Raw genomic sequence first — 55,165 nt, forward strand, 5'->3', positions numbered from 1 at the left:
GCCGCCACTTCCTGCGGGTCCGGGTCGGCGGCTGGGACGAGAACCTGGTCGTCACCGTGTTCGTACGGGTCCACACCCAGGGCGGCATGCTGATGCTGGAGGTCGCCCCGCACGTGCTGCTGCCGCTGCCGGTGGCGTTCCTGAACGCCGACGCCGACGCGCGCCGCCACCTCGACAACCACTGGTTCGGCAAGGCCGTGTGGGCCGTCGCCCACACCCCCGGCTCGTTCACGGCGTCCGTCCTCACCCTGTCCAGGGGCCTGGCGAGCTGGTGGCGGATCGTCACCGGCGGGCACGGCGGCGCCCGCCCCGAGGGCCCGTGGGCCTCGGTCCGGGAGCTGGCCTCGCAGGACAACGGCACGATCTTCCACCTCATGGACCTCGACCGGTACCTGAAGACCATCCAGGACCGGGTCGTGGCCGGTGTCGTCGAAGCCCTGCACGAAGCGGGCTGGCACACGGAGGAGTTCGCCGAGCGCGCGGTCAACGTCGCCGAGGGCGGAGTGTTCATCCAGTCCGTGAACAACAGCGCGTTCAGCGTGGGCGGTTCAGGGCACAGCAACCACGTCGGCCGGACGGCCAGGGGGAAGGGCGGAGCCAATGGCGGCAAATGACCGGGACGAGCGACAGCCGGCGGTGACCTTCGGCGACGTCAGCGGGAGCGCGTTCAGCATCGGCGGGAGCAACAACACCAACAGCGTCACCCACCACCACGGCGGCCGGGACGCCGACGGGCCCGGCCGTGAGGAGCTGCTGGAGGCGGTGCTGGACCTGCGGGCCGCCCTGGTCCGGCTGCCCCGCAGCGCCGACCGCACGGCGCTGGACGCCGAGCTGGACGGGGCGGCGGCCGACCTGGAGGACGCGGAGGACGTCCGTCCCGGCGTGCTGACCCGGCTGCGGGGCGCGCTGGAGCGGTGGGCGCCGCTGGTCGAGTCGGTGAGCGCGGCGGCCGCGCTGGGCGGCCTGCTCGGCATGCTGGGGGGCTGAGGCGTGGCTTCCCCCGGCTCCCCGCGCTGGGACCCGCGCACCCAGCGATGGGTCGACGCCCCCGACGCCCCCGATGCCGCGACCCCGCCCCAGCCGGCCGTCCCGCCCCACGACCCGCTGCCGATGCCCCCGGCGGGGGGCGGTACGGGCCCGGGTCCGGCTTCGGCTCCGGGCCCGGCCGCGCGGCCTCCCGGCGTCCCGGTGCCGGAGGCCCCGGATGCGGGGGCGCAGGAGGGCCCGGCCGCGGCCGGTGCCGGCGCGGGTGCGGCTCGTGAGGCCGGTCCCGGCGGCACGGGTTCGGCCCGCCCGGCCGGTTCTGGTGGGGGTGTGGCCGGCCCGGCCGGTTCGGGTGGTGGTGTGGCGGGTCCGGATCCGGCTGGGCCGGTGTGGGTCACTCCGGCCCAGCCGGGCGGCGCCGTCGTGCCGCCGGAAGCACCGGCCACGCCGCCCGCCCCCGCCCCCGGCTCCGGCACGGCGGGCCCGGCACCGGACGCACCGGCCTGGTGGGCACCGGCCGCGCCCGTCACCGCACCGGCCGCCGAGCCGCTGTGGCGGGTTCCCGCCCCCGGCGGCGGGGGCACTCCGCCGCACCCCCGGGGCCGGCGGCTGGGGCCCGTCGTGGCCGGCGTGGCCGTGGCGGCCGTCGCCCTCGGCGCCGCCGCCGTGTGGCTCGTACCGGGAGACGGCGCACCGCGGCCCGAGGGCCGGGAGAACGTCTCGGCGGCGCCCACCACCCCCGGTACGGAATCCGGGCCGGCGCCCGGGCCGACGTCGGAGCCGTCGGAACCGACGTCCGCGCCGACGTCCGCGCCCGTCACGCCCTCGCCCGGCGGCGACGGCTCCGACGGCTCCGACGGCTCCGACGGCCGGCGCCACGACACCGTCACCGACCCGGCGGGCTTCACCCTGGCCGTCCCGCACGGCTGGACCCGCGAGGACTCCGCCAACGGGGTCTTCTACCGCTCGCCCGACCGGACCGCGCTGATCCAGGTCTTCCGGGTCACCGAGCCGGACCTCACCCCGCTCGAAGCGGTCCGTGCGGCGTCCGGGGGACTCCGCAAGGGCACCCCGAACTACCGGGAGATCAGCGTCGGCCCGGCCCCCGGGGACCCGAGCGCCGCCGAGCTGGTCTACGAGTACGACAGCGAGGAGTCCAAGGGGCGCCGGCGCGGCGTCGAGCGGGTCTTCGTCGCCGACGACGGCGGCAAGTGGGCCCTGCTGGCCGCCGGACCCGCCGGGGAGTGGACCGTCACCCGGCAGGACCTGACGGCCGCGCTGGAGGCGTTCCGGGTCAGTGCTTGAGCATGCCCGGGCGGTAGTGGCCGGCCGGGATGCGGGTGGTGACCCCGAACCGGTTCCACGCGTTGATCGTCGCGATCACGGCGATCAGCTGCCCGAGTTCGGCCTCGTCGAAGTGCTTCGCCGCCCTCTCGTAGACCTCGTCCGGGACGAACCCGTCCGTCAGGACGGTCACGGCCTCGGTCAGTTCGAGGGCGGCGAGCTCCTTCTCGGTGTAGAAGTGCCGCGACTCCTCCCAGGCGGCCAGCTGCACGATCCGCTCCACGCTCTCGCCGGCGGCGAGCGCGTCCTTGGAGTGCATGTCGATGCAGAACCCGCAGTGGTTCACCTGCGAGGCGCGCAGCTTGACCAGTTCCACCAGGGCCGGGTCCAGGCCCTTGCGGGCCGCGAGCTCCAGGGCGTTCATCGCCTTGTAGACCTCGGGCACCACCTGGTGCCACTTCATGCGGGCGGGGATCTCGGGTGCGTAGGCGGGCTTCTCTTCCGTCGTCATGCGTTCCACCGTAGGGCGCGGGCAGCCCACCGATATGGTCCATGTCCATGACGGATTCCTGGGCCAATCCGCCGGCCGGCGCGACCGGTCTCGGCGCCGACCTGCACGTGGAGCCGGCCGCCGGACGCGGCCTGCGGGCCGGCCTCGCCGAGGCGCTGCGCGAGGCCGTGCGCGGGGGCCGGCTGGCGCCCGGGACACGTCTGCCGTCCTCCCGGTCGCTCGCCGCCGACCTCGGCATCGCCCGCAACACCGTGGCCGACGCCTACGCCGAGCTGGTCGCCGAAGGCTGGCTCACGGCCCGGCAGGGCTCCGGCACCCGGGTCGCCCCGCGGGCGAGGCCGCGTCGGCCCGCGGCCGCGCCCGTACGGCGGCCCGCCCGGCAGGGCGCCGCCCAGTACAGCCTGCTGCCGGGCTCCCCGGACCTGGGCGGGTTCCCGCGCGCGGCCTGGCTGAGCGCCGCCCGCAAGGCCCTGGCGGAGGCCCCGAACGAGGCGTTCGGGTACGGCGACCCGCGCGGGCGGGTGGAGCTGCGCGAGGCGCTCGCCGGGTACCTGGCGCGGGCCCGGGGTGTGTACGCGGACCCCGAGCGGATCGTGCTGTGCGCGGGCTTCGTGCACGGGCTGATGCTGATGGCGCGGGTGCTGCGGGCCCGGCGGGTGCGGGAGGTGGCGGTGGAGGCGTACAGCCTGCACATCCACCGGGACCTGCTGACCGCCGAGTCGCTGCGGACCAGGCCCCTCACGGTCGACGGGGCGGGCGCCCGCACCCCGGACCTGTACGCGCTGGGCGCGGGAGCGGTCCTGCTGACCCCCGCGCACCAGTTCCCCACCGGGGCGGCGCTGACGCCCGAGCGTCGGGCGGCGGTGGTGGACTGGGCGAGGTCCTCCGGCGGGCTCGTCCTGGAGGACGACTACGACGGCGAGTTCCGGTACGACCGGCAGCCGGTCGGCGCCCTCCAGGGCCTGGACCCGGACCGGGTGGTGTACCTCGGCACGGCCAGCAAGTCGCTGGCGCCGGGGCTGCGGCTGGGCTGGATGGTGCTGCCGCCCGCACTGCTGGACGAGGTGCTCGCCGCGCGCGGCGGCATCGACTGGACCTGCGGCGCGCTGGACCAGCTGACGCTGGCGCAGTTCATCACCTCGGGCGGGTACGACCGGCACGTGCGCGGCATGCGGCTGCGGTACCGCCGGCGGCGGGACCAGCTGGTCGCGGCGGTGGGCGGACGGGTGGGGGTGTCCGGGATCGCGGCGGGGCTGCACGCGGTGCTGGACCTGCCGTCGGGCACGGAGCGGTCGGTGCTGCAGGCCGCGGCGTGGCACAGTCTGGCGCTGGACGGGATGGCGCAGTTCCGGCACCCGGAGACGGAGATGCCGGAGCGGGACGCGCTGGTCGTGGGCTACGGCACGCCCCCGGACAGCGCGTGGACCCCGACGCTGGCCGCGCTCTCGGCAGCCCTGCCCTGACCCGGGCCGAGCCGGGGCGGCCGGCCGGACGGGCCCTCGCGTGGCCGCGGGCCGGGGTGCGGGCCGGAATTCGTCTGCTCGGGGCGGGCATAGCGCGCGTAGCGGGGTAAAGGGGCGTCTGCGCGAGGGGAAGGGGGCGGCCGGATTCCGTCCCCCCGGCACCCGGCCCTAGTCTGTCCGCAGCACGCCACCGGCAGGGGGAGCATTCGAACATGGACAGCAGCAGCACTCAGCGTCGACGCATGCGTTCCGGCGGCGTCGCCCTCGGCGGGATGGGACTGCTCGCCGCGACCCTCGTCGCCTGCGGCAGCAGCGACGAGCCCGACCGCCGCTGCGCCAACCGGACCACGCTGGACCACCTCAACAGCCGCGAGTGCAAGAGCGGCAGCTCCAGCAGCGGCCACGCCTGGTACTACGGCGGCTACACCAACGCCCAGGGCAAGGTGAGCGGCGGCAGCTTCGACAAGTCGGCCGTCAAGTCCGGCGGCTTCGGCGGCGGTTCCTCCTCCAGCGGCGGCTGACCCGTGCGGCGCCACACCATCGAGCCCCGCCCCGGCTGGCAGAAGACCGTCGAGGAGCAGGGCCTGATCTACCCGCTCACCCGCTACCCCGACGACTCGCTGCGCCCCTACTGGGACGAGAGCGCGTACTACTCCTTCACCCTCCCCGAGGTCGAGGCCCTGGAGGACGTCGTCGAGGAGCTGCACGCCATGTGCCTGGCCGCCGCCGGGCACATCGTCGAGCAGGAGCGCTACGCGGACCTCGGGATCACCGACCCGCGGCTGCGCGCGCTGATCGCGGAGTCCTGGCGCCGCCGCGCCGAACAGCCGTCCCTCTACGGGCGGTTCGACCTGCGTTACGACGGCACCGGCCCGGCCAAGATGCTGGAGTACAACGCCGACACCCCCACCTCCCTCGTGGAGGCGGCCAGCCCGCAGTGGTTCTGGATGGAGGAGCGCTTCCCCGGCGCCGACCAGTGGAACTCCCTCCACGAACGGCTCGTCGACGCCTGGCGCCGGCAGGCCGAGCTGCTCCCGCCCGGCCCGCTGCACTTCGCGCACTCCGAGGCCGACGAGCTCGGCGAGGACCTGATGACGGTCGCCTACCTCCAGGAGACCGCCGACCAGGCCGGCCTGCGGACCCACGCCCTGTCCGTCGAACAGATCGGCTGGGACAGCCTCTCCGGCCGGTTCGTGGACGAGAAGCTCCGCTTCATCCGCAGCTGCTTCAAGCTCTACCCGTGGGAGTGGCTGACCACCGACGAGTTCGGGCCCCACGTCCTCGACACCCTCGACACCGGCGGCGGCACCGGCACGACCTGCTGGATCGAGCCCGTCTGGAAGATGCTGCTCTCCAACAAGGCGCTGCTCGCGGTCCTGTGGGAGATGTTCCCCGAGCACCCCAACCTGCTGCCCGCCTACCTCGACGGGCCGCGCGAGCTCGCCGAGGAGGGCGGCGCCGGCTACGTGGCCAAGCCGCTGCTGGGCCGCGAGGGCGCGGGCGTCACCCTGCACCCGCCGGGCGCCGAGCCGTACGCTCCGGCCCCCGGCGCGGCCCCGGTGTGCTTCCAGGCCCTGGCCCCGCTGCCCGAGTTCGACGGCAACCGCGTGGTGCTCGGCGCGTGGGTCGTCGAGGACGAGGCGGCGGGGCTGGGCATCCGGGAGTCCGCGGGGCTGGTCACGGACGAGTACGCCCGCTTCCTGCCCCACGTCATCCTCTAGCTTCAGCGGCTCCGGCGGCTACGCCGACAGCTCGGCCCGGAGCTGGTCCAGGCCCCAGTCCAGGTCCTCCTTGCTGATCACCAGCGGCGGGGCGATCCGGATGGTCGAGCCGTGGGTGTCCTTCACCAGCACCCCGCGTTCCATCAGCCGTTCCGAGATCTCCCGGCCGGTGCCGTGCGCGGGCTCGATGTCCACGCCGGCCCACAGGCCGCGCCCGCGCACGGCGGTGACCGCGCCGCCGCCCACGAGCAGGCCCAGCTCCGCGTGCAGGTGGTCGCCGAGCTCCGCGGCCCGCTCCTGGTACTCGCCGGTGCGCAGCATCGCGACGACCTCCAGGGCCACCGCGCAGGCCAGCGGGTTGCCGCCGAAGGTGGATCCGTGCTCGCCGGGCCGGAAGACCCCGAGCACGTCCCGGTCGGCGACCACCGCCGACACCGGGACGACGCCGCCGCCGAGCGCCTTGCCGAGCACGTACACGTCCGGGACGACGTCCTCGTGGTCACAGGCGAAGGTCCGGCCGGTGCGGCCCAGCCCGGACTGGATCTCGTCCGCCACGAACAGGACGTTCCGCTGCCGGGTCAGCTCCCGCACGCCCCGCAGGTATCCGGGCGGCGGCACCAGCACGCCCGCCTCGCCCTGGATCGGCTCCAGCAGCACCGCGACCGTGTTGGCGGTGACCGCCGCGGCCAGGGCGGTGAGGTCGCCGTACGGGACGATCTCGAAGCCGGGGGTGTAGGGGCCGTAGTGGTCGCGGGCCTCGTGGTCGGTGGAGAAGGAGACGATGGTCGTGGTCCGGCCGTGGAAGTTGTTCGAGGCCACCACGATCTTGGCCTGGCCGTCGGGGACGCCCTTGACCTCGTAGCCCCACTTGCGGGCGGTCTTGACGGCCGTCTCGACCGCCTCCGCCCCCGTGTTCATGGGCAGCACCATCTCCTTGCCGCACAGCTCGGCCAGGCTCGCGCAGAACTCGGCGAACCGGTCGTGGTGGAAGGCCCGGGAGGTGAGGGTGACCCGCTCCAGCTGGGCCTTGGCGGCGTCGACGAGACGCCGGTTGCCGTGGCCGAAGTTGAGGGCGGAGTAGCCCGCGAGCATGTCGAGGTAGCGCCTGCCCTCGACGTCCGTCATCCAGGCGCCCTCCGCCGAGGCGACGACCACGGGCAGCGGATGGTAGTTGTGCGCGCTGTGCGCGTCGGCGGAGCGGATGGCATCAGCTGTTCTCGACACGGGTTCTCCGTTTCGTCGGGCCTGGCCTGTGACGCAGGTGGCATCACTTTCTACCGTCATGGTCGCTCTTATCGCGGACCGAGAAACCTTCCGGGTGTCGGGGCGGCTAAGGTGTGCGGTACGCACGGCGACTGGCGCACGGAGAACGAACTCCGGGGGAGTCGTGCGCGGAGATCCGCAACAGGGCCGCTCGCCTGGGCCTCGCGGGGTACGAACCGAAATCGACCCCGGAGGAGCCCCCGTGAACGCGCGCCATCCCGCCCTGCTGTCCACCGACCCCGAACTCGCCGCGCTCGTCGCCGCGGAGGAGCGGCTGCAGTCGGACACCCTGCGCCTGATCCCCAGCGAGAACTACGTCTCGGCGGCCGTGCTGGAGGCCTCCGGCACGGTCCTGCAGAACAAGTACAGCGAGGGCTACCCGGGCCGCCGTTACTACGAGGGCCAGCAGAACATCGACCGGATCGAGGCGCTGGCGGTCGAACGGGCGAAGGGCCTGTTCGGCGTGGACCACGCCAACGTCCAGCCGTACTCCGGCTCGCCGGCGAACCTCGCGGTCTACCTGGCGTTCGCCGAGCCCGGCGACACGGTGATGGGCATGGCGCTCCCGATGGGCGGCCACCTCACGCACGGCTGGGGCGTCTCGGCGACCGGTTCGTGGTTCCGCGGCGTGCAGTACGGCGTCCGCCCGGACACCGGCCGCATCGACTACGACGCGGTCCGCGACCTGGCCCTGGCGGAGCGCCCGAAGGTCATCTTCTGCGGCGGTACGGCACTGCCCCGCACGATCGACTTCGAGTCCTTCGCCTCGATCGCGAAGGAGGCGGGCGCGGTCCTCGTCGCGGACGTGGCCCACATCGCCGGCCTGATCGCGGGCGGCGCCCACCCCTCGCCGGTGCCGTACGCGGATGTCGTCTCCACGACCACCCACAAGACGCTGCGGGGGCCGCGCGGGGCGATGCTGATGTGCCGCGAGGAGCACGCGAAGGCCATCGACAGGGCGGTCTTCCCCGGCCTGCAGGGCGGGCCGCACAACCAGACCACCGCCGGCATCGCGGTGGCCCTGCACGAGGCCGCGCAGCCGTCGTTCGTGACGTACGCCCACGCGGTGGTCGCCAACGCGAAGGCGCTGGCGGCGGCCCTGCGGGAGCGCGGCTTCGACCTCGTCTCGGGCGGCACCGACAACCACCTGATCCTGATGGACCTGACCCGCCAGGGCGTCCCGGGGAAGGTGGCGGCGAAGGCGCTGGACCGCGCGGGCATCGTGGTGAACTACAACACGGTCCCGTTCGACCCGCGCAAGCCGTTCGACCCCTCCGGCATCCGCATCGGCACGCCGTCGCTGACCTCGCGCGGGCTGAACACCACGCACATGCCCGTGGTCGCCGACTGGATCACGCGGGCGGTCACGGCGGCGGCCAAGGACGACGAGTCGGCTCTCGCCGCGATCCGCGGGCAGGTGGCCGACCTCCTGGCCCACCACCCGGCCCCGGGCCTCCCCACGGCCTGACCCCGCCGGCCCCCGCCGGCCCCGGCCGGCCGGGCGGCGGCCCGCTCAAGCGCCGCTCGGGCTCAAGGGTGCGGCCTCCGCTCCGGGCTGTGGCGTGGCGCCCCACGTGTCCGGGCGGAGCCCCCGCTCCGGGCCGGTGCCGGTCGGGACGGTGGGGCGGGGCGGGGGTGCGCACCTGAGAGAATGGCGGCATGGCCTCTGATCGTCCGCGCGCACTCTCCGGCATCCAGCCCACCTCCGGCTCCTTCCACCTCGGGAACTACCTCGGAGCCATCCGCCAGTACGTCGCCCTGCAGGAGACGCACGACGCCTTCTACATGGTCGTCGACCTGCACGCGATCACCATGCCGCAGGACCCCAGGGACCTGCGCGCGAACACCCGCCTGTCCGCCGCGCAGCTGCTCGCCGCCGGCCTGGACCCCGAGCGCTGCACGCTCTTCGTCCAGAGCCACGTGCCCGAGCACGCCCAGCTCGGCTGGGTCATGAACTGCATCACCGGCTTCGGCGAGGCCAGCCGGATGACCCAGTTCAAGGACAAGTCCGCCAAGGGCGGCGTGAACAACGCCAGCGTCGGCCTGTTCACGTACCCGATCCTCCAGGTCGCCGACATCCTCCTCTACCAGGCGGACGCCGTCCCCGTCGGCGAGGACCAGCGCCAGCACATCGAGCTGACCCGCGACCTCGCCGAGCGCTTCAACCAGCGCTTCGGGCAGACCTTCACGCTCCCGCAGGCGTACATCGTCAAGGAGGTCGCCAAGATCTACGACCTCCAGGACCCGGCGATCAAGATGTCGAAGTCCGCCTCCAGCCCCAAGGGCCTGATCAACCTCCTCGACGCGCCCAAGACCACCGAGAAGAAGATCAAGAGCGCGGTCACCGACACCGACACCGTGATCCGCTTCGACGCCGAGAACAAGCCCGGCGTCAGCAACCTGCTCACCATCTACTCCACCCTCACGGGTACCGCCGTCCCGGTCCTGGAGGAGAAGTACGAGGGCAAGGGCTACGGCGCGCTCAAGACCGACCTCGCCGCCGTGATGGTCGATTTCGTCACACCGTTCCAGCAGCGCACCCAGGAGTACCTGGACGACCCGGCCGAGCTGGACGCCGTGCTGGCCAAGGGCGCGGCCAAGGCCAGGGAGGTCGCCGCCGGGACCCTCGCCGAGGCCTACGACCACCTCGGCTTCCTCCCCGCCCGCCCCTGACCGGAGCGCGGACGACCGAAGCCTCTGGCCGACAGGGGGGTGCTGGCCCCACACTGGGGGCGGCACACCGTAGCCACAGCCGACGCACAGACACGACGAGGAGACACACGTGGGGACCGTAACGCTCGGCGTTTCGATCGCGGTCCCGGAGCCGTACGGCAGCCAGCTCCAGCAGCTGCGCGCCGGCTTCGGGGACGCCGCCGCGCACGGCATCCCCACGCACGTCACCCTGCTGCCGCCCACCGAGGTGGAGACGGACCGGCTGCCGGAGATCCGGGCGCACCTGACCCGGGTCGCCGCCGCCTTCCGTCCCTTCCCGATGCGGCTGTCCGGCACCGGCACCTTCCGCCCGCTCTCCCCGGTCGTCTTCGTCCAGGTCGTCGAGGGCGGCGCGGGCTGCACCCGGCTGCAGGGCGAGGTCCGGGCGTCCTCCGGCCCGCTCGACCGCGAGCTGGCCTTCCCCTACCACCCGCACGTCACCGTCGCCCACGGGATCTCCGAGGAGGCGATGGACGCGGCCTTCGCCGAACTCGCCGACTACGAGGCGGACTGGCTCTGCGACGGCTTCGCCCTCTACGAGCAGGGCTCCGACGGGGTCTGGCGCAAGCTGCGCGAGTACCCCTTCGGCAGCGGCCCGGCCGGGGTCCCGGCGCAGGCGTGCTCCCCGGTGGACGAGCCGACCGTACGCCGCCCCTGAGGGAGGGCACGCACGGCCAGGTACCGGAGCCTGCGCAGGACCAGGGCATGAAAAGTCACAGTGGACGACCGTAGCGGGCAAAAGCCGCAATCCCGACCATTTCCGAGCGCTCATTTACGGTGAGGCATGGACTGGCTGAAGAACCTGCCCCTGATCGGGTCCTGGGTGACCCGCCTGATGCAGACCCACCTGTGGCGTTCCTACGACCGCCTCGACCGCGAGCACTGGAGCCGGCTCTCCGCCGCCATCACCCACATCAGCTTCCTCGCGCTCTTCCCGCTGATCACGGTCGCCGCCGCGGCCGGCGCCGCGCTGCTCACCGACGAGCAGCTCAAGCGGCTGGAGGAGGTCCTCGCCGAACAGGTCCCCGGAATCTCCGACCAGCTCGACATCGGCGCCCTCGTCGACAACGCAGGCACCGTCGGCCTGGTCGCCGGCGTGATCCTGCTGTTCGCCGGCATCGGCTGGATCGGCTCCATGCGGGACTGCCTGCGCGCCGTGTGGGACAAGGACGACGAGGACGAGGGCAACCCGGTCGTCCGCAAGGGCAAGGACGGCCTGGTCCTGCTGGGGCTGGGCGGGGCGGTCCTGGTCTCCGCCCTCGCCTCCGTGCTGGGCTCCTCCGCGGTCGGCCGGTTCGGGGAGTGGCTGGGCATCCCGGAACGCGGCGCCGGCGGGGTGGTGCTGCGCTCCGGGGCCTTCGGGGTGGGCGTGCTCGCCGCGTTCCTGCTGCTGCTCTACGTGCTGACCCTGCTGCCGGGCGTGGAGCCGCCGCGGCGCCGCCTGGTGCAGGCGGCGCTGATCGGCGCGGTCGGCTTCGAGCTGCTGAAACTGCTGCTCAGCGGCTACATGCGGGAGGTGGCCGCGAAGAGCATGTACGGGGCCTTCGGCGTGCCCATCGCCCTGCTGCTGTGGATCAGCCTCACCGCGCGGGTGCTGCTGTTCTGCGCCTCCTGGACCGCCACCGGCGCCGCCACCGACCCCGACCCGGACCCCGGTACCGCCGGCGAGCGCGAGCAGGAGGCGGAGATCACTCCTGGGGGTGAACCCCGGTCCGCTGCCCGCGCGGACGGCGCGGCCAGCGCCGGTTGACCACGAACGCCCCGCCGGCCACCACCGCCAGCGCCCCGCCGGTCACCCCGAGGGCCGTGCCGAACCCGCCGGCCTGCGGTGCGGCCGCCGCCGGGGTGTTCTCGTGGGACTGGGCGGGGGAGCCGTGCGGCTTGGTGTCGGCGCTCTTCGGCGGCACCAGCTCGCCGACCGGCTTGACCTTGCCGGCCGCGCCGAAGCCCCAGTCGAACAGGGCCGCCGTCTCCTGGTAGACGGCGTTCCCGCCGCCCGCGCTCGGGTTCATCACCGTGACCAGCAGCTTCCGGTCGCCGCGCTGCGCGACGCCGGTGAAGGTGGACCCGGCCATCGAGGTGGTGCCGTTCTTCACCCCGGCGATCCCCTTGTACGGGGACAGCCCGGACGCCCCGGTCATCAGCCGGTTGGTGGTCTGGATCTCGAAGGAGTCGCGGGGCTTCCCGGGCTTGTGCTCGCCGGGGAAGTTCGCGGTCGCCGTGCCCGCGTACTCCCGGAAGTCCTTCTTCTGCATCCCGGACCGCGCGAACAGGGTCAGGTCGTACGCGCTGGAGACCTGCCCGGGAGCGTCGTACCCGTCCGGGGTCACCACGTGGGTGTCCAGCGCCTGGAGCTCCTCGGCGTGCGCTTGCATGTCCTTGACGGTCTTCTCGATGCCGCCGTTCATCGCGGACAGGACGTGCACGGCGTCGTTGCCGGAGCGCAGGAAGACCCCGAGCCACAGGTCGTGGACGCTGTACTCCAGGCCCTCCTTGATGCCCACGGTGCTGCTGCCCGGGCCGATGCCCTCGGTGTCCGCGTAGCTGACCTTGTGCACCTTGTCCTTGGGCAGGGAGGGCAGCACCGTGTCCGCGAAGAGCATCTTCAGGGTGGAGGCCGGGGGCAGCCGCCAGTGCGCGTTGTGTGCCGCCAGCACCTCGCCCGACTCGGCGTCGGCCACGATCCAGGACCGCCCGGTGAGGTTGGTGGGCAGCGCGGGGGCACCGGGCAGCAGGTTGACCTGCGTACCGGGCTGGCCGAGCCGGGCCCCGCCGACCGTGGACATCTGGGAGGGCGGTGCGACCGCCTTGGCCGCCGCGTTCCCGGGCGCGAGGGCGGGGGGCGCGCCGCCGCCGGGCTTGGGGTCGTCGGCGTGCGCGGGGGCCGTGAGCATGGCGGGCGCCAGCATTGCGGCGGACAGGACCGTCAACGCGGTCTTCTTGGCAGACACGATGGTGAAATTACCTTCCTTTTGTCAGACTGCCTTCCTCGTTGGGCCAACCTGCCGCAACGTCTGCCGGGACAGCCCACCCCGACGCGTCCGTCCTGGGGACGGAGCGGATACTGGCCACATGAAACTTGGCCGCGCAGCCTCCTGGTTCCTGCTCGCGTTCGGGGTCTGGAGCTGGTTCATCTGGGTGACCTTCGTCCGGAACCTGTACAAGGACGCCAGCGGTCTCGCCTTCGACCGGGCGGGTGACCCGACCGCGTACTTCTGGGTGCACCTGCTGCTCGCGATCACGTCCTTTCTCCTGGGGACGGCGGTCGGCCTGATCGGGTTGCGCGGGGTCCGCGCGCTGCGGCGCGAATCACGTACGGCGCCCGGGAACGGCGGTCAGCGGTGACGGTGCTGATCGTCGTCGTCGCCCTGGCCGTCCTCGGGCTGCTCGGCCTGGTGCACCGCTGGCTGTGGATCCGGCTGGTCCGCGACACCACCGCCGCCGGCTCACGGGCCCGGCGGGTGCTGACGGTCCTCGCCTGGGTGCTGCCGCTGCTGTCGGTCGCCGCGCTGACGGCGGGCCGGGCCGGAGCCCCGTTCCCGCTCCAACAGGCCGTGTCCTGGCCCGGATACCTGTGGCTCGCGGTACTGCTGTACCTCGTGCTGGCGATGGCCGTGGCGGAGCCGGTGCGCGCGCTGTGGCTGCGCCGTACGGCCCGGGTGCCGGCCGGGTCGGCGGTGCCGGCCGGGTCCGCGGCGCCGGTGCCGGTGGCCCCGTCGGGAGAGCCGGCCGTGGAGCCGGCCGCGGACGCGCCGCAGGGCGTTCCCGCCGCGGCGGAGCCGGGAGCGGGGGCGGAGCCGGGCGGGACGGACCCCGCCCGGCCGTCGCTGAGCCGCCGGACCTTCGTGGCCCGCAGCCTGGCCGGTGCGGCCGTCGCGGCGGCCGGCACGACCGTCGGCTACGGCACGTACGGGGTGCTGCGCGGCCCGCGGGTGAAGCGCGTGACCGTCCCGCTGGCCAAGCTGCCCCGCGCGGCGCACGGCTTCCGCATCGCCGTGGTCAGCGACGTCCACCTCGGCCCGGTCCTCGGCCGCGCCCACACCCAGCGCATCGTCGACGCCGTCAACGGCACCCGGCCCGACCTGATCGCCGTGGTCGGCGACCTCGTCGACGGCTCGGTGGCGGACCTCGGCCGGGCCGCCGAGCCGCTGGCCCGGCTGCGCGCGCGGCACGGCGCGTACTTCGTCACCGGCAACCACGAGTACTTCTCCGGCGCCGAGCAGTGGGTGGACCACGTCCGCGAGCTCGGGCTGCACCCGCTGGAGAACGCCCGCCGGGAACTCCCGCACTTCGACCTGGCCGGCGTCAACGACATAGCCGGCGAACGCGAGGGCCAGGGACCGGACTTCGGCAGGGCACTCGGTGACCGCGACCGGAGCCGCACCGCGGTGCTGCTCGCGCACCAGCCCGTGGTCATCCACGACGCCGTGGAGCACGGCGTGGACCTGCAGCTCTCCGGGCACACCCACGGCGGCCAGCTCTGGCCCGGCAACTACCTCGCCGACCTCGCCAACCCCACCCTCGCCGGGCTGGAGCGCTACGGCGACACCCAGCTGTACGTGTCCCGCGGGGCGGGGGCCTGGGGCCCGCCCGTCCGGGTGGGCGCCCCGTCCGACATCACCGTGGTGGAGCTGGCCTCGTACCGGGCGTGAGGCCGGTCAGCGCTTGCGCGCGGTGGCCGTCTGGGCCATGCCCGGCAGGAAGTCCGTGAACAGCTCGTGGACCTCGCGGACCAGGGGGCGCAGCACCCGGAACCGGGCCAGGACGATGCCCCGGGTGGTGAGCTGGGCGCCGCGCTGGGCGAGCCGGCGGGTCTTCTCGCTGTTCTCGGACCGGTCGAACACCCAGTACAGGACCAGGCCCATCTGCGAGAGCCACATCAGTTCCGGGAGGATGCCGGCGAGTTCCTCGGGGACCTTGGTCTTCGCCCCGGCCAGCACCTCGCGGTGGATGGCGATGGCCTCGTTGCGGGCGGGTTCCGACTCGGGGGAGAAGGGGCTGAGCGGACTCTCCGGGTCGGCCGCGTTCTTGAAGAACTGCGAGGCGAACTCGTGGTACGGGGCCGCGATGTCCAGCCAGGAGGTCAGCACCCCGGCCAGGCGGGTCTGCAGGTCGGTCTCCTGGTCCAGGATGGGCCGCACGGCCGCCTGGTGGGCCGCGCTGATCCGGTCGTAGAACCCCTGGACCAGGTGTTCCTTGGACTCGAAGTAGTAGTACGCGTTGCCCACGGAGACCCCCGCCTCCTTGGCGACGGCCCGCATGGTCGTCTTGTCGTAACCGCGCTCCTGGAACAGCCGGAGCGCGGTTTCGAGGATGAGCGTGCGGGTCTGCTCGCTCTTGGGGGCCTTCTGCTCTGTCACGGTGTCCGAGCCTATCCGGGGACGGCGCACCGGTCGTCACAGGCCACCGTCCCGCCGGGGCGGGTGGCCCCGCGCCAGGCGGCGGCGGTGGCCATGGTGGCCCGGGCGAAGGGCCGGCCCGCCGGGGTGGCGAGCCAGTTGGCCTTCGGCCGGTGCTCGGCCAGGGCCCAGAGGCAGACGACGAGCGCCTCCGGGCCGGTCCAGACCTGGCCCGCGTCGCCGACCACGGTGATCTCCCGCAGGGTGGCGCCGTGGTCGAGTTCCGGGAAGAGGCGACGGGCCTCCTCGGAGCCGGCCGGCACCAGCCGGAGCGGTACCAGCCAGCGCTGCCCGAGGAGCCAGTGCCGGACGTGCACGCAGAGCGGGCACTGGGCGTCGTAGAGGACGGTCAGCCGGTTCACCGGCCGGCCGGGCGCGGCTGCGGTGGCCATGGCCTAGGCACCGGCCGGAGCGGTCCACCCCTGCGGGGCGACGGGCGGGGTCTGCTGGCGCTCCATGATGCCGCGCCGCCGGATCTTGTTGAGCACCCACACGTTGCCGAGGTGCATCACCCCGAGGACCAGCAGCACCACGCCGAGCTTCACCGACAGCGCCTCGAACAGCGAGCGGGCGTCGGCGACCGCCTCGGCCGACTTCAGGTAGAGGGCGACGAAGCCCAGGTTGACCAGGTAGAAGCCGACCACCAGCAGGTGGTTGACGGCGTCCGCGAGCTTCTCGTCGCCGTGCAGGACGTCGGCGATGAAGACGCGTCCGTTGCGGCTCAGGGTCCGCGCGACCCAGACCGTCAGACCGACGCTGATGAACAGGTAGATGACGTACGCGACCACGGTGAGGTCCATGCCCCCCGCCTCCTTGAACGTGTTCAAAGTCTTGGCAGGACTGACTCTAGGCCTGTTTTTGAACAAGTTCAAGCTCGGATTTGAACGCGTTCGAGGCGCAGATGGCGGGCGGTGGACTCCGCTGCCGCAGGGGGGCTCCGAGGAGCGGACGCGCGACGCATATGATCAGCCCGCCCCGCGCGCCGACCACGCGCGGGCCGACCGACAGACACACATGGGGGAACCATGAACCTTCGACGTGCCCTGGTGGGCCTCGCCGCGCCCGCCCTGCTCCTCGCCGCGCCCGGCTCGGCCGGCGCCGCCGCCGCCGCACCCGCCGCGCCCGCCGATCCCTTCGCGGCCTGCGCCTCGCGCGACGCCTACCCGAAGACCCGGATGACCACCGAGCTGGTGGGCATGCCCGAGAAGATGACCGCCGGTACCTGGACCCCCTTCACCTTCCGCGTGAAGAACACCTCCAACGGCGCTCTGAAGGCGGTGGGCGTGCAGGTGGACGCGGGTGCCACGCAGTACGCGCCGGTGCGCGAGGACCGGAAGACCGTCGTGCAGTGGTGGGACTGGACGGCGCGCCGCTGGCAGCCGGTGCCCCCGGGCCACCTGGCCTTCCAGGCCGTACCGATGTACGTGAAGGCGGGCGCCGTCAAGGACGTCAAGATGCGGATCCAGGTGTCCGGAGGCGCCGGCGAAGCCCTCGGCGAGGTCATCGAGGCGGGCCGCTACATCACCGCCGGGAACACCTGCGGGTACGCCAACACCATGCACCTCTACCCCTTCACGGTCGCCCCGAAGCCCGCTGCCTGAGCGGCGCGCGAGAAGGGCCCCGCCCCCGGTGCGGAACCGGGGTGCGGGGCCCTCGTGCTGCGGGTGACCGGACGGTCAGAAGCGGCGCGTGATCAAGGCGCGCTTGACCTCCTGGATCGCCTTCGTGACCTCGATGCCACGCGGGCAGGCGTCCGTGCAGTTGAACGTGGTGCGGCAGCGCCACACGCCGTCCTTGTCGTTCAGGATCTCCAGGCGCTGCTCGCCCGCCTCGTCACGCGAGTCGAAGATGAAACGGTGCGCGTTGACGATCGCGGCCGGGCCGAAGTACTGGCCGTCGTTCCAGAACACCGGGCAGGAGGAGGTGCAGGCCGCGCAGAGGATGCACTTCGTCGTGTCGTCGAAGCGCTCGCGGTCCTCGGCCGACTGCAGGCGCTCGCGCGTCGGCTCGTTGCCCTTGGTGACCAGGAACGGCATGACGTCCCGGTACGCCTGGAAGAAGGGCTCCATGTCGACCACGAGGTCCTTCAGCACCGTCAGGCCCTTGATGGCCTCCACGGTGATCGGCTTCTCCGGGTTGATGTCCTTGATCAGCGTCTTGCAGGCGAGCCTGTTCTTGCCGTTGATCCGCATCGCGTCGGAGCCGCAGATGCCGTGCGCGCAGGAGCGCCGGAAGGTCAGCGAGCCGTCCAGGTTCCACTTGATCTTGTGGAGACCGTCGAGCACGCGCTCCTTCGGGTCGATCTCGATCTGGAAGTCCTGCCACTCCGCCTCGGCCGAGACCTCGGGGTTGAAGCGGCGGATCCGGAAGGTGACCGTGATGTACGGGGAGGCGGCGGACTCCGCCTCCACCTTGTCGAGGGTGGGGGTAGCCATCAGTACTTACGCTCCATCGGCTGGTAGCGGGTCGTGACGACCGGCTTGTAGTCGAGTCGGACGGAGTCCGAGCCGTCGGCCGCGACCTCGCGATACGCCATGGTGTGGCGCATGAAGTTGACGTCGTCTCGGTTGGGGTAGTCCTCGCGGTAGTGACCGCCGCGGGACTCCTTGCGCGCCAGCGCGGACACGGCCATGACCTCGGCCAGGTCGAGCAGGTTGCCCAGCTCGATGGCCTCCAGCAGGTCGGTGTTGAAGCGCTTGCCCTTGTCCTGGATCGAGACGTTCTTGTAGCGCTCGCGCAGCTCCGCGATCTTCTCGACCGCCGTCTTGATGGTCTGCTCGGTGCGGAACACCATCACGTTGGCGTCCATCGTCTCCTGCAGCTCCAGGCGCAGGTCCGCGACCCGCTCGTTGCCGGTGGAGTTGCGGAGCCGCTCGACCTGCTCGGCCACGAGGGCCGCCGGGTCCTCCGGCAGCTCGACGAAGTCGTTCTCGGCCGCGTACCTGGCCGCCGCGATGCCCGAGCGCTTGCCGAAGACGTTGATGTCCAGCAGCGAGTTGGTGCCCAGGCGGTTCGCGCCGTGCACCGACACGCACGCGACCTCGCCGGCCGCGTACAGGCCGGGGACGACGGTGGTGTTGTCCGCCAGCACCTCGCCCTCGACGTTGGTCGGGATGCCGCCCATGGCGTAGTGCGCGGTGGGCTGGATCGGGATCGGGTCCGTGTACGGCTCGATGCCCAGGTAGGTGCGCGCGAACTCGGTGATGTCCGGCAGCTTGGCGTCCAGCTGCTCCGGCGGCAGGTGCGTCAGGTCCAGGTACACGTGGTCGCCCTCGGGGCCGCAGCCGCGGCCCTCGCGGATCTCCGTGTAGATGGAGCGGGAGACGACGTCACGGGACGCGAGGTCCTTCATGACCGGCGCGTACTTCTCCATGAAGCGCTCGCCGTCCTTGTTGCGGAGGATGCCGCCCTCACCGCGGGCGCCCTCCGTCAGCAGGATGCCCATGCGCCAGATGCCCGTCGGGTGGAACTGGAAGAACTCCATGTCCTCCAGCGGCAGGCCGCGGCGGTAGCAGGCCGCCTGGCCGTCACCCGTGAGGGTGTGCGCGTTGGAGGTCACCTTGAAGAACTTGCCGGTGCCGCCGGACGCGTAGATGACCGCCTTCGCCTGGAAGACGTGGATCTCACCGGTGGCCAGCTCGTACGCGACGACGCCGGCGGACTTCTTGACGCCGTCGACCTCGGTGATCAGCTGGTCCAGGACGTAGAACTCGTTGAAGAACTCCACGCCCTCCTTCACGCAGTTCTGGTACAGCGTCTGGAGGATCATGTGACCGGTGCGGTCGGCCGCGTAGCAGGAGCGGCGGACCGGGGCCTCGCCGTGGTTGCGGCTGTGGCCGCCGAAGCGGCGCTGGTCGATGGTGCCGTCCGGGGTCCGGTTGAACGGCAGGCCCATCTTCTCCAGGTCGAGGACGGCGTCGATGGCCTCCTTCGCCAGGATCTCGGCGGCGTCCTGGTCGACCAGGTAGTCACCGCCCTTGACCGTGTCGAAGGTGTGCCACTCCCAGTTGTCCTCCTCCACGTTGGCCAGCGCGGCGGCCATGCCGCCCTGCGCGGCGCCCGTGTGGGAGCGGGTGGGGTAGAGCTTCGTCAGCACGGCGGTGCGGCTGCGCTTCGTCGCCTCGATGGCGGCGCGCATGCCGGCGCCGCCGGCGCCGACGATGACGGTGTCGTACTTGTGGATCTTCATGAGTGTGTCGCCTCAGCCCCGTTGCCTAGCGGATGTTCGGGTCGAAGGTGAAGATCACCAGCGTGCCCAGGAGGATGGTGAACACCGTGGCGGTGTAGAGCAGGCCCTTCAGCCACAGGCGCGTGTTCGCGCGCTCCGCGTAGTCGTTGATGACGGTACGCAGGCCGTTGGCGCCGTGCAGCATCGCCAGCCACAGCATCAGCAGGTCCCAGATCTGCCAGAACGGGGACGCCCAGCGGCCCGCCACGAAGGCGAAGCCGATCTTCGAGACGCCGCCGTCCAGCACCAGCTGGATCAGCAGGTGGCCGATGACCAGGACGACCAGCACGATGCCCGAGAGGCGCATGAACAGCCACGCGACCATCTCGAAGTTCCCGCGGGTGGACCGCGGGGTCTTGCCGGTGCGCTTGCGCGGCGCCTCGATGTACGGGGCGGGGTTGTCGACGTCGTACAGGCTCGCGCCCTCGACGTCGCCGATCGCGGAAGAGGTGTCAGAGGACATCGGCGTCACTTCCCGAACAGTTCAGCAGCCGCGTGGCCGAGGACGGGGTAGATGGCTCCCGCCATCAGCACGACCCAGATGCCCACGACGGTCCAGAGCATCTGCTTCTGGTAGCGCGGGCCCTTGGACCAGAAGTCCACGGCGATCACACGGAGACCGTTGAGCGCGTGGAAGAGGATGGCGGCCACGAGGCCGTACTCCAGCAGCGCGACGATCGGAGTCTTGTAGGTGGCCACGACATCGTCGTACGCCTCGGGCGAGACGCGGACGAGAGCGGTGTCGAGGACGTGTACGAACAGGAAGAAGAAGATGAGGACGCCGGTGACTCGATGAGCCACCCAGGACCACATTCCTTCCCGGCCGCGGTACAGCGTTCCAGCCGGCACGGAAAACCCTCCGGAAGCGAGGCGAGGGCCGCCGGCTTCTTTGTCGGTCGGGCCCGGCCGGGTACGGTCCACCGGCCCCGGACATCGTAGCGACGTGTTGTCGGTTCCTCCGCGCCGGGGCCAACGGTGTGATCAAACAGGCACGGACGGGCTATCCCACAAGGGCGAACAGGGTGAAACCGGGCGCAGATGGCCGTCCGGATCCGTCAAGTCGCCGGCCGGGTCCGTCAGGTCCGCGGACGCCTCGGCGAGCGACAGCAGCCGAGCGCGGGCCAGCCGGCGCAGTTCGTCCGCCGCGACCGCCCGCTCGTCGTCCACCGCGTGGGCCAGCCGCGCCTGGATCCCGCTCAGCACCACGTCGATGTGGTCCCGCGGGTCGTGGCCGTCCAGGCAGATCACGAACGCGTGTCCGAACAGCCGCTCGTACTCGGCGTGGGCCGCGCCCAGCGCCAGTTGCGCCGCGTACGGGGCGTCCGCCCGCAGCCGCGCCGAGGGCTCCGCGCGCAGCGCCTCCGTCAGATCGGCCGGCGACAGGTCGTACGCGGCCTCGTCGGCCGCCGCCAGCAGTGCCGCCGCGTCCGGGTACGGGCGGTGCGCCGCCACCCGGTGCGCCCAGCGCCGGCTGGCGCAGCAGCGCAGCAGTGCCGCCTCGGCCTCCTCGGCGGAGGCCGCGTTGAACCGGGCCAACGCGCTGCCGCGGATCTGGGCCGGGAGGTGGCTGGACAGCGGGGGGCTCCTCGGGACGTGTCGGGGTGTGCCGCAACGCTATCGACGCCGGAACGGGACCGGCGTACGGGACGGCCGGATTTCACCCGGACGAGAAGGGCCGGGGAGGTGTAAAGAGAGGTGACCGGCACGGAGAAGGCGACCGAGGCCGCCACCCCCCACAGGAGAGGCCCCGGCCGCCATCCGACACGGACTCGTGCGACAAGCCCGTATCCCTGTCAGCGTCCCGAGTGCGTTTTGTGTCACACCTCGCTTCGCGCATGGATGGTTGCTCGTTGTACAACTCGTGGACGTCGGTGCTTGAAAGCCGTAACGTGCTGATTTGCGCAGGACGTACAGGACAGTGAACGGGTTGGGGACTTTGCTGGGGGACGACGCGGAGCTGACCGCCGCGGTGCTCGCGGCACAGCACGGCGACGAAAGCGCGTTCCGTACTGTGTACCGCTCCGTGCACCCGCGTCTGCTCGGGTACGTACGGACGCTCGTCGGCGACACCGAGGCCGAGGACGTGACCTCCGAGGCCTGGCTGCAGATCGCCCGCGACCTCGGGACCTTCTCCGGGGACGCCGACCGCTTCCGGGGCTGGGCCGCCCGCATCGCCCGCAACCGGGCGCTCGACCACGTGCGCATGCGCGGCCGCCGCCCGGCCATCGGCGGCGACGAGACGGAACTCACCGGGCGGGCCGCCGACTGCGACACCGCCGGCGCGGCCATCGAGTCCCTGGCCACCGGCCGCACCATGGCCCTCATCGCCCGCCTGCCCCAGGACCAGGCCGAGGCGGTGGTCCTGCGCGTGGTGGTCGGACTCGACGCCAAGAGCGCCGCCGAGACCCTCGGCAAACGCCCCGGAGCCGTACGCACCGCCGCCCACCGGGGCCTGAAGAAGCTCGCCGAGCTCCTGAAGGCCGAAATGGGAGCGGATCCCGATGCGGAAGTCGGCCATAATGCGTCAGGCCGCGCCGGGCCGGACGGCGGCGGCACGGTCGGCGGGGACCTGGACGCGGTCCCCTCCCCGCGCGGTGCCGGCGCGGATCTCGTAGAGCAGTCCGGTGTGACGCATTCACGTTGGCGGACGCAGAAGGACATGTGATGGCCGACGATCGCAACAGGTGGCTGGACGGGGACGCAGCGGACAGACTGCTGCGCGGAGAGCCGGTCGGGCCTGTCGCCGATCACCGGATCCGGGCCGAAGCGGCCCGCCTGCGCGCCGCGCTGGACGCCGTCGTGCCCGCGCCCGCTCCCCCCGGCCGGGAACTCCCCGGCGAGGCCGCGGCCGTCGCCGCCTTCCTGGCCGCCCGGCCGGAAACCGCCCCCGCGCGGCCGGAAACGGAAGCCCAAACGGAGCGCGCCGCCCCGGCCCCGGCCGAAACCGTCGTACGCCTCGGCAGCCCCGCCGCCGCGCGCCCGCGGCGCCGCGCCCCGATCCGCCTCGGGCTGGCCGCAGCGATCGCCGGCGTGGCGATCGGCGGCGTCGCGGCCGCGGCCGGCGCCGGACTGATCGACCGGGACCGGCACCACAGCGCCGGACCCGCCCCGGCCGTCTCCCTCACCACCGACGCCAACCCGCTGCGGCCGGACCCCGCCGACGGCACCCGCGCGCCGGGGCTGACCACCGACGGGTCGGACCCCCGCCACGACCACGGAGGCACCGCCCCCGGCACCCCGGTCCCCGGCTCCTCCGGCCAGGCCACGCCCGGCACGGGCGGGTTCACCGACGGCGGCGGCACCGGCGGGACCGGCCGCGACCCCCAACACGACACGCTGCGCAGCAGGGAGCCCGGCGGCGACGGCGGCGGCACCCCGGAACGCGATCCGGGCGAGCGGATCATCCGCGCCGCCGACCTCTGCCGGGACTTCCGGGCCGGACGGATCTCGGCCGAGGGACGCGAACGGCTGTCCCGCGCCGCCAAGGGCGTCCAGACCATCGGGCGCTTCTGCGACCGGCTGCTCGACGGCACCGGCGGTGACACGGGCAAGGGCGACCGGGAGGGCGAGTCCGGCCGCCAGGGCGGCGACGACGGCTCCGGCATCCTCGAAGCACCGCCGGTGCGCCCGGGCATGTCCGCCGTTCCGGCCCCGCCGGCCGGCGCGCGTGTGCTCTCGATCACTCCGGACGCGCGGCTGTAACACTTTCCGCGCCGCCGACGCAGTACATATCGAGCCGACTGGTCATCGGCCGCGCATGAGCCGGGGTTCCCCCCGTACCCCTGGGCTCTGCGCACCCGGCGCGGGCGGGGCACGTTCCCCCGGCCCTGCCCGCGCCCCCAATTCCCCGGCCCGACGGGCCCCGGGACGTCACCAGTAGACGACGACCTTGTCGCCGACGTTCACCTGGTCGAACAGGGCCGAGATCTTCCCCATGTCCCGGACGTTCACGCAGCCGTGCGAGGCCCCGTTGTAGCCGCGCGCCGCGAAGTCCGCCGAGTAGTGCACCGCCTGGCCGCCGCTGAAGAACATCGAGTACGGCATGGACGTGTGGTACAGCGTGGACGTCCACTTCCGTTCCTTGCGGTCCACCTTGAACGTGCCCTCACGGGTCGGGGTGTTCTCCGAACCGAAGCGGACGTCCATCGACGAGACCACCTTGCCGTCGATCATCCACGCCAGGGTGCGGCTCTCCTTGCTGATGCACATCACGCGGCCCTGCATGCAGCGCGGGTCGGGGGTGTCCAGCTCGTTGGTGGTCGGCGGGCGCAGCTCGTCCGTGGTGGGCTTGCGGCTGACTTCCTGCACCTTCCGCCAGGTGGCCTCGTCCACCGAACCCGACACGGTCAGCCCGTGCTTGCCCTGGAAGGCCCGGACCGCCGCCGTGGTCTTGGAGCCGTAGAAGGCGGTCGGGGCCGTCTTCAGGTGGCCGAGCTGGCGCAGCCGGGCCTGGAGCTCCCGGACCTTCTCGTTCTCGTCGCCGTTGGCCATCACGTACTTCACGGCCGGCGAGGCGGACGAGGACGCGGAGGCCGAGGGCGAGACCGGCGCGGAGGCGGACGCGGAGGCCGAGGCCGAGGGGGACGGCGAGCCCCCGCCCGCCTTGCCGTCGTCCGCGACGGGCGAGGCGCTCGCGCCCGCGGACGGCGCCAGCGCGGCCGGCGCCGCGGGCTTGCCCTCCTGCGGTCCGCACGCGGTGGCGGTCGCGGCGAGTACGACGGCCGTCGCGATGCCGAACGTGCGCGCGACGACTCTGTGGTTCAGGCGGTTCATCTCTCGTCCCCCGTTTCTCAGGTCTCCACCTGAACGATGCTCGGCGGGCGTGGACAGTTGCACACCGTGCCGAGATGTTGCGCCATCGTGACCGACGCCCGCCGCACGGCCGGCGCCTAGGGAGGTTTTGGTCGCATATGGCACACACCGAGAGCGGACTGCCCCTCGAACCCGTCTACGGACCCGAGGTCCTGACGGACTGGGACCCGGCGGCGAAACTGGGTGAGCCCGGGAGTTATCCGTACACCCGGGGCATCCACCGCGACATGTACGCCGGACGGCCCTGGACCATGCGGCAGTACGCCGGCTTCGGCACCGCCGCCGAGTCCAACGCCCGTTACCGGCAGCTCATCGCCGGCGGCGGCACCGGTCTGTCCGTCGCCTTCGACCTGCCCACCCAGATGGGCCACGACTCGGACGCCCCCCTCGCGCACGGGGAGGTCGGCAAGGTCGGCGTCGCCGTCGACTCGGTCGAGGACATGCGGGTCCTGTTCGAGGGGATCCCGCTGGACCGGGTCTCCACCTCCATGACCATCAACGCTCCGGCCGCGCTGCTGCTGTTGCTGTACCAGCTGGTGGGCGAGGAGCAGGGGGTGCCCGCCGGGCGGCTCACCGGCACCGTGCAGAACGACGTGCTCAAGGAGTACATCGCCAGGGGGACGTACATCTTCCCGCCCGGCCCCTCGCTGCGGCTGGTCGCCGACACCTTCCGCTACTGCCGCGAGGAGGTCCCCCGCTGGAACACCATCTCCATCTCCGGCTACCACATGGCGGAGGCGGGGGCCTCGCCCGTACAGGAGGTGGCGTTCACCCTGGCCAACGGCATCGCCTACGTGCGCACCGCGCGGGCCGCCGGGATGGCGGTGGACGAGTTCGCGCCCCGGCTGTCCTTCTTCTTCGTCGCCCGCACCACCCTGCTGGAGGAGGTCGCGAAGTTCCGGGCGGCCCGCCGGATCTGGGCCCGGGTGATGCGCGAGGAGTTCGGGGCCCGGGACCCGAAGTCGACGATGCTGCGGTTCCACACCCAGACGGCCGGGGTGCAGCTGACGGCCCAGCAGCCCGAGCTGAACCTGGTGCGGGTGGCCGTCCAGGGGCTGGCCGCCGTCCTCGGCGGGACCCAGTCGCTGCACACCAACTCCTTCGACGAGGCCATCGCGCTGCCGACCGAGAAGGCCGCCCGGCTGGCGCTGCGCACCCAGCAGGTGCTCGCCCACGAGACCGACGTACCGCACACCGTCGACCCGTTCGCCGGGTCCTACGCCGTGGAGGCCATGACCGACGCCCTGGAGGCGGCGGCGGTGGAGCTGATGGACCGGGTGGAGGCGATGGGCGGGGCGGTCGCCGCCATCGAGCAGGGCTTCCAGAAGAACGAGATCGAGCGGAACGCCTACCGGATCGCCCGCCAGACGGACAGCGGCGAACGGGTGGTGGTCGGGGTCAACCGGTTCGCCCTGGACGAGGAGGAGCCGTACGAACCGCTCCGCGTGGATCCGGCCATCGAGGTGCGCCAGCGCGAGCGGCTGGCCCGGCTGCGCGCGGAGCGGGACGGGGCGGCGGTGGACGCCGCGCTCGCGGGACTGCGGGAGGCGGCGGCCGGCACCGCCAACGTGCTCTACCCGATGCGGGAGGCGCTGCGCGCACGGGCCACCGTGGGGGAGGTGTGCGGGGCGCTCCGGGACGTCTGGGGCACCCACGTCCCGGTCGATTCCACATGGTGAAATCCGGCCGTGTCAGGAGCAAACCTATGTCACACTCCTGCGCATGCTGGGTGTCACCGATCTGCCGACCTATCTCGCCGCCCTGGTGCTGATCATCCTGCTGCCGGGGCCCAACTCGCTGTACGTGCTGTCCGTCGCCTCCCGCCGCGGCGTGCGGGACGGCTACCGCGCCGCCGCCGGGGTGTTCACCGGCGACACCGTGCTGATGGTGCTGGCCGCCGTGGGCGCGGGGGCGCTGCTCCAGGCCAGCCCGGTGCTGTTCGGCGCCGTGAAGGTGCTCGGCGCCGGCTACCTGGCCTGGATCGCCGTCGGGATGCTCCGCGCGGCCCTGGGCCTGTGGCGGGACCGCGGGTCGGCGGCCGGGGAGCCGGCGGAGGGCACGGCGGAGCGGCCGGAGGCCGGCTCCGGGGAGCGGCCGTACCGCCGGGCCCTGGTGGTCAGCCTGCTGAACCCCAAGGCCATCCTCTTCCTGCTGTCCTTCTTCGTGCAGTTCGTGGACCCGTCGTACGCCTATCCGGCGCTGTCCTTCCTGCTGCTCGGCGGCCTGCTCCAGCTGGGCAGCTTCCTGTACCTGAGCACGCTGATATTCAGCGGGGTCCGGCTGTCCGCGGCGTTCCGGCGGCGGAAGCGGCTCTCGGCCGGGGCGACCTCGGCCGCGGGCGTGGTCTTCCTGGGCTTCGCGGCGAAGCTCGCCGTCAGCTGACCCGCGCCGGCCGGCGGGCGCCGTCAGCCGGCCGTCAGCCGGCCGGCCGGTCCAGGGCCCGGCGCAGCCTCGGCCCGAAGGGGCGCTCCACCAGCCGGTGGATGAGCCAGGCGAGGCCGGCCATCAGGAGCAGGGCCGCCGCGAAGACGGGCCACGCGGGCAGGTCCAGCCGGCGGTGCAGGGTGTGGATCACCACCCAGCCCAGGTGCTCGTGCACCAGGTAGAAGGGGTAGGTCAGGGCGCCCGCCACGGTGAGCCACTGCCAGTCCATCCAGTCGAGCCGGCCCACCGCGACCAGGGCGACCAGCAGGAACGCCACCGTGACCAGGGCGATGATCACCACCGGCTCGCGGTAGGAGAAGAACTTCGGGTCGGGGGCGTGCCACAGCCCGGCCACCGCGTAGTGCTGGCCCATCAGCCAGCCGAGCGCGGCGACGCCCCAGCCGAGGAGGTCCCGGCGGTCGCGGTGCACCAGGTACAGGCCGATGCCGCCGACGAAGAACGGGGCGTACTCGGGCATCAGCGCGACGCGCAGCAGTTCGTTCCCGGAGGCGTCGGCGACCACCGCGGCGACCGACCAGACCGCGCAGAACACCAGGGTGCGGCGGCGCCCGCCGCCCGGCAGCACCACGCACAGCGCGAACAGCACGTAGAAGCGCATCTCGGCCCACAGCGTCCAGCAAACGCCGAGCACCCGCTCCGCGCCCATCGGCTGCTGGAGCATGGTCAGGTTGGCCAGGAAATCGCTCGGCGAGACGGTCTTCCACACCACGGTGGGCAGCGCGAACACCACGGTGACGAGGACGACCGCCACCCAGTACGCCGGGTAGAGCCGGGCCACCCTGGAGGCCAGGAACGCCCGCAGCGGCCGCCCCCAGGCGCTCATGCAGATGACGAACCCGCTGATGACGAAGAAGAACTGGACGCCCAGAGGCCCGTACGCGAACCAGGGCGCGGCCCCGGGGAACAGCTCGCGCGGTGAGACGCCCCAGGCCCTGGACACGTCCCCGCCGCGGCCGCCGAAGTGGTAGAGGGCCACCATCAGCGCGGCGAGCAGCCGCAGTCCGTCCAGCGCCCGCAGCCGGCCGCCGGTCCCCGCCGGGTGCTGCCCGGCGGGGGACTGCGGCCGCGGTGCGGGCAGCGCGGTCACGCTCACCCGGTGCGCCCGAGGGCGGCCCGGCGCAGCCGCCGGATGCGGCGTACGGCCCGGCGTACGGTCCTGTTGCCGGGCAGGAAGGACAGCTGGGCGGGGATGCCGCCCGGCAGGCCGAGCGCGGTGAGGCGGCGGCGCTTGAAGTACCGCCAGGTGTGCTCGTCCAGGTGTGCGGCGAGGTACTTCTCGGCGTCCGCGCGGCGGGCGGCCAGTACCTGGGACTGCATGGCGTAGCCGACGGCGGTGAGCAGGCCGGTCAGTTCCGCGCGGACCCGGTCGGGGCCGGGGGCGCTCCAGCCGCGGACCGCCTGCGCGTCGTCGAGGTCGGGCAGCAGGGCGTCCACCAGGGTCATCGGGACCCGGTTGCTGTTCTGGTAGGGCGTGACCCGGTCCAGCAGCCGGCCGGTGCCGGTGCGGGCGACGGGGAGGCCGTACAGGGTGGCGGCGGTGAGCAGCCCGGTGGAGAAGCAGCCGACCACCAGCGCGGGGCGCAGCTGCTGGTACAGCACCTCGGCCAGGACCGGTTCGGACAGGGTGTGCAGCCGGGCGCCGAGCCGGGCGGCCTCCTGCTCGACGGTGCGGGAGAACCGGGCGGGGGCGCTCGGGTGGGGCTTGAAGACGAGGTCGGTGTGGCCGAGGGCGTGGGCGCCGCGGACCATGGCCACGTGCAGGGCGTCCTCCTCCTCGGGGGTGAGGAGTTCCAGGGCGGACAGGTACTGGCCGAGGAGGAGGGCGGAGCCCTCCGGCACGTCCGCGGGCCGCGGCGTACGGCGGGAGAGTTCGGCGAGCACCTTCAGGAAGGTCTCGCCGGGCACCAGTTCGGAGGGCACCCCGAACTCGGTGAGCAGCAGCGGCTCCAGCCCGGGGACCAGGTCCAGGTGCAGCACCCGCCGGATGCGGGTGCCGAGCTGCGGTTCGAGCTTGAAGCGGGTCGGGCCGTAGCTCATCAGCCCGTCGGCGTAGACCTCGACGGCGGCGCCGGGGAAGAGCTGGCACAGCGCCTGGGCGGGGGAGACCTGGATGGACTCGACGACCAGTTCGACCCGGTCCTCGCCGAGGTCCCACAGGGCGCGCAGCTGACGCTCCCACAGCGGCACGTCCTCGGGGCGGGGGGACCAGCTGCTCGGGTGGTAGGGCTCGATCGTCCGGTTCCAGTCGATCACGTGGTCGAAGCGGTCGGCCAGGGCCTCGAAGCCGGGCATGTCTGCCAGGCCGGGAGAGACCTCCGGGACCGGAGCGTTGTTGCTGGTGAGCAGGATGCGCCGGTCGGCGGTGCCGAAGCCGCCGGCGTCGATCGCGGCGGCGAGGGTGGCGGTGCCGTAGAGGGTGGAGGCGAGGAAGACCTGGGTGGTGCGGCCGTTCATCAGGCGGCCGCCCCGGTGCGCCGGCGCAGGCGTCGCAGCAGCTGGGAGCGTTCGACGTCCATCGAGTCCAGGGCGTCACGGAGTACCGCCTGCGGCATTCGGCCGAGAGCTTCCGCGCTCATGGAACGGAGTTTTTTCGCCACGGCCGGTTCGAACCTTTCGATGGATCCGATGTGGTGCGAGATAATTGCACAATATGTGCGAACTGCTTTCGGGAGCAGTCGGTCGGCATCCGGGTCCGCGGCGGTGTCCGCGATCACCTGGTCGAATGCGCGGATGAAATCCAGCTGCCTGATGTCGCCGATCTGCGTCAACGAGGTGGAGATCCCGCGCCGGTAGAAGATTCCGGGCATTCCGACCGCGGCGAAGGAGCCGGCCCCGCGGTGCAGCCGCCAGATCCACGGCCGGTCCTCGGCCGTCCGCAGCCCGTCGGTGAAGTGCAGCAGCCCCCGGTCCAGCAGCCGCCGGTGGTACATCCCGGCCCACGCGTACGGGTAGTCCACCGCGGTCGGCCGGTCGGCCGGCAGGATCCCGCCGCGCGGGTCGGCCACGACGCCCTGCGGACCGTAGTGGATCCGCTGGACGGTCCGCGTACGGCCCGTGACCTGCACGTGGTCGTTCCGGACGAAATCGCAGCCCAGGGCCTCGATGGCGGCGAGGGTGCGGGCCAGGTGGCCCGGCGCCAGCCAATCGTCCCCGTCCAGGAACGCCAGGTACTCGCCGCGCGCCGCGTCCAGCCCGGTGTTCCGGGCGGTGGCCAGGCCGCCGTTCCGCTCGTGTCTGAGGTGCACCGCCCCCGGCAGCTCGCGCGCCGCCCGCTCCAGCAGCCCGGGGGTCCCGTCCGTCGAACAGTCGTCCACGAGGACGAACTCGAAATCGTCCCGCGCGTTGAGTTCGAAGCTTTTCAGGGCATCCGGCGCGTACGTCTGCACGTTGTAGAACGGCACGACCACAGAGAGCTTGACCACCCGCGAGACATTAGGGCGCCGCACGGCATTCACCATGGACCGTGCGAGGCATTCGCATGAACGGACGGCGACCAGCCTGTTAACCCGCCCCGATATCCGTCCGGCCCTCGGCGGATTCTCATTGTGTCGACGGGTTGTTAACCCTGCGTTGTGCGCTCGTTGGGCCGATCACCGGAATTCCGGCATAGCTTCTGGCCCGTGCCAGCAATCACACGGGTCGCCGTGCTCGCCGATTCCGATACGCGATGGAAATGGGGCGCACTCACCGCGCACCGCATCGCTCCCGAATGCGCGGAGGACGGCGGCACCCTCACCGGATTCCTGCTGCGCGGCCGGGCCACGCCCACCCCCCGCCAGCTCGGCGAGGTCGGCGTGTCCGCGGACCGGCTGACCGAGGTCACCTGCGCGGAGTTCCTCGCCGAACTGCGCCGTGAACACTACGACCTCGTCGTGCTCGCGCTCGTCGGCGGCGCCGTCCAGGCGGTCCTGCACGGCGCCCGCGCCCTGTGGCCCTCCCCGGCCGCCCGCCCGGTCCTCGTCACCGGCTACGTCGGCGTGGTCTACGAGAAGCTCGCCGACGGCCTGCTGCTGCGCCACGGCGCCGACGTGGTCCTCGCCAACTCCCGCCACGACGCGACCCGCTTCCGCGCCGTCTACGAGGGAGTCGGGGCCGACGCCTCCGCCGTCACCGAGACCGCCCTGCCCTTCCTCGGCGGAGCCCCGTACGAGCAGGTCACCGACCGCGCCCGCACCGTGGTCCTGGCCGTCCAGCCGTCCGTCCCGGAAAGCCCCGCGGACCGCCTCTACCTCCTCGGCCGGGCCGCCCGGCACGCCCGCCTGCACCCCGACCGCGAGGTCCTGGTGAAGCTCCGCAGCAAGCCCGGCGAGCACACCACCCACCTCGAAGAGCACCCCTACCAGCGGCTCGCCGGCAAGCTCCCCGACGGGCTGCCGCCCAACTGCCGCCTGGTCTACGGCAACATGGGCGAGGTCCTGGACCGCACCGACCTGCTGGTCACCGTGTCGTCCACGGCCGCGCTGGAGTCCCTCCACCGGGGCATCCCCACCGCCGTCCTCACCGACCTCGGGATCCGCGAGGCCCTCGGCAACCACCACTTCCTCGGCTCCGGCTGCCTCGCCTCCTGGGACCAGCTCGACGCCGGGCTCCTCCCGGCCGGCGACCCCGCCTGGCTCGCCGCCCAGGGTGTCCGCTCCGACGCCCCGTACGAAGCGGCCCGCGCCCGGACCGCCGAGCTGGCCGCCCGCGCCGAACTCCCGCCCCCCGCCCCGTACTACACGGCCCAGACCGCCCCCGGCTACCTGCCCGGGATCCTCGCCCGCCACCACCTGGCCCCCGACGGCACCCCGCTGCCCGGCGCCGCCGCACCCCACGCCGAACGGTCCCGGCTGCGCCGCTACCTCCGCTCCCGGCTGCGCGAAGCGGCCAGGGGGGCCTACCGCCACGGGGTCCAGCGGGTGGCCCCGGTGATCCGCCGCATGGGAGAGCTGTGACCACCACCAGCACCACCAGGACCACCGGCACCGGCCCCGGCACCGCCTCCGTCCCCGGCCCCGGTACCGCCTCCCGGCCCGGCCCCGGCCCCGGCCCCGGCACCCGCGCACCGCGCCGCGTACTCGCGGTCGTCCCGGCCCGCGGCGGCTCCAAGGGCGTCCCCGGCAAGAACCTCGCCGAGGTCGCCGGCGTCCCCCTCGTGGTCCGCGCGGTGCGCGCCTGCCTGGCCGCCCCCACCGTCACCGACGTCCTCGTCTCCACCGACTCCGAGGCCGTCCTGGACGCCGCCCGTGCCGCGGGCGCCCAGGTGGTCCGCCGCCCCGCCGCCCTCTCCGGGGACACCGCGACCAGCGAGTCCGCCCTGCTGCACGCCCTCGACTCCTTCGAGGAGCTCCACTCCACCCAGGTCGACACCGTCCTCCTGGTCCAGTGCACCAGCCCCTTCCTCACCGCCTCCGACGTCGAGTCGGTCGCCGCCGCCGTCGCCGGCGGCGCGGCCGACTCGGCCCTCACCGTGGCCCCCTTCCACGGCTTCCTCTGGCGGCACACCCCGGACGAAGGGGGCGCCGGCGTCAACCACGACAAGGCCACCCGCCCCCGCCGCCAGGACCGCCCCCAGGACCTCCTGGAGACCGGCGCCGCCTACGCGATGGACGCCGCCGGCTTCCGCCGCGCCCGGCACCGGTTCTTCGGCCGCACCCTCCCCGTCGTCACCGACCCGTCCCGGGTCCTGGAGATCGACGACCCCCACGACCTGGCCCGCGCCCGCGCACTGGCCCCCCTGCTTGACCCGAGCCCCGAACAGCACGCCCCCGTACCGACCGAAGGACACCACCTGCCATGACCGCGACCCAGAACGCCCGGCTCCGCCCCCTCGGACCGCGCCTCGCCGGCCCCGGCCGCCCCGTCTACGTCGTCGGTGAGATCGGCATCAACCACAACGGCGACCTGGCCAACGCCATCGCCCTGATCGACGCCGCCGCCGAGGCCGGCTGCGACGCCGTCAAGTTCCAGAAGCGCACCCCCGAGATCTGCACCCCGCGCGACCAGTGGGACATCGAGCGCGACACCCCCTGGGGCCGCATGACCTACATCGACTACCGGCACCGGGTCGAGTTCGGCGAGGACGAGTACCGCGCCATCGACGAGCACTGCCAGGCCCGCGGCATCGACTGGTTCGCCTCCCCGTGGGACGTCGAGTCCGTCGCCTTCCTGGAGAAGTTCGACGTCCCCTGCCACAAGGTCGCCTCCGCCTCCCTGACCGACGACGAGCTGCTGCGCGCCCTTCGCGCCACCGGCCGCACCGTGATCCTCTCCACTGGCATGTCCACCCCGGCCCAGATCCGGCACGCCGTCGAGGTGCTCGGCAGCTCCAACATCCTGCTCTGCCACGCCACCTCGACCTACCCGGCGAAGGCCGAGGAGCTCAACCTGCGAGTCATCAACACCCTGCAGGAGGAGTACCCGAACGTGCCGATCGGCTACTCCGGCCACGAGACCGGCCTCCAGACCACCCTCGCCGCGGTCGCCCTCGGCGCGACCTTCGTCGAGCGCCACATCACCCTGGACCGCGCCATGTGGGGCTCCGACCAGGCCGCCTCCGTCGAGCCCGGCGGCCTCGCCCGCCTGGTCCGCGACATCCGCACGATCGAGACCGCCCTCGGTGACGGCGTCAAGCGCGTCTACGAGTCCGAGCTCGGCCCCATGCGCAAGCTCCGCCGCGTCCAGGGTGACCTCGCCGCGGTCTGACCCCCGGCCCGCTGCACGGGGCTCCCGCTCCCACCCCGCCCCTCCCCGGACTCCGCCCGGCCCGGGCCCGCATTCCAAGCCCGCGCGGCGTTCGGGCGCACGGGCGCGGAGCGCCCGCGGGGTCCGGGGCGGAGCCCCCGCCACGGGAAGGGGCGGGGTGGGGGAGGAGGCCCGGCGCAGCGACTCCGCACCCCCGAAGAGGAGCCGTCGTGAACCCTGCCACCACCACCCTCGCCCTGGTCGAAAGCCCCGTCCAGCTCCTCAACGTCCTGGAGTGGGCCCACGCCGAATCCACCGCCCCGGTCCTGGACGCCGTCCCCGGCCAGCCGCCACGCCGGACCCCGGACCCCGCGCCCCCGGCGGCCCCCGCGGAGCCGCTCCGCATCGTCGTGCTCCCGCCCACCGACCCCATGTCCCGCGGCCAGCTCCGCCGCGTCGCCACCCTGGCCCGCGACGAGGGCCACCGCGTCCAGTGGCAGGAGGCCCGCGGCGCCTCCGCCGCCCCCCTGAAGGCCCTCGGCGCCCTCGCCGGCAGCGTCCGCCGCGCCGAGCGGATCGTCATCGGCGACCCGTTCTCCCGGTTCGTGCAGCTGCTCCTCGCGCCCGCCCGCGCCAAGGACCTCGTCGTCGTCGACGACGGCACCGCCACCATGGAGTTCATGGCCCAGCTCGGCCGCGGCGAACGCCTGCGCCGCTGGCACCGCACCGGCGGCGGCACCCTCGCCCGCGCCAAGGAACTGGCGTACGCGCCGGTGTCCCGGCGGGCCCGGCGCCTCCTCACCCCCGTGCCCGGCCGGAGCCGCCGCGTCGAGGTGTTCAGCTCCATGCCCGTCACCCCGCTGCCCGGCATGGAACTGCGGGTCAACGACTTCGCCTGGACCCGCGCCCGGTTCGGCCCGCCCCGCCTCACCAAGGGCACGGACCTCGTCGGCACCTCCCTCGTGGAGACCGGCGTCGTCGACCGCGACCGCTACCTCCAGGCCGTCCGCACCCTCACCCGTACGCACGGGGCCACCCGCTACTTCGCCCACCGCCGCGAGTCCTCCGAGAAGCTGCGGGCCCTCGCCGAGGCGACCGGGCTGGAGATCGTCCGCCCCGACCTGCCGCTGGAGCTGATCGCCCGCCGCGGCCCGGTCGGCCGGACCGTCGTCAGCTTTCCGTCCACGGTCGTCCACACCCTGCCGTACGCCCTCTCCGGCACCGGGGTGACCGTCGCCGTGTGCGACATCGACCCGGACTGGCTCACCGGGACGGCCTCGCCGCGCGCCCGCGGGTTCCTCGCCGGGGTCACCGACACCGCCCGGGACGTGCGCAGACTGCCGGCCGGAACGGCCCCCGCCACCGGATGAGCGGCGGAGTTTACCCCTAGGCAAAGGCACCCATGCGCCCGGAGGACGGTTTTTTCTCCCCGAACGGGTAGAACTTTTGCTGATCTCCGCCCAGTTGGCGGCGGGGTACGCCTACCCTTCAACAGGTGAACCAGTTGATGTCCCGCGAGTCCCAGACCGCCCTGCCCGGAAAGCCCGCTCAGCCCGCGCTGCCCGGCAAGCTCCCGGAGAACCTGCGTCTCGAACTGATCGCGTTCCGCCGGGACTTGCACATGCACCCCGAGCTCGGGCACCAGGAGTACCGGACCACCGCCGCCATCAAGGAACGGCTGGAGAAAGCCGGGCTGCGACCACGGGTACTGGACTCCGGCACGGGACTCATCTGTGACGTGGGCCGCTGGGACGGGCGGCGCCCCATGCTGGCCCTGCGCGCGGACATCGACGCCCTCCCCATCCCCGACGCCAAGACGCACGTCTCCTACCGCTCCACCGTGCCCGACCGCGCCCACGCCTGCGGCCACGACGTGCACACCGCCGTGGTGCTCGGCGCCGGCCTGGTCCTCGCCGAACTGGACCGCCAGGGCCGGCTGCCCCGCCCGGTGCGGCTGCTGTTCCAGCCCGCCGAGGAGGTGCTGCCGGGGGGCGCCACCGAGGCCATCGACTCCGGCGTCCTGGACGGCGTCGGCAAGATCATCGCCGTCCACTGCGACCCGCGCGTCGACGCCGGCCGGATCGGACTGCGGCCCGGCCCGATCACCTCGGCCTGCGACCGGCTGGAAGTCGCCCTCACCGGCGCCGGCGGGCACACCGCCCGCCCCCACCTCACCACCGACCTCGTCACCGCCGCGGCCCGGGTGGCCGTCGACGTCCCGGCGGTGCTCTCCCGCCGCATGGACGCCCGCTCCGGGATGTCCGTCACCTGGGGCCGGATCGAATCCGGCCACGCCTGCAACGTGATCCCCATGCACGCCGAGCTCTCCGGGACGGTCCGCTGCCTCGACATCAACGCCTGGCACGAGGCGCCCGACCAGATCCTCGCGGCGATCGACGAGGTCGCGACCATGCACGGGGCGAAGTTCGAGGTCAACCACGTGCGCGGGGTCCCGCCCGTGGTCAACGACCCGGTGGTCACCGAACTCCTCCGCGAGGCCATGGCCGCCCGGCGCGGCGCCGAGTCGGTCGAGGACACCGAGCAGAGCCTCGGCGGCGAGGACTTCTCCTGGTACCTGGAGCACGTGCCCGGCGCCATGGCCCGCCTCGGCGTCCGCACCCCCGGCGACACCGCCAAGCGCGACCTGCACCGCGGCGACTTCGACGTCGACGAATCCGCGATCGCCGTCGGCGTCGAGTTCTTCACCGCCGCCGCCCTGATCGACGGAGCACGAAACGGCCCTATGGGCTAGATCGCATTACACCATCGGCGCGTCTTCCGTCGGACCCGTCCGGCCCTTGGTACACAAGGGTCGGGCGGGACCGGAGTTACCAATCGGTCACTGTCCGGTTCGCGACGATCCGATAACGACTCATGAACGGGCCTTTAACTGACATCTACGCGCGTTACGATCGCCGCGAAACCAGCGCCGGTCAGTGGCGCTTCGGTCAGGTTTTGAAGGAGCCTCCCCTTGCGCCGGATCACCAGGATCGCCACCGTGGGCGTCGCGTCCGCGGCACTCGCCCTCTCCGTCACCGCGTGTGGCGGCAAGCAGTCCGGAGACGCGACCTCGGACTCGTCCGAGAAGTCCGCTGCCATCGCGTACGACATCGGCGGCCGTGGCGACCAGTCGTTCAACGACGCCGCCTACGCCGGTCTCCAGATGGCCGAAAAGGACCTGAAGATCACCGGCAAGGAGGCCGAGCCGACCGAGGGTGAGTCCGAGGCCGACAAGGTCCAGCGCCTCACCGAGCTCGCCCGCAACGGCTCGAACCCGGTCATCGGCGTCGGCTTCGCCTACGCCCCGGCCATCAAGAAGGTCGCGCCGAAGTTCCCGAAGACCACCTTCGGTCTCATCGACGACACCTCGGCCACCGGCCCGAACATCGCCAACCTGGTCTTCAACGAGGAGCAGGGCTCCTACCTGGCCGGCGTCGCCGCCGCCAAGGCCTCCAAGACCGGCACGGTCGGCTTCATCGGCGGTGTCGAGGTTCCGCTGATCAAGAAGTTCGAGGCGGGCTTCGCCCAGGGCGTCAAGGACACCAACCCCAACGCCAAGGTGCTCACCCAGTACCTGACCCAGCCGCCGAACTTCGACGGTTTCGCCAAGCCCGACCTGGGCAAGGCCGCCGCGCAGGGCCAGCTCGACAAGGGCGCCGACGTGATCTACGCCGCCGCCGGTCTGGCCGGCTCCGGCGCCATCGAGGCCGCCGCCACCAAGGGTGCCTGGGCCATCGGCGTCGACTCCGACCAGTACAACCAGGCCGGCCTGGCCAAGTACAAGGACAAGATCCTGACCTCGGTCACCAAGGACGTCTCCGACTCGGTCTTCAACCTGATCAAGTCGGTCCAGGACGGCAAGCCGCAGAACGGTGAGATCCGCTACGGCCTGGACAAGGACGGCGTCGGCCTGGCCGACTCCAACCCCGAGTACAAGAAGATGACCGACCTGCTCGCCGCCGTGGAGAAGGCGAAGAAGGAGATCATCGCCGGCACCATCCAGGTCAAGACCGCTCCGTAAGGACTGGTCCAGCCGGGGTCCGGAGAGGCTGCCCTGCGCAGCGCTCCGGGCCCCGGACCGGTTTCGCGTGCCAACTTTTCACTTCTGACAGTGCTACGCGCGTAGAGAACTCGCGGACGCGATAGCGTCACCCACCGCCCTGTCCCCTGCCTTCGACTCCTTCCGGCCAAGGAGAGTGCGTCATCAACGCGTCCAGCCCGCCCCCCGCCGTAGAACTGCACGGCATCACCAAGCGCTTCCCCGGCGTCGTCGCCAACAAGGACATCGCGATCACCGTTCGCAAGGGCACCGTTCATGCCCTGATCGGTGAGAACGGTGCCGGCAAGTCGACCCTGATGAAGATCCTCTACGGCATGCAGAAGCCGGACGAGGGCACCATCGCCATCGACGGGGAGCAGGTCTCCTTCAACAGCCCCGGCGAGGCCATCGCCCGCGGCATCGGCATGGTGCACCAGCACTTCATGCTCGCCGACAACCTCACCGTCCTGGAGAACGTGGTCCTCGGCGGCGAGAAGCTGCACGGCATCGGTGCCAAGGCGCGCAAGAAGATCCTGGAGATCTCGGACGCCTACGGCCTCGGGGTGCGCCCGGACGCCCTGGTCGAGGACCTCGGCGTCGCCGACCGGCAGCGCGTGGAGATCCTCAAGGTCCTCTACCGCGGTGCGCGGATCCTGATCCTCGACGAGCCGACCGCCGTGCTCGTCCCGCAGGAGGTCGACGCGCTGTTCGACAACCTCCGCGAGCTCAAGGCCGAGGGTCTGACCGTCATCTTCATCTCGCACAAGCTGGGCGAGATCCTGAAGGTCGCCGACGACATCACCGTCATCCGCCGCGGCACCACGGTCGGCACCGCCGACCCGAAGACGGCCACCACCAAGCAGCTCGCCGAGCTGATGGTCGGCGCCGAGCTGCCGTCGCCGGAGACCCGCGAGTCCACGGTCACCACCACCCCGATGCTCCAGGTCCAGGGCCTGACCATGGCCGAGGCCGGGTCGGTCCGCACCGAGCCGCAGACCCTCGCCGCCCCCGAGGGCGCGACCGACGACACCTACGTCCACGAGCACGTGCCGGTCGGCCGCCTGCTGCTCGACGACATCAGCTTCACCATCCACAAGGGTGAGGTCCTGGGCATCGCCGGTGTCGAGGGCAACGGCCAGACCGAGCTGATCGAGGCCCTGATGGGCATGAACACCCCGGACGCCGGCGTGATCATGCTCGACGGCACGGACATCACCAAGGCCCCGGTCCGCAAGCGCCGCGTCGACGGCATCGGCTACATCCCCGAGGACCGGCACCGGCACGGCCTGCTGCTGGAGTCCCCGCTGTGGGAGAACCGGATCCTCGGTCACGTCACCGAGGCCCCCAACTCCAAGCGCGGCATCCTCGACCCGAAGGCCGCCCGCAAGGACACCGAGCGGATCGTCCGCGAGTACGACGTGCGCACGCCCGGCATCGAGGTCACCGCGGCCTCCCTGTCCGGCGGCAACCAGCAGAAGCTGATCGTCGGCCGCGAGATGAGCCACAACCCGAAGTTCCTGATCGCCGCCCACCCCACCCGTGGTGTGGACGTCGGCGCGCAGGCGCAGATCTGGGACGCCATCCGCGAGGCCCGCCGCGATGGCCTGGCCGTGCTGCTGATCTCCGCGGACCTGGACGAGCTGATCGGCCTGTCCGACACCCTGCGCGTGATCTACCGCGGCCGCCTGGTCGCGGACGCCGACCCCGCGACCATCACTCCGGAGGAGCTGGGCACCGCCATGACCGGCGCGGCCTCCGGACACCTGGAAGCCAACGACAACCACTCCGCCGCTGCCGACGGTGACACGACGGAGGACGAGGCCCGATGAAGAAATTCGACAAGGACCGGCTGATCCTCGGCTTCGCCGGGCCCGCGCTGGCCCTGGTCAGCGCCTTCCTGCTGACCATGGTGGTCCTGGCGGCCACGGGCGTGAGCCCGATCGACCCGCTCCGCATCATGGTGGAGAACGCCGGTTACGAGGACATCCAGGTCCTCATCGTGAACCAGGCCGGCACGTACTACCTGGCGGCGCTGGCGGTGGCCATCGGCTTCCGGATGAACCTCTTCAACATCGGCGTCGACGGCCAGTACCGGCTCGCCGCGATGGTCTCCGCCCTGGTGGGCGCGGCCGTCACACTGCCCGGCCCGCTGCACATCCTGATGATCGTGCTCGTCGCCATGCTGGTCGGCGCGTTCTGGTCCGGCATCGCCGGCCTGCTGAAGGCGAAGCGCGGCGTGAGCGAGGTCGTCTCCACGATCATGCTCAACGCGATCGCCACCAGCCTGATCGCCTGGCTGATCCTGCCGAAGAACTTCGGCGTCCAGCCCCCCGGCTCCAACGACCTCACCACGGGCGACATCGCGGAGTCCGGCTGGTTCCCGGCCGTCGCCATGGGTGACGGCCTGGAGATCTACGGCTTCACGTTCATCGCCTTCGCCCTCGGCATCGTCTACTGGTTCGTCCTGAACCGGACCCGCTTCGGCTTCGACCTGCGCGCCACCGGCGCCAGCGAGTCCGCCGCCCAGGCCTCCGGTGTCGACGCCAAGAAGATGATCATCACCTCGATGCTGATCTCGGGCGCGGTCGCCGGCCTGGCCGGCATGCCGGTGCTGCTCGGCGAGAGCCACACCTACAGCCTGAACTTCCCGGTCGGCGTCGGCTTCACCGGCATCACCATCGCCCTGCTGGGCCGCAACAGCCCGGTCGGCATCTTCTTCGCCGCCCTCCTGATCGCGTTCATCGACAAGACCTCGGCCGGTCTCGACACCGCCGGGTACGCGAAGGAGATCGGGACGATCATGAAGGGCCTGATCGTCATCGCGGTCGTCGTCTCCTACGAACTCGTCCGCCGCTACGGCATCCGCCGGCAGCAGCAGAAGGTCGGCGAGGAGCTGGCCGCCGGCCACGCCATCAAGACCGAGAAGGAGGTCGCGGCGTGAGCACCCGCACCGTCTCCGCGACCGGCGCCGCTCCCGCCGGCGGCCGCCGCAAGCTGACTCTCCCCTGGATCCTGCTGATCATCGCGGGCGGCCTCGCGCTGGTCTCGCTGGTCCGGGTCATCTCCGGAGCCGACGACCTCACCTCGGTCGGCCAGGTGTCCGGCGCGCTCCAGCTCGCCGTCCCGATCGGCCTGGCCGGTCTCGGCGGCCTCTGGGCCGAGCGCGCGGGCGTGGTCAACATCGGCCTCGAAGGCATGATGATCCTCGGCACCTGGTTCGGTGCCTGGGCCGGCTACCAGTGGGGTCCGTGGACCGGTGTCCTCATGGGCATCGCCGGCGGCGCCATCGGCGGCCTGCTGCACGCGATCATCACGGTGACCTTCAACGTCAACCACATCGTCTCCGGTGTGGCCGTGAACATCCTGGCGCTGGGCTTCACCCAGTACCTGTCGAACTTCACCTTCGACGAGGCCCCGGGCGGCTCCTCCAAGCAGTCCCCGCGCATCGAGCCGATCACCAACATCACGGTGCCCGGGCTGTCCGACTGGATGGCCGACCTCCAGGGCAAGCACTGGTTCTTCGTCTCGGACGTCGCGGGCGTCATCGGCGGCCTGGTCACCAACCTGTCGCTGCTGACCGTCCTCGTCCTGCTGCTGATCCCGGGCACCTGGTGGGTGCTGTGGCGGACCGCCTTCGGCCTGCGGCTGCGCTCGTGCGGTGAGAACCCGATCGCCGCGGAGTCCCTCGGCGTCAACGTCTACAAGTACAAGTACATCGCCGTGGTCGTCTCCGGTGGCCTGGCCGGCCTCGGCGGCGCCTTCCTGGCGATCGTCTCCACGGGCATCTACCAGGAGGGCCAGACCGGCGGCCGCGGCTACATCGGTCTCGCCGCGATGATCTTCGGTAACTGGATGCCGGGCGGCATGGCGCTGGGCGCCGGCCTGTTCGGCTTCACCGACAGCCTCAAGCTGCGCGGCGGTGCCGAGAACGTCCACGCGATGCTGCTGCTGATCGCGATCCTGCTGGTGATGGTCCTGGTCTGGCAGCTGTACAAGAAGAAGTACGTCCAGGCCGCCGTCTCCGGCTTCTTCGCGGCCCTGCTCTTCGTCTGGTACGCGCTGACCGACCAGGTGCCGAGCCAGTTCGTGGACGCGGCGCCGTACGTCACCACCCTGCTGGTGCTGGCCCTGTCCGCGCAGCGGCTGCGGATGCCCAAGGCCGACGGCATGCCCTACCGCAAGGGCCAGGGCAAGTGACGACGCCGGCCGCCTTCGACTGGGAGGCGTTGCGCGAGGCGGCCCGGGACGCCATGTCCCGGGCGTACGCCCCCTACTCGGGCTTCCCGGTCGGCGTCGCCGCCCTTGCCGACGACGGCCGGGTGGTGACCGGCTGCAACGTCGAGAACGCCAGCTACGGCCTGGGCCTGTGCGCCGAGTGCGGGCTGGTCTCGGCCCTCCAGGCCTCGGGCGGCGGCCGGCTCACCCACTTCACCTGCGTCGACGGCAAGGGCGGGCTGCTCGTGCCGTGCGGCCGGTGCAGGCAGCTGCTGTTCGAGTTCGGCGGCCCCGACCTCCAGGTCGACACCCCGGAGGGCGTCCTCCCGCTCTCCGCGATGCTGCCCCAGGCCTTCGGCCCGGACCACCTCCGCTGAAGCGGATTCCGGCCCCCGCATCACCTGCCGATGCGGGGGCCTTTCCCCTCCCTCCCCTCAACGCGCGTAGAGTCGCGCACGAACCGACTTGTCCGGAAGGATGAACAGCCATGGACGTCATCTCCGTCATCCGCACCAAGCGCGACCGCGGCGAGCTGAGCCCCGAGCAGATCGACTGGGTCATCGACGCCTACACCCGCGGCGTCGTCGCGGACGAGCAGATGTCCGCGCTGGCGATGGCCATCCTGCTGAACGGCATGAACCGGGCCGAGATCGCCCGCTGGACCGCCGCGATGATCGCGAGCGGCGAGCGCATGGACTTCTCCTCGCTCTCCCGCCCGACGGCCGACAAGCACTCCACCGGCGGCGTCGGCGACAAGATCACCCTGCCGCTGGCCCCGCTGGTGGCGGCCTGTGGCGCGGCCGTGCCGCAGCTGTCCGGCCGGGGCCTCGGCCACACCGGCGGCACCCTGGACAAGCTGGAGTCCATCCCCGGTTGGCGCGCCCTGCTCTCCAACGAGGAGATGCTGAACGTCCTGGACACCACCGGCGCGGTCATCTGCGCCGCGGGTGACGGCCTGGCCCCCGCCGACAAGAAGCTCTACGCCCTGCGCGACGTCACCGGCACCGTCGAGGCCATCCCGCTGATCGCCTCCTCGATCATGTCGAAGAAGATCGCCGAGGGCACCGGCTCGCTGGTGCTGGACGTGAAGGTCGGCTCCGGCGCCTTCATGAAGAACATCGAGGACGCGCGCGAGCTGGCCCGCACCATGGTCGGCCTGGGCACGGACTCCGGCGTCAAGACCGTCGCGCTCCTCACCGACATGTCGACCCCGCTCGGCCTGACGGCCGGCAACGCCCTCGAAGTACGCGAGTCGGTCGAGGTCCTGGCCGGCGGCGGCCCGGCGGACGTCGTCGAGCTCACCCTGGCCCTGGCCCGCGAGATGCTCGACGCGGCCGGCATCAGGGACGCCGACCCGGCGAAGGCCCTCGCCGACGGCTCCGCGATGGACGTCTGGCGCCGGATGATCGCGGCGCAGGGCGGCGACCCGGACGCCAAGCTCCCGGTCGCGCGCGAGCAGCACGTCGTCACCGCCCCCGCCTCGGGCGTGCTGACCCGCCTGGACGCGTACGGCGTCGGCGTGGCCGCCTGGCGCCTCGGCGCGGGCCGCGCGCGCAAGGAGGACCCGGTGCAGGCGGGCGCGGGCATCGAGCTCCACGCCAAGCCGGGCGACACGGTGACCGCGGGCGCCCCGCTGATGACCCTGCACACGGACACCCCGGAGAAGTTCGACTACGCCCTGGCCGCCCTGGAGGGCACGTACGACGTGGCACCGGCCGGCACGGACTTCACGGCCCCGCAGATCGTCCTGGACCGCATCGCCTGACCCGGACGCTCGTGCGGGTGGACGGGACCGGTGGACACCCACCGGTCCCGTCCGGCGTTCCGTCCCCGGCCGGCGGCCGGCCCACCGATGAGTCCGGGCCCGGGAACCGGTCAACTCCTTCGTGACGATCACGGAGGAGATGCGCCTGCCCGGACCCGCGACGCGGGCCGAAGACGTGCCCGCGCTGTGCGAGGCCCTGGCCGACCGCTACCGGCGGGGCGCGGACGAGGTCGTCTGCGACCTCGGCGCGCTCACCCGGCCCGCCCTGCCCGACCTCGACGTCCTGGTGCGCATGGCGCTGACCGCGCGCCGCTGCCGCGGAGTGCTGCGGTTGACCGGTGCCCCGCCGGCCCTGGCCGCGCTGCTGGAACTGACGGGGCTGGGGGAGGTCCTACGGGAGGCGCTCGGGGAGCCCGAACAGCGGGAACCACCGGTCGGTGTCCAGGAACGCGTTGAGCCCGACGATCCGCCCTTCTGACACCTCCAGCACCTGGAGCGCCCACGGGGTGTGCCCGTCGCCGTCCTCCGCGCGCCGGTACTGGCCGAAGGCGGGCATGCCGTTCGCGGTGGTCGGGACCAGACGGGAGCCCTTGCAGCCGATGCCCTGGTTCAGGTGCCAGGCGGCGATGTCGTCGTGCCCCTTCAGCCACAGGTCGAACGGCGGCATGGACAGGACGGCGTCCTCGTGCAGCAGCGCGGTCAGCGCGGTGATGTCGTACGCCTCGAAGGCCGCCAGGTAGCGCCCGAGCAGCTCGGTCTGGTCCGCGTCCAGCGGGTCGGCGGACTCGGTCCGCCTGACCTGCCGGGCCGCCATCGTGGCCCGGGCCCGCTGGAGCGCGCTGTTGACCGACGCCACCGTGGTGTCCAGCAGCTCCGCGACCTCGTCGGCCTTCCAGGCCAGCACCTCCCGCAGGATCAGCACCGCCCGTTGCTTCGCCGGCAGGTGCTGGAGCGCGGCCACGAACGCCAGCCGCACCGACTCCTTGGCGAGCGCGGCCTCCGCCGGGTCGGCGGTCTCCGGCAGCACCCGCCCGTCCGGCACCGGCTCCAGCCAGGTGACCTCGGCCCGGGTGTTCAGCACCGCCGAGGCCTGCCGGCCCTGGTCGGTCAGGTCCATGGGCCGGGCCCGCTTGTTCCCGGCGCCGAGGAGGTCCAGGCAGACGTTGGTGGCGATCCGGTACAGCCAGGACCGCAGCGAGGACCGGCCCTCGAACCTGTCGTAACCGCGCCAGGCCCGCACGTAGGTGTCCTGGACGGCGTCCTCCGCGTCGAAGGACGAGCCGAGCATCCGGTAGCAGTAGCCGGTGAGCTCGACCCGGTACCGGTCCAGCGCGGCGTCCAGTTCCGGTTGCGTCGTCGCGATGTCGCTCATGTCGCCCGTCCCCCTGGGTCGTTCCCGATACTCCGGAAACTACCCGAGGGGACCGACAACGGCAGCCCGCGGACCGGGAGTCGCGATCACGTGCCGGGCTTGCGCCCGTAGACGAAGACGTCCTCGCCGTTGCGCAGCAGGTTCCAGTACGCCTTGGCGTCGGTCGTCGTCATGTTCACGCACCCACCGGAGCCCGGCGGGTTCCACATGCTCTTGGTGGTGGAGTGGAAGGCGATGCCGCCGTCGAAGAACTGCGAGTACGGCATCGACACGTTGTAGATCGTCGACCAGTGGTCGATGCTGCGGTAGTAGATCTTCTTCAGGCCGGTCCGGGTCTCCGTGCCGTCCTTGCCGGTGCGGACCGCCACCGGGCCGTAGACCAGCTTGGACCCGTCCTGCACCCAGCTCAGCTGGCGGGTCAGGTCGACGCAGGCGATCCGCCCCCGGTCGGTCGGGCACGCCCCCGCCTTGTTCGGGTTCTTGCCCGCGGCCCGCTGCGCGAGCATCGTGTTCATCACCTGCCAGGTCAGCGGCCCGGCGTAGCCCTGGGTGGGCGTGATGCCGTGCTTGGCCTGGAACGCCTTGATGGCGTTGCAGTCCGCCGCGGACTGCCGCCCGTCCACCGGCCGGCCGAGGAACTGCTCCACCTGCCGCTGGTAGGGCCCGGTAGTGAGGTTGCAGGACGCCGCGGACGCCGTGCCCGCGGTCCCCACCACCGCCACCGGTGCGGCCAGGGCGGCCAGCCCCGCCGCCACCGCCATCCGCCTGCCGATCCCGCCGGTCCGTCCGGCTCCCCGCGTCGCGACCATCGCCGCCCTCCCCGCCTCGCTGTGTGCTCGGCGGAAAGACGCCTCCGCGGCCGGTCCGGTTGCGGCCCGGCTTGCGTAAATCACCTCATGCAACCGTCGTACGACATCCCGGCGCGACGACCTAGCCTGCCCGGATGACCACACCGCAGCTCCCGGCACTGCTCGACGCCTTCCCGGCCCTGACCCCCTGCCTGCGAACCGCGACCCTCCTCGGCCCCGCCCCCGGGACCCCGGGCCCGCACGAGAGTTCGGTCGGCGGGCCGCCGCTGTGGCCCGCGGACGAGCCCTGGCCGCACTGCCGGCAACCGCACCTGGTGCACGTGCGGGAGGCGCTGACCGACGCCGAACGGGAGGAGTGGCAGGCCGTCGAACGCCGCCGCGGGCAGCGGCACCGGCCCGGCGACCCGCACGTGCTCACCGCCGGGGAGGCGGCGACCCAGTCGCGGATCATGGACGGCGGCTCCCTGGACCAGGTGGCCTGGGAGCGGGTCCGGCTGGTGCCGCGGACGCCTGCCGGCGACGGGCTGCCGATGGTCCCGGTGCTCCAGCTCCGCGCGGCGGACGCGCCGGCCCTCGACTGGCCGCCCGGTACCGACCTGCTCCAGCTGCTGTGGTGCCCGCAGGACCACGCCGAACCGGAGGGGCAGCCCCGCTACTGGGGCCCCGTGGTGGAGCTGCGGTACCGGGCCGCGGCGGACGTCGGTGAGACGGCCCCGGTGCCGCCCGTACCCGGTGGGGCCAAGGACGTGTACCTGCCCGCGCCCTGCCGGCTCGACCCCGCCGAGGTGCTCGACCTGCCCGAGCAGGACGAGCTGCCGGCCGGGCTGTACGAGCGGATCGAGGAGTGGGCCGAGGAGCGGGACCTGGAGTACGACCGGGTGCTGGGCTGTCTGCCCGGCTGGAAGGCCGGGGGGTGGCCCAGCTGGCACCTCACCGACTTCACGGCCCTCGACTGCCGGTGCGGGGCCCGGATGCGGCTGCTGCTCACCCTCGGCAGCGGCGGGGCCCCGGGGCTGAACGTGGGCCGGTACGGAGAACTCCGGGTGTTCCGCTGTCCCGAGGACCCGCATCACCCGGTGCGCCTGAACGTCCAGTGAGGGGGAGCGGGGAGGGCGGAGCGGCACGCCCCGCCCTCCCCGCTCCCGCCCCGGGCACGGCCTACGCGGCCGCCGTGAGCCGCCGCCCGGCGCGGGCCGCCCGCGAGCCGTACAGCGTGATCGACACGACGCCCAGCACGGCGGCCAGCGCCAGCCCGACCGTCGCCGCCCAGCCGCCGGAGTGCCAGGCCAGCGCGCCCAGCGTGCCGCCCGCGCTGGAGCCCAGGTAGTACGCCGACTGGTACAGCGCGGAGGCCTGGGCCCGGCCCTCCCGCGCGGTGCGGCTCACCGAGGACGAGGCCACCGCGTGGCCGGCGAAGAATCCGGCGGTGATCAGCACCAGGCCCAGCACGATCGCGGCGAGCGACTCCGCGAGCGAGACGAACAGCCCCAGCGCGGTGGTGGTCACCGCGAGGTACAGGGCGCCGCGCCGGCCCAGCCGCGCCACCAGCTGCCCCGCCGCCGCGGAGGCGGCCGTACCCACCAGGTAGATCAGGAAGACCGAACCGATCACGCCCTGGCCCAGCGAGAAGGGTTCCTCCACGAGCCGGTAGCCGATCACGGTGTAGACCGCGCCGAACACCGTCATGAACAGCGCGCCGATCCCGTACAGCCGCAGCAGCAGCGGGTCGCGCAGGTGCCCGGCGACCGTACGGCCCACGGCCCGCGGGTCCAGCGACGCCGGCCGGAAGAACCGGGCCCGGGGCAGCAGCACCAGGAAGACCACGGCGCACGCCAGCGACATCAGGCCCACCGCCACCAGCCCGGCCCGCCAGCCCCAGAGCTGGGCCGCCCAGCCGGTGACCAGCCGGCCGCTCATGCCGCCGACGGAGTTGCCCGCCACGAACAGGCCGATCGCCCCGACCAGCGCCTTCGGCCGGACCTCCTCGGCGAGGTAGGCCATCGCCGAGGCCGGGACGCCGGCGATCGCCGCACCCTGCACGGCGCGCAGCGCCACCAGCCATTCCAGGTTCGGCGCGAACGGCACCAGCAGGCCGACGCCGACGGCCACCGCCAGCGACCAGGTCATCACCCGGGTCCGCCCGAACCGCTCGGACAGCGCGCTCAGCGGCAGTACGGCCAGCGCCAGCGCGCCGGTCGCGGCCGACACCGTCCAGCTGGCCTGACCGGCCGTCACGCCGAGCCCGGCGGACACCGCGGGCAGCAGCGCCTGCGTGGAGTAGAGCAGGGCGAAGGTGGCGAGTCCGGCGGCGAAGAGCGCGAAGCTCATCCGGCGGTAGCCGGGGGCGCCGGGGGAGAGGGGCTGCGGGGACGGCGGAGTGGAGGCGGCCACGGTGGTGGCCGCCCCGGTATGAGCGGGAGGCATACCTCGACGCTAGGCCCCCGTTGTTCATGCGTCCAATGCGTAGAATCGGGGAAATCGATCCACCACAGCATCAGCACAGCTCACGGGGGTGTCTGTCAATGAGTCGTTACGAAGAAGACATCAGCGTGACAAACATGCTGGCCCCGCGCCTGCACTACTTCGTCACCGTGGCCCGGCACGAGCACGTCACCCGCGCCGCCCACGAGCTGGGCATCCCGCAGTCCACCCTGTCCCGGGCCATCGTCCGGCTCGAACAGGACCTGGGCGTCGCCCTGTTCGCCCGCACCGGCCGTACGGTCTCGCTCACCACCGCCGGACGCTCCTTCCTCGCCCCGGCCGAGCGCGCCCTCGCCGAGATCGCCCGCGCAGCCGACTCCCTCGTCGCGGACGCCGATCCGGCCGCCGGGAAGGTCGCGTTCGGCTTCCTCCACACGCTGGGGCCGGAGACCGTCCCGGGCCTGATCCGTGCCTTCCGGGCCGACCACCCCCGCATCCGCTTCTCCCTCGTGCAGAACTACGGCGAGGCCATGCTGGAGCGCCTGCGGGCGGGCGAGCTCGACCTGTGCCTGACCTCGCCGGTGCCGGACGCCCCCGACCTGGTCGCCCGCCGCCTCGACGAGCAGCGGCTGCGGCTGGTCGTGCCCGAGGACCACCGGCTCGCCTCCCGCAAGCGGATCCGCCTGGCCGAGGCCGCCGAGGAAACCTTCGTCACCCTCGAACCCGGCTACGGCCTCCGCCGGATCACCGACGACCTGTGCGCCGAGGCCGGGTTCACCCCGCGCGTCGCCTTCGAGGGCGAGGAGGCCGAGACCCTGCGCGGCCTGGTCGCCGCCGGCCTCGGGGTGGCGCTGCTGCCGCCGCCCGCGGTGCCCAGGCCCGGGGTCGTCGAACTGACCGTCACCGCGCCGCGGGCGGTCCGCGAGATCGGCCTGGCCTGGTTGGAGGGCCACCCCGACACCCCGCCGGTGGCCGAGTTCAAGCGTTTCCTGCTGTCCCGCCGGGGCCGTCTGATCCCCGAGCTGTAGCCGGGTCGGCGCCGGAGGCCGGGCGGGGCGGGGCGGCCAGGGCGGCCAGGTACCCGGCCTGGAAACGGGACTTGGCGCCGACCGCCCGCATGATCTCGGCGATGTGCCGCTGGCAGGTCCGCTCGGACATGCCCAGCCGGCGCGCGATCACCTTGTCCTCCAGTCCCTCCGCGAGCATCCGCACGATCGTCTGCCGCAACTCGTCGGACAGCGAACGGGCCTGGTCCGGACCGGTGCTGACGGGGAACGGCTCCGCCGCCAGCCAGGACCGCTCGAAGGCCTCCGCCATGAAGTCCACGACGTTGGGCTCCCGCACCACCAGGGCCGCGCCACTGACGTCCCGGACGGTCATCAGCCCGGTCCGCCCGTCGAAGATCAGCATCCGCATCAGCCCGTCGCCGAGGGTGCGGACCTGGGCGCCCAGCGCGGTGACCCGCTCCACGTAGGCGGCCGTCGGCCGCGAATAACGGGCCGTGTGCTGGTAGATGGTCCGCATCCGCACCCCCCGCTCCAGCAGCGACTCGTCCCGGCCGATCGCGTCCTCCAGCGCGCCCTGCGGACGGCCCCCGCCGGGCTGCGAGGTGAGCAGCTCCCGCTCGCAGCGGGCGGCGAGTTCGGCGATCAGCCCCCGTACCGCGCCCAGGTCCGTCACCAGCTCCAGCCCGCCGGTCTCCCGCTGGGCGGCCCCCGCCTCGTACTGCGGGACCAGCGCCTCCAGGCGGGCGCGGAGCCGGTCCATCTCGTCGTGGGTCTGCCGCACCCGCAGCGCGAGCGGGGCCAGTGCGCGGGCGGCCGCCGCCCGCGGGGCCACCGCGCACCACCGCTCGTCTTCGCCTGTCCGCTGGAGCAAATGCGCGGCGGCGAGCTCGGTGATGGCGGCCGCGGCGCGGGCGCCGAGCACCGCCGTGGCCTCAGGGGCCGCGAACGAGTGCCGTTCGACGGCGAACGCGTAGAGCCGCCGGGCGGCAGGGCTCAGCTCGCCGGCACCGTTCCCGAGATCCTCGGCACCCATATGGCCATTCGTCCCGCTATCGTCCGCCTTCTAAACCCCTCGTGTTCCCGCAAGGCGGCAACACGGCGCGTGGACGGGCTCCAGCCGCACGCGCCGAACCGGCACAGTGGGGGGGACGGCGTGAGGGGGGAGCGCGGTATGCGACAGCGAACGCCCGTGGCGATCCTGCTGAGCCCGCGGCCCGCCGTGGTCGCCGCCGTCCGCAGGACGGGCGCGCGGACCGTGGTGGTCGCGCCGGGTCCATCGGAGCCATCCGACCGTGAGGGGGCGGTACGGCCGGCCCGGTGGACCCGGCCGGCCCCGGTCCCCGCCGGCCGGCCCGGCGCACCCCCGCTGCGGCCGTACGACCGGGCCCCGGCCCGGAGGCCGGCCGGAGGCGCCCTCCCGGTCCCCGCGGCGGCGCCGGTCCCTGCGGCCGGTCCGTACGGGCCCGCCGCGGACCGGCCCGCCGCGTACGACCTCTCGGGGGCTCCGGCCGGCGCCCGCGTCCCACCCGGCGCCAGCCGCCCGGCGGGGCCCGCCGACCCCGCGGGAAGCCGGGCCCGCCCCGAGGACCCGGCCGGCCGGCTGGACGCCGACTGGCGCGACCACGCGCGGCTGGTCGCCGCCCTGGCCCGGCTCCGCGCCGTACGGGAGGGGCGGGCCGCCGTGTTCGGTTTCGGCGGCCAGGCCGCGGCCCTCGCCGCCGCGCGCGCCAACGAGGCCCTCGGCCTGCCCGGCGCCACGGTCGCGGCGGTCACCGCGCTGACCGACAAGGCCGCCCTGCGGGCCCGCGCCAACACCCTGCACCCCGGCCGGCCCGTTTCCTTCGTCCGCTGCGGGCACGCCCTGCTCCTGCCCTTCCTGGCGGGCCTGATCGGCTACCCCTGCGTGGTCAAGCCCCGCGCAGGAACCGGTGGCGAAGGCGTCCGCGCGCTCCGCGGCCCGGCCGACGCGACGGCCGCCGTCCACGACTACCCCGCCGTCACGGACCTGCTCGTCGAGGAGTTGCTCGAGGGCCCCGAGATCACCGCCCTCACCGTCTCCCGCGCCGGGCGGCACCGCGTCCTCGGCCTGCTCCACCGCCTGCCCGCCCGCGACGGCGCCCGGACCGCCGCGCTCGGCCACCGCGCGCCGGTGCCGCTGCCCCCGGACACGGCCGGAGCCGTACGGGCCCACGTACGGGCGGTCCTGGACCTCGCGGGGCACCGCGACGGCCCCGCCCGCACCGAGCTTGTGCTCACCCGGCACGGCCCGCGCCTGGTGGAGGCCGACCCGCACCCCGGCGGCCCGGAGACCGCCGGCCTGCTGCTGCTGGCGCACGGCGCCGACGTGTACGCCGCGACCGCGGCCGCGGCCCTGGACCTGCCCGAGCCGCCCGGCCGGCCCCGGGCCGGGCACGCGGGCCTGCGCTACGTGGACCTCCCGCCGGGTCACCGGCTCGACGCGCTGCCCGGCGCGCTCGCCTCGGCCCGGGCGACCGTACCGGGCCTGGTCGCCGCCGGGCCGCTGGTACCCACCTCCGGCACCGTCGGCGCCACCCCCACCGGGGACGGCCACCACGCGTACCTGCTGGCCGGCGGCGCCACCGCCGCGTCGGTGCACCGCGTCCTGGAACGTGCCGCGGCCCTGGTCGCGAGCCCGCGGGGCCGCTTCTAGCCGCGCTTGGCGTAGTCCGCGAACCCCGTCCAGTCCAGGACGACGCACTGCTCGTCACCGACGACCCAGGCGTCGTGACCGGGTGCCACCTGCATGAAGTCGCCGGCCCGGCACTCCGACTCCTCGCCGTCGTCCATCACGATCTTCATCCGGCCGCTGACCACGTAGCCGGTGTGCGCGGACTGGCAGCTGTCCGTGCCCGCGATCGGCTTGATGTGCTCCGACCAGCGCCAACCGGGCTCGAACACGGCGCGGCCGACGGCCCCACCGTCCGTCTGCAGCACGTCCAGCCGGCCCATTCCGGCCTCGAACGGACGCGTCTCGTCCGGCGTGTCGAAGTTCTTGAACTGCAGTCCGGCCATACCGACCGCCTCCCAGGGAGATCCCCCGAGCGGGCCCCGAGTCCGTCTTCCACTCTACGTTTCCGCACCCGGCCCGTCAGCCGCGCAGCGACCGGCCGAAACCCGCCGCCAGCGGCATCCGCAGGCCCAGCGGCGGCGGGGCCGCCAGCGCGTCGGTGACCGGGCGGGACCACCGGCCCCCCAGCACCGCGCCGAGAACGAAGTCCACCGTCAGGGCGGCGACTTCGGCCCGGTGTTCGCGTAACCGGTGGCCGTCGGAGTGGACCTCGAAGCGGCAGGTCGAACGATTCGTCTTCTTCGCCCGCGCGGCCAGCCGGAACGACGACTCGGGGTGCGCGCGGCCGTCGTTCGTGCCGTGCACGATCAGCACCTGGCGACCGGCCAGCTGATTCACCGGTTCCGGTGACCCGGACGGCGCCTCCCCGTCCGGCAGGCAAGGGGCGAGCGCGACCACCGAGTTGACCGCCGCGTGCCCGGCGCCCCGCAGCGCCGCCAGGCCGCCCGTCCCGTACCCGGCGAGGCACACCGGTACGTCCCCGTAGCGCCGGACCGCCTCCTCCGCCGCCGCGCCCGGGTCCCCGTCCGCCTCCTGTACCAGGTGGACGGCCAGCCCGTCGGGGCCACCGGCACGGGCCAGCTCCCGGATCACGCGGCGCACCGGACCCGGGGAGAGGAGCACCGGTCCGGACCGGGAGGGGAAGACGAGGACCGCCCCGCTGACCGTCGAGCCCAAGCCGTCCGCTCCGGCCGCCCGCCCCAGGCGGACCCCGCGCGCCGGCGACGCGTCGTGTGTCATGGCGGAACAGTCTCAGACGCCGAGGTGTACGCCACCCGTCCGCACGGTCACCTTTGCGTATCGACGGGTGGCGCCGGGCTGGAGCTCTACGCGCGTAGGAGTAGAGTGCCCGGATGACGAGCGACACCCCCAACCTGCCCACGCCGGACCAGATCCGCCGCTCCCCGAAGGTTCTGCTGCACGACCACCTCGACGGCGGTCTGCGCCCCGGGACCATCCTGGAGCTGGCCGCACAGGTCGGCTACGACAAGCTGCCCGAGTCCGACGCCGACAAGCTCGGCGTCTGGTTCCGCGATGCCGCCGACTCCGGCTCCCTGCCGCGCTACCTGGAGACGTTCGCGCACACCTGCGCCGTCATGCAGACCAAGGAGGCCCTGTTCCGGGTCGCCGCCGAGTGCGCCGAGGACCTCGCCGAGGACGGCGTCGTCTACGCCGAGATCAGGTACGCCCCCGAGCAGCACCTGGAGGCGGGCCTGACCCTGGAGGAGGTCGTCGAGGCGGTCAACGACGGCTTCCGCGAGGGCGAGCGCCGCGCCAAGGCCAACGGCCACCGGATCCGGGTCGGCGCGCTGCTCACCGCGATGCGGCACGCCGCCCGCGCGCTGGAGATCGCCGAGCTGGCCAACCGGTACCGCGACAACGGCGTGGTCGGCTTCGACATCGCCGGCGCCGAGGCCGGGTTCCCCCCCACCCGCCACCTGGACGCGTTCGAGTACCTCAAGCGCGAGAACAACCACTTCACCATCCACGCGGGCGAGGCCTTCGGCCTGCCGTCGATCTGGCAGGCCCTGCAGTGGTGCGGCGCCGACCGCCTCGGCCACGGCGTGAAGATCATCGACGACATCGAGGTCGCCGAGGACGGCAGCGTGACGCTGGGCCGCCTGGCCTCGTACGTCCGCGACAAGCGCATCCCGCTGGAGATGTGCCCCACCTCCAACCTGCAGACCGGCGCGGCCGCCTCCTACGCCGAGCACCCGATCGGCCTGCTCCGCCGGCTGCACTTCCGGCTGACCGTGAACACCGACAACCGGCTGATGAGCGGCACCAGCATGAGCCGCGAATTCGAGCACCTGGTCGACACCTTCGGCTACACGCTCGACGACATGCAGTGGTTCACCGTCAATGCGATGAAGTCCGCGTTCATTCCTTTCGATGAACGACTCGCGATGATCAACGACGTGATCAAGCCGGGTTACGCGGAGCTGAAGTCGGAATGGCTGTTCCGGCAGACCGCCTCCACCAGCGGTTCTGTCTCCGCATAGGGCCGGAGCGCCACACCGGAGGAGCGCCTGGGCGGATCGCCGCCCGGGCGTTCCTCGTATTTACGGATGTTTGCGGGGCGGGGTTTGGACTGGCTAGTTTGCGGAGCCGCTCAATTCCCTGTCGCAAGGACGATTCTTCATGAAGCAGTCAGCTGCCAAGACCCTCGGTGTCGCCGCTCTCGGTGCGGCTTTCGCCGCTGCCGCCGCGGGCACCGCCTCGGCCTCCGCCCTGCCTTCGATCGGCGCCACCGACGCGCTGCCCCTGGTCGCGGGTGCCGCCGAGTCGCTCACGCACCAGCAGGCCGCGCAGGAGGGCCAGCAGAGCGACCCGGGCCAGGCGGTCGGCCAGGTCACCGGTCTCCTCGGCGGTCTGCCGCTCCCGCTCGGCGGCTGACCGCCCGGGATTGCCGAACGCGTGCACGGGTGCGGCGCACGCCCTTTCGACGGGGTGTGCGCCGCCCCCGGCCGTGTGCCACGATCGCCCCCAACCGCCGCCCACCACACGGGGTATGAGGTCTGCCATGTCCGTCATGCGCGTGAAGTCATCCGCGGCCGCGGCCGCGCTGGTGCCCGCCCTGCTGCTCGGCGCCGTCGGCTGTGGCGGCTCGGAGAGCGGCACGAACTCCGGCCCGGCCGCCGGCCACACGCCCGACCCCAAGGGGTCCGCGGCCGCGCCGCCCGCCCCGGCCGCACCCCCGGCGCCGCGCACCCCGCTGGAGCGGGCCGCGCTGACCCAGGGCGACCTGCCCGGCTACCAGGTGTCCGCCCAGGGCAAGAACCCGGGCGCCCCCGACGGGCAGCCGCAGGCCGACAAGAAGCCCTGCCAGCCGCTCGCCGACATCATGGGCGACAAGCCGGACCCGGCGGCCAAGGAGACCGTGAACCGGGGCGTCGGCTCCCAGAAGCAGCTGGGCCTGGCCGTCTCCGCGTCCGTCAGCTCCTACGCCGCCGACGACGCGAA

At 73.0% G+C, this 55,165-nt stretch carries 55 protein-coding genes, 1 pseudogene and 1 riboswitch (2 of these 57 only partly in view); of the genes and pseudogenes, 35 read left to right on the forward strand and 21 right to left on the reverse strand.

Annotated elements, in window-relative coordinates:
• From ACFY61_RS13575 to ACFY61_RS13585, 3 genes are all read left to right on the forward strand, one after another.
• Positions 1–614 carry the end of a hypothetical protein gene (locus ACFY61_RS13575; RefSeq protein WP_389470994.1) on the forward strand. 1,141 nt of this gene lie to the left of the window's left edge, so only the last 614 of its 1,755 coding nucleotides appear in the window; the start codon falls outside the window, past its left edge; its stop codon occupies positions 612–614.
• A complete protein-coding gene (locus ACFY61_RS13580) occupies positions 601–987 on the forward strand; it encodes a hypothetical protein (RefSeq protein ID WP_389470996.1) in 387 nt (128 codons plus the stop codon). The genes ACFY61_RS13575 and ACFY61_RS13580 overlap by 14 nt, the downstream gene beginning before the upstream one ends.
• Before the next feature lie 384 nt (positions 988–1,371).
• Positions 1,372–2,289 (forward strand): serine/arginine repetitive matrix protein 2, encoded by a 918-nt coding sequence (locus ACFY61_RS13585; protein WP_389470998.1) that lies wholly within the window; start codon positions 1,372–1,374, stop codon positions 2,287–2,289.
• On the opposite strand, the gene ACFY61_RS13590 is transcribed toward ACFY61_RS13585, so the two are convergent.
• Positions 2,279–2,779, reverse strand: a complete 501-nt coding sequence (locus ACFY61_RS13590) for a carboxymuconolactone decarboxylase family protein (RefSeq protein WP_389470999.1) — start codon at positions 2,777–2,779, stop codon at positions 2,279–2,281. The genes ACFY61_RS13585 and ACFY61_RS13590 overlap by 11 nt on opposite strands.
• 47 nt (positions 2,780–2,826) lie before the next feature.
• On the opposite strand from ACFY61_RS13590, the gene ACFY61_RS13595 reads away from it, so the two are divergent.
• The 3 genes from ACFY61_RS13595 (at position 2,827) to ACFY61_RS13605 (ending at position 5,963) form a co-directional block, all read left to right on the forward strand.
• Positions 2,827–4,242, forward strand: coding sequence for a PLP-dependent aminotransferase family protein (locus ACFY61_RS13595; protein ID WP_389471001.1), 1,416 nt, complete (start codon positions 2,827–2,829; stop codon positions 4,240–4,242).
• A 212-nt stretch (positions 4,243–4,454) separates the two neighbouring features.
• Positions 4,455–4,763 carry a hypothetical protein gene (locus ACFY61_RS13600; protein WP_389471004.1) on the forward strand — a complete coding sequence of 103 codons (309 nt, stop codon included), beginning with the start codon at positions 4,455–4,457 and terminating at the stop codon, positions 4,761–4,763.
• A 3-nt stretch (positions 4,764–4,766) separates the two neighbouring features.
• Positions 4,767–5,963 (forward strand): glutathionylspermidine synthase family protein, encoded by a 1,197-nt coding sequence (locus ACFY61_RS13605; protein WP_389471006.1) that lies wholly within the window; start codon positions 4,767–4,769, stop codon positions 5,961–5,963.
• Between the two features lie 18 nt (positions 5,964–5,981).
• Here ACFY61_RS13605 and rocD read toward each other — a convergent pair whose 3' ends face one another.
• Positions 5,982–7,187, reverse strand: coding sequence for an ornithine--oxo-acid transaminase (gene rocD, locus ACFY61_RS13610; protein WP_389471008.1), 1,206 nt, complete (start codon positions 7,185–7,187; stop codon positions 5,982–5,984).
• A 117-nt stretch (positions 7,188–7,304) separates the two neighbouring features.
• A riboswitch (ZMP/ZTP riboswitch) is annotated at positions 7,305–7,394 on the forward strand.
• Between the two features lie 34 nt (positions 7,395–7,428).
• Here rocD and glyA point away from each other — a divergent pair.
• The 4 genes from glyA (at position 7,429) to ACFY61_RS13630 (ending at position 11,688) form a co-directional block, all read left to right on the forward strand.
• Positions 7,429–8,694, forward strand: a complete 1,266-nt coding sequence (glyA, locus tag ACFY61_RS13615) for a serine hydroxymethyltransferase (protein ID WP_389471010.1) — start codon at positions 7,429–7,431, stop codon at positions 8,692–8,694.
• A 191-nt stretch (positions 8,695–8,885) separates the two neighbouring features.
• Positions 8,886–9,899 carry a tryptophan--tRNA ligase gene (gene trpS, locus ACFY61_RS13620; protein ID WP_389471013.1) on the forward strand — a complete coding sequence of 338 codons (1,014 nt, stop codon included), beginning with the start codon at positions 8,886–8,888 and terminating at the stop codon, positions 9,897–9,899.
• Positions 9,900–10,008: 109 nt separating this feature from the next.
• Positions 10,009–10,596 (forward strand): 2'-5' RNA ligase family protein, encoded by a 588-nt coding sequence (locus ACFY61_RS13625; RefSeq protein WP_389471016.1) that lies wholly within the window; start codon positions 10,009–10,011, stop codon positions 10,594–10,596.
• Between the two features lie 126 nt (positions 10,597–10,722).
• A complete protein-coding gene (locus ACFY61_RS13630; protein WP_389471019.1) occupies positions 10,723–11,688 on the forward strand; it encodes a YihY/virulence factor BrkB family protein in 966 nt (321 codons plus the stop codon).
• On the opposite strand, the gene ACFY61_RS13635 is transcribed toward ACFY61_RS13630, so the two are convergent.
• Positions 11,627–12,892 carry a D-alanyl-D-alanine carboxypeptidase family protein gene (locus ACFY61_RS13635; protein WP_389471289.1) on the reverse strand — a complete coding sequence of 422 codons (1,266 nt, stop codon included), beginning with the start codon at positions 12,890–12,892 and terminating at the stop codon, positions 11,627–11,629. The genes ACFY61_RS13630 and ACFY61_RS13635 overlap by 62 nt on opposite strands.
• A gap of 118 nt (positions 12,893–13,010) precedes the next feature.
• On the opposite strand from ACFY61_RS13635, the gene ACFY61_RS13640 reads away from it, so the two are divergent.
• Entirely contained in the window at positions 13,011–13,283 is a 273-nt protein-coding gene (locus ACFY61_RS13640; protein ID WP_389471022.1) for an SCO4848 family membrane protein, read from the forward strand.
• Positions 13,284–13,285: 2 nt separating this feature from the next.
• Positions 13,286–14,590 carry a metallophosphoesterase gene (locus ACFY61_RS13645; RefSeq protein WP_389471290.1) on the forward strand — a complete coding sequence of 435 codons (1,305 nt, stop codon included), beginning with the start codon at positions 13,286–13,288 and terminating at the stop codon, positions 14,588–14,590.
• Between the two features lie 6 nt (positions 14,591–14,596).
• On the opposite strand, the gene ACFY61_RS13650 is transcribed toward ACFY61_RS13645, so the two are convergent.
• From ACFY61_RS13650 to ACFY61_RS13660, 3 genes are read right to left on the reverse strand one after another with little or no spacing between them, the layout of a single operon-like run.
• Complete coding sequence (locus ACFY61_RS13650) at positions 14,597–15,298, reverse strand: TetR/AcrR family transcriptional regulator (protein WP_389471025.1); 702 nt, start codon at positions 15,296–15,298, stop codon at positions 14,597–14,599.
• 11 nt (positions 15,299–15,309) lie between these two features.
• Positions 15,310–15,729 (reverse strand): thiol-disulfide oxidoreductase DCC family protein, encoded by a 420-nt coding sequence (locus ACFY61_RS13655; protein WP_389471026.1) that lies wholly within the window; start codon positions 15,727–15,729, stop codon positions 15,310–15,312.
• A gap of 3 nt (positions 15,730–15,732) precedes the next feature.
• Complete coding sequence (locus ACFY61_RS13660; RefSeq protein WP_389471028.1) at positions 15,733–16,137, reverse strand: hypothetical protein; 405 nt, start codon at positions 16,135–16,137, stop codon at positions 15,733–15,735.
• 225 nt (positions 16,138–16,362) lie between these two features.
• Here ACFY61_RS13660 and ACFY61_RS13665 point away from each other — a divergent pair, with 225 nt between their 5' ends.
• Entirely contained in the window at positions 16,363–16,938 is a 576-nt protein-coding gene (locus tag ACFY61_RS13665; protein ID WP_389471031.1) for a hypothetical protein, read from the forward strand.
• Positions 16,939–17,013: 75 nt separating this feature from the next.
• On the opposite strand, the gene ACFY61_RS13670 is transcribed toward ACFY61_RS13665, so the two are convergent.
• From ACFY61_RS13670 to ACFY61_RS13690, 5 genes are all read right to left on the reverse strand, one after another.
• Positions 17,014–17,772 (reverse strand): succinate dehydrogenase iron-sulfur subunit, encoded by a 759-nt coding sequence (locus tag ACFY61_RS13670; protein WP_389471033.1) that lies wholly within the window; start codon positions 17,770–17,772, stop codon positions 17,014–17,016.
• Positions 17,772–19,526, reverse strand: coding sequence for a succinate dehydrogenase flavoprotein subunit (sdhA, locus tag ACFY61_RS13675; RefSeq protein WP_389471035.1), 1,755 nt, complete (start codon positions 19,524–19,526; stop codon positions 17,772–17,774). Before sdhA ends, ACFY61_RS13670 begins: the two co-directional genes overlap by 1 nt.
• 25 nt (positions 19,527–19,551) lie before the next feature.
• Positions 19,552–20,028, reverse strand: a complete 477-nt coding sequence (locus tag ACFY61_RS13680) for a succinate dehydrogenase hydrophobic membrane anchor subunit (RefSeq protein ID WP_389471037.1) — start codon at positions 20,026–20,028, stop codon at positions 19,552–19,554.
• A gap of 5 nt (positions 20,029–20,033) precedes the next feature.
• Complete coding sequence (gene sdhC, locus ACFY61_RS13685) at positions 20,034–20,414, reverse strand: succinate dehydrogenase, cytochrome b556 subunit (RefSeq protein ID WP_389471039.1); 381 nt, start codon at positions 20,412–20,414, stop codon at positions 20,034–20,036.
• Between the two features lie 132 nt (positions 20,415–20,546).
• Positions 20,547–21,101, reverse strand: a complete 555-nt coding sequence (locus tag ACFY61_RS13690; protein WP_389471042.1) for a 2-oxo-4-hydroxy-4-carboxy-5-ureidoimidazoline decarboxylase — start codon at positions 21,099–21,101, stop codon at positions 20,547–20,549.
• Positions 21,102–21,501: 400 nt separating this feature from the next.
• Between ACFY61_RS13690 and ACFY61_RS13695 the strand changes: the two genes are divergently transcribed.
• Positions 21,502–22,230 carry an RNA polymerase sigma factor gene (locus ACFY61_RS13695; protein ID WP_389471293.1) on the forward strand — a complete coding sequence of 243 codons (729 nt, stop codon included), beginning with the start codon at positions 21,502–21,504 and terminating at the stop codon, positions 22,228–22,230.
• Complete coding sequence (locus tag ACFY61_RS13700) at positions 22,230–23,267, forward strand: hypothetical protein (protein ID WP_389471044.1); 1,038 nt, start codon at positions 22,230–22,232, stop codon at positions 23,265–23,267. Before ACFY61_RS13695 ends, ACFY61_RS13700 begins: the two co-directional genes overlap by 1 nt.
• Before the next feature lie 168 nt (positions 23,268–23,435).
• Here the strand turns inward: ACFY61_RS13700 and ACFY61_RS13705 are convergent, their stop codons facing one another.
• Positions 23,436–24,338: a peptidoglycan-binding protein gene (locus tag ACFY61_RS13705; RefSeq protein WP_389471047.1), complete on the reverse strand. Its 903-nt coding sequence runs from the start codon at positions 24,336–24,338 to the stop codon at positions 23,436–23,438.
• A gap of 137 nt (positions 24,339–24,475) precedes the next feature.
• Here ACFY61_RS13705 and ACFY61_RS13710 point away from each other — a divergent pair, with 137 nt between their 5' ends.
• Positions 24,476–26,056, forward strand: coding sequence for a methylmalonyl-CoA mutase (locus ACFY61_RS13710; RefSeq protein WP_389471048.1), 1,581 nt, complete (start codon positions 24,476–24,478; stop codon positions 26,054–26,056).
• A gap of 43 nt (positions 26,057–26,099) precedes the next feature.
• Positions 26,100–26,759, forward strand: coding sequence for a leucine efflux protein LeuE (gene leuE / locus ACFY61_RS13715; protein ID WP_389471051.1), 660 nt, complete (start codon positions 26,100–26,102; stop codon positions 26,757–26,759).
• A 34-nt stretch (positions 26,760–26,793) separates the two neighbouring features.
• Here the strand turns inward: leuE and ACFY61_RS13720 are convergent, their stop codons facing one another.
• Genes ACFY61_RS13720 through ACFY61_RS13730 form a run of 3 tightly spaced genes read right to left on the reverse strand, consistent with a single transcriptional unit; the run spans position 26,794 to position 30,244 of the window.
• A complete protein-coding gene (locus tag ACFY61_RS13720; protein ID WP_389471295.1) occupies positions 26,794–27,909 on the reverse strand; it encodes an acyltransferase family protein in 1,116 nt (371 codons plus the stop codon).
• Between the two features lie 2 nt (positions 27,910–27,911).
• Positions 27,912–29,276, reverse strand: a complete 1,365-nt coding sequence (locus ACFY61_RS13725) for a polysialyltransferase family glycosyltransferase (RefSeq protein WP_389471053.1) — start codon at positions 29,274–29,276, stop codon at positions 27,912–27,914.
• Positions 29,276–30,244: a glycosyltransferase family 2 protein gene (locus ACFY61_RS13730; RefSeq protein ID WP_389471055.1), complete on the reverse strand. Its 969-nt coding sequence runs from the start codon at positions 30,242–30,244 to the stop codon at positions 29,276–29,278. The genes ACFY61_RS13725 and ACFY61_RS13730 overlap by 1 nt, the downstream gene beginning before the upstream one ends.
• A gap of 222 nt (positions 30,245–30,466) precedes the next feature.
• Between ACFY61_RS13730 and ACFY61_RS13735 the strand changes: the two genes are divergently transcribed.
• The 12 genes and pseudogenes from ACFY61_RS13735 (at position 30,467) to ACFY61_RS13790 (ending at position 43,982) form a co-directional block, all read left to right on the forward strand.
• Positions 30,467–31,756: a DUF6716 putative glycosyltransferase gene (locus ACFY61_RS13735; protein WP_389471297.1), complete on the forward strand. Its 1,290-nt coding sequence runs from the start codon at positions 30,467–30,469 to the stop codon at positions 31,754–31,756.
• Positions 31,753–32,547: pseudogene (locus ACFY61_RS13740) on the forward strand (cytidylyltransferase domain-containing protein); the annotation flags it as partial. The gene ACFY61_RS13735 and the pseudogene ACFY61_RS13740, both read left to right, overlap by 4 nt.
• A gap of 50 nt (positions 32,548–32,597) precedes the next feature.
• Complete coding sequence (locus ACFY61_RS13745; protein ID WP_389471057.1) at positions 32,598–33,506, forward strand: N-acetylneuraminate synthase family protein; 909 nt, start codon at positions 32,598–32,600, stop codon at positions 33,504–33,506.
• A 209-nt stretch (positions 33,507–33,715) separates the two neighbouring features.
• Positions 33,716–34,855 carry a hypothetical protein gene (locus ACFY61_RS13750; RefSeq protein ID WP_389471060.1) on the forward strand — a complete coding sequence of 380 codons (1,140 nt, stop codon included), beginning with the start codon at positions 33,716–33,718 and terminating at the stop codon, positions 34,853–34,855.
• Between the two features lie 137 nt (positions 34,856–34,992).
• The gene (locus ACFY61_RS13755) at positions 34,993–36,237 is read left to right on the forward strand and encodes an amidohydrolase (protein ID WP_389471300.1); all 1,245 of its coding nucleotides are present in this window, start codon (positions 34,993–34,995) and stop codon (positions 36,235–36,237) included.
• A gap of 219 nt (positions 36,238–36,456) precedes the next feature.
• Complete coding sequence (locus ACFY61_RS13760; RefSeq protein ID WP_389471062.1) at positions 36,457–37,506, forward strand: BMP family protein; 1,050 nt, start codon at positions 36,457–36,459, stop codon at positions 37,504–37,506.
• Positions 37,507–37,688: 182 nt separating this feature from the next.
• On the forward strand, positions 37,689–39,353 hold the full coding sequence (locus ACFY61_RS13765) for an ABC transporter ATP-binding protein (protein ID WP_389471302.1): 1,665 nt from the start codon (positions 37,689–37,691) through the stop codon (positions 39,351–39,353).
• Positions 39,350–40,465, forward strand: coding sequence for an ABC transporter permease (locus ACFY61_RS13770; RefSeq protein ID WP_389471065.1), 1,116 nt, complete (start codon positions 39,350–39,352; stop codon positions 40,463–40,465). Before ACFY61_RS13765 ends, ACFY61_RS13770 begins: the two co-directional genes overlap by 4 nt.
• Complete coding sequence (locus ACFY61_RS13775) at positions 40,462–41,721, forward strand: ABC transporter permease (protein ID WP_389471067.1); 1,260 nt, start codon at positions 40,462–40,464, stop codon at positions 41,719–41,721. Before ACFY61_RS13770 ends, ACFY61_RS13775 begins: the two co-directional genes overlap by 4 nt.
• On the forward strand, positions 41,718–42,116 hold the full coding sequence (locus ACFY61_RS13780) for a cytidine deaminase (RefSeq protein WP_389471069.1): 399 nt from the start codon (positions 41,718–41,720) through the stop codon (positions 42,114–42,116). Before ACFY61_RS13775 ends, ACFY61_RS13780 begins: the two co-directional genes overlap by 4 nt.
• A gap of 110 nt (positions 42,117–42,226) precedes the next feature.
• On the forward strand, positions 42,227–43,504 hold the full coding sequence (locus ACFY61_RS13785) for a thymidine phosphorylase (protein WP_389471072.1): 1,278 nt from the start codon (positions 42,227–42,229) through the stop codon (positions 43,502–43,504).
• Positions 43,505–43,625: 121 nt separating this feature from the next.
• Positions 43,626–43,982, forward strand: coding sequence for an STAS domain-containing protein (locus ACFY61_RS13790; RefSeq protein WP_389471073.1), 357 nt, complete (start codon positions 43,626–43,628; stop codon positions 43,980–43,982).
• Here ACFY61_RS13790 and ACFY61_RS13795 read toward each other — a convergent pair.
• Together ACFY61_RS13795 and ACFY61_RS13800 are read right to left on the reverse strand one after the other, a co-directional pair.
• A complete protein-coding gene (locus ACFY61_RS13795; protein ID WP_389471075.1) occupies positions 43,896–44,876 on the reverse strand; it encodes a sigma-70 family RNA polymerase sigma factor in 981 nt (326 codons plus the stop codon). The genes ACFY61_RS13790 and ACFY61_RS13795 overlap by 87 nt on opposite strands.
• Before the next feature lie 86 nt (positions 44,877–44,962).
• A complete protein-coding gene (locus ACFY61_RS13800) occupies positions 44,963–45,637 on the reverse strand; it encodes a L,D-transpeptidase family protein (RefSeq protein WP_389471305.1) in 675 nt (224 codons plus the stop codon).
• Between the two features lie 182 nt (positions 45,638–45,819).
• Here ACFY61_RS13800 and ACFY61_RS13805 point away from each other — a divergent pair, with 182 nt between their 5' ends.
• The gene (locus ACFY61_RS13805; protein WP_389471078.1) at positions 45,820–46,782 is read left to right on the forward strand and encodes a hypothetical protein; all 963 of its coding nucleotides are present in this window, start codon (positions 45,820–45,822) and stop codon (positions 46,780–46,782) included.
• Positions 46,783–46,843: 61 nt separating this feature from the next.
• Here ACFY61_RS13805 and ACFY61_RS13810 read toward each other — a convergent pair whose 3' ends face one another.
• On the reverse strand, positions 46,844–48,109 hold the full coding sequence (locus ACFY61_RS13810) for an MFS transporter (RefSeq protein WP_389471080.1): 1,266 nt from the start codon (positions 48,107–48,109) through the stop codon (positions 46,844–46,846).
• 98 nt (positions 48,110–48,207) lie between these two features.
• On the opposite strand from ACFY61_RS13810, the gene ACFY61_RS13815 reads away from it, so the two are divergent.
• The gene (locus ACFY61_RS13815; protein ID WP_389471082.1) at positions 48,208–49,134 is read left to right on the forward strand and encodes a LysR family transcriptional regulator; all 927 of its coding nucleotides are present in this window, start codon (positions 48,208–48,210) and stop codon (positions 49,132–49,134) included.
• Here the strand turns inward: ACFY61_RS13815 and ACFY61_RS13820 are convergent.
• A complete protein-coding gene (locus ACFY61_RS13820) occupies positions 49,085–50,146 on the reverse strand; it encodes a LuxR C-terminal-related transcriptional regulator (protein ID WP_389471084.1) in 1,062 nt (353 codons plus the stop codon). The genes ACFY61_RS13815 and ACFY61_RS13820 overlap by 50 nt on opposite strands.
• 138 nt (positions 50,147–50,284) lie before the next feature.
• Between ACFY61_RS13820 and ACFY61_RS13825 the strand changes: the two genes are divergently transcribed.
• On the forward strand, positions 50,285–51,784 hold the full coding sequence (locus ACFY61_RS13825; protein ID WP_389471086.1) for an ATP-grasp domain-containing protein: 1,500 nt from the start codon (positions 50,285–50,287) through the stop codon (positions 51,782–51,784).
• Here ACFY61_RS13825 and ACFY61_RS13830 read toward each other — a convergent pair.
• Entirely contained in the window at positions 51,781–52,146 is a 366-nt protein-coding gene (locus tag ACFY61_RS13830; protein WP_389471089.1) for a cupin domain-containing protein, read from the reverse strand. The genes ACFY61_RS13825 and ACFY61_RS13830 overlap by 4 nt on opposite strands.
• A gap of 76 nt (positions 52,147–52,222) precedes the next feature.
• A complete protein-coding gene (locus tag ACFY61_RS13835) occupies positions 52,223–52,942 on the reverse strand; it encodes a prolyl oligopeptidase family serine peptidase (RefSeq protein ID WP_389471092.1) in 720 nt (239 codons plus the stop codon).
• Positions 52,943–53,055: 113 nt separating this feature from the next.
• Between ACFY61_RS13835 and ACFY61_RS13840 the strand changes: the two genes are divergently transcribed.
• The 3 genes from ACFY61_RS13840 to ACFY61_RS13850 all read left to right on the forward strand — a co-directional run.
• On the forward strand, positions 53,056–54,204 hold the full coding sequence (locus ACFY61_RS13840; RefSeq protein WP_389471094.1) for an adenosine deaminase: 1,149 nt from the start codon (positions 53,056–53,058) through the stop codon (positions 54,202–54,204).
• A 139-nt stretch (positions 54,205–54,343) separates the two neighbouring features.
• Positions 54,344–54,598 carry a hypothetical protein gene (locus ACFY61_RS13845; RefSeq protein ID WP_389471097.1) on the forward strand — a complete coding sequence of 85 codons (255 nt, stop codon included), beginning with the start codon at positions 54,344–54,346 and terminating at the stop codon, positions 54,596–54,598.
• Between the two features lie 136 nt (positions 54,599–54,734).
• On the forward strand, positions 54,735–55,165 hold the 5' portion of the coding sequence (locus tag ACFY61_RS13850) for a hypothetical protein (protein WP_389471100.1). 316 nt of this gene lie beyond the right edge of the window; 431 of the gene's 747 nt are visible here — the first part of the coding sequence; the start codon lies at positions 54,735–54,737; its stop codon lies off the right edge, out of view.

Origin of the sequence: Streptomyces sp. NPDC012888 (assembly GCF_042900645.1) — a bacterium.
GTDB lineage: Bacteria > Actinomycetota > Actinomycetes > Streptomycetales > Streptomycetaceae > Streptomyces.

Excerpts from the sequence above, each read along its gene's own strand:
- trpS (WP_389471013.1), top strand. The coding sequence starts at position 8,886 with ATGGCCTCTGATCGTCCGCGCGCACTCTCCGGCATCCAGCCCACCTCC.
- ACFY61_RS13795 (WP_389471075.1), bottom strand. The coding sequence starts at position 44,876 with ATGAGCGACATCGCGACGACGCAACCGGAACTGGACGCCGCGCTGGAC.
- ACFY61_RS13640 (WP_389471022.1), top strand. The coding sequence starts at position 13,011 with ATGAAACTTGGCCGCGCAGCCTCCTGGTTCCTGCTCGCGTTCGGGGTC.
- ACFY61_RS13770 (WP_389471065.1), top strand. The coding sequence starts at position 39,350 with ATGAAGAAATTCGACAAGGACCGGCTGATCCTCGGCTTCGCCGGGCCC.
- ACFY61_RS13710 (WP_389471048.1), top strand. The coding sequence starts at position 24,476 with ATGGCACACACCGAGAGCGGACTGCCCCTCGAACCCGTCTACGGACCC.
- ACFY61_RS13600 (WP_389471004.1), top strand. The coding sequence starts at position 4,455 with ATGGACAGCAGCAGCACTCAGCGTCGACGCATGCGTTCCGGCGGCGTC.
- ACFY61_RS13595 (WP_389471001.1), top strand. The coding sequence starts at position 2,827 with ATGACGGATTCCTGGGCCAATCCGCCGGCCGGCGCGACCGGTCTCGGC.
- ACFY61_RS13705 (WP_389471047.1), bottom strand. The coding sequence starts at position 24,338 with ATGAACCGCCTGAACCACAGAGTCGTCGCGCGCACGTTCGGCATCGCG.
- sdhA (WP_389471035.1), bottom strand. The coding sequence starts at position 19,526 with ATGAAGATCCACAAGTACGACACCGTCATCGTCGGCGCCGGCGGCGCC.
- ACFY61_RS13590 (WP_389470999.1), bottom strand. The coding sequence starts at position 2,779 with ATGACGACGGAAGAGAAGCCCGCCTACGCACCCGAGATCCCCGCCCGC.
- ACFY61_RS13845 (WP_389471097.1), top strand. The coding sequence starts at position 54,344 with ATGAAGCAGTCAGCTGCCAAGACCCTCGGTGTCGCCGCTCTCGGTGCG.
- ACFY61_RS13580 (WP_389470996.1), top strand. The coding sequence starts at position 601 with ATGGCGGCAAATGACCGGGACGAGCGACAGCCGGCGGTGACCTTCGGC.
- ACFY61_RS13725 (WP_389471053.1), bottom strand. The coding sequence starts at position 29,276 with ATGAACGGCCGCACCACCCAGGTCTTCCTCGCCTCCACCCTCTACGGC.
- ACFY61_RS13660 (WP_389471028.1), bottom strand. The coding sequence starts at position 16,137 with ATGGACCTCACCGTGGTCGCGTACGTCATCTACCTGTTCATCAGCGTC.
- ACFY61_RS13755 (WP_389471300.1), top strand. The coding sequence starts at position 34,993 with ATGTCCCGCGAGTCCCAGACCGCCCTGCCCGGAAAGCCCGCTCAGCCC.
- ACFY61_RS13830 (WP_389471089.1), bottom strand. The coding sequence starts at position 52,146 with ATGGCCGGACTGCAGTTCAAGAACTTCGACACGCCGGACGAGACGCGT.
- leuE (WP_389471051.1), top strand. The coding sequence starts at position 26,100 with ATGCTGGGTGTCACCGATCTGCCGACCTATCTCGCCGCCCTGGTGCTG.
- ACFY61_RS13680 (WP_389471037.1), bottom strand. The coding sequence starts at position 20,028 with ATGTCCTCTGACACCTCTTCCGCGATCGGCGACGTCGAGGGCGCGAGC.
- ACFY61_RS13840 (WP_389471094.1), top strand. The coding sequence starts at position 53,056 with ATGACGAGCGACACCCCCAACCTGCCCACGCCGGACCAGATCCGCCGC.
- ACFY61_RS13800 (WP_389471305.1), bottom strand. The coding sequence starts at position 45,637 with ATGGCGGTGGCGGCGGGGCTGGCCGCCCTGGCCGCACCGGTGGCGGTG.
- ACFY61_RS13805 (WP_389471078.1), top strand. The coding sequence starts at position 45,820 with ATGACCACACCGCAGCTCCCGGCACTGCTCGACGCCTTCCCGGCCCTG.
- ACFY61_RS13820 (WP_389471084.1), bottom strand. The coding sequence starts at position 50,146 with ATGGGTGCCGAGGATCTCGGGAACGGTGCCGGCGAGCTGAGCCCTGCC.
- ACFY61_RS13655 (WP_389471026.1), bottom strand. The coding sequence starts at position 15,729 with ATGGCCACCGCAGCCGCGCCCGGCCGGCCGGTGAACCGGCTGACCGTC.
- ACFY61_RS13700 (WP_389471044.1), top strand. The coding sequence starts at position 22,230 with ATGGCCGACGATCGCAACAGGTGGCTGGACGGGGACGCAGCGGACAGA.
- ACFY61_RS13815 (WP_389471082.1), top strand. The coding sequence starts at position 48,208 with ATGAGTCGTTACGAAGAAGACATCAGCGTGACAAACATGCTGGCCCCG.
- ACFY61_RS13825 (WP_389471086.1), top strand. The coding sequence starts at position 50,285 with ATGCGACAGCGAACGCCCGTGGCGATCCTGCTGAGCCCGCGGCCCGCC.
- ACFY61_RS13670 (WP_389471033.1), bottom strand. The coding sequence starts at position 17,772 with ATGGCTACCCCCACCCTCGACAAGGTGGAGGCGGAGTCCGCCGCCTCC.
- ACFY61_RS13810 (WP_389471080.1), bottom strand. The coding sequence starts at position 48,109 with ATGCCTCCCGCTCATACCGGGGCGGCCACCACCGTGGCCGCCTCCACT.
- ACFY61_RS13745 (WP_389471057.1), top strand. The coding sequence starts at position 32,598 with ATGACCGCGACCCAGAACGCCCGGCTCCGCCCCCTCGGACCGCGCCTC.
- ACFY61_RS13665 (WP_389471031.1), top strand. The coding sequence starts at position 16,363 with ATGAACCTTCGACGTGCCCTGGTGGGCCTCGCCGCGCCCGCCCTGCTC.
- ACFY61_RS13785 (WP_389471072.1), top strand. The coding sequence starts at position 42,227 with ATGGACGTCATCTCCGTCATCCGCACCAAGCGCGACCGCGGCGAGCTG.
- ACFY61_RS13630 (WP_389471019.1), top strand. The coding sequence starts at position 10,723 with ATGGACTGGCTGAAGAACCTGCCCCTGATCGGGTCCTGGGTGACCCGC.
- ACFY61_RS13835 (WP_389471092.1), bottom strand. The coding sequence starts at position 52,942 with ATGACACACGACGCGTCGCCGGCGCGCGGGGTCCGCCTGGGGCGGGCG.